The organism is Alcanivorax sp. (assembly GCF_002726155.1).
Lineage (GTDB): Bacteria > Pseudomonadota > Gammaproteobacteria > Pseudomonadales > Alcanivoracaceae > Alcanivorax.
In genome coordinates, this window is record NZ_PBSH01000003.1 from 1 (window position 1) to 57,671 (window position 57,671).

Annotated in this window: 49 protein-coding genes, 1 other RNA gene and 1 riboswitch (1 of these 51 running past the window's edge); of the genes, 20 read left to right on the forward strand and 30 right to left on the reverse strand. The window is 57.8% G+C overall.

Features of this window, described 5'->3' with window-relative positions; all coding sequences use genetic code 11:
- Positions 1-270: 270 nt before the first annotated feature.
- The 5 genes from CL546_RS00270 to CL546_RS00290 form a co-directional block, all read right to left on the reverse strand.
- Complete coding sequence (locus tag CL546_RS00270; RefSeq protein ID WP_290492295.1) at positions 271-657, reverse strand: hypothetical protein; 387 nt, start codon at positions 655-657, stop codon at positions 271-273.
- Positions 658-781: 124 nt separating this feature from the next.
- Positions 782-1,795: a nucleoside triphosphate pyrophosphohydrolase family protein gene (locus CL546_RS00275; protein ID WP_290492296.1), complete on the reverse strand. Its 1,014-nt coding sequence runs from the start codon at positions 1,793-1,795 to the stop codon at positions 782-784.
- Positions 1,796-2,376: 581 nt separating this feature from the next.
- Complete coding sequence (locus tag CL546_RS00280; RefSeq protein WP_290492297.1) at positions 2,377-2,841, reverse strand: hypothetical protein; 465 nt, start codon at positions 2,839-2,841, stop codon at positions 2,377-2,379.
- A 25-nt stretch (positions 2,842-2,866) separates the two neighbouring features.
- A complete protein-coding gene (locus CL546_RS00285; protein ID WP_290492298.1) occupies positions 2,867-3,226 on the reverse strand; it encodes a hypothetical protein in 360 nt (119 codons plus the stop codon).
- A 94-nt stretch (positions 3,227-3,320) separates the two neighbouring features.
- The gene (locus CL546_RS00290; protein ID WP_290492299.1) at positions 3,321-3,557 is read right to left on the reverse strand and encodes a hypothetical protein; all 237 of its coding nucleotides are present in this window, start codon (positions 3,555-3,557) and stop codon (positions 3,321-3,323) included.
- Between the two features lie 320 nt (positions 3,558-3,877).
- Here CL546_RS00290 and CL546_RS00295 point away from each other — a divergent pair, with 320 nt between their 5' ends.
- Positions 3,878-4,459 (forward strand): phage integrase N-terminal SAM-like domain-containing protein, encoded by a 582-nt coding sequence (locus tag CL546_RS00295; RefSeq protein WP_290492300.1) that lies wholly within the window; start codon positions 3,878-3,880, stop codon positions 4,457-4,459.
- A gap of 17 nt (positions 4,460-4,476) precedes the next feature.
- Positions 4,477-4,869: a tyrosine-type recombinase/integrase gene (locus tag CL546_RS00300; protein WP_290492301.1), complete on the forward strand. Its 393-nt coding sequence runs from the start codon at positions 4,477-4,479 to the stop codon at positions 4,867-4,869.
- A 246-nt stretch (positions 4,870-5,115) separates the two neighbouring features.
- Here the strand turns inward: CL546_RS00300 and gcvPB are convergent, their stop codons facing one another.
- The 16 genes from gcvPB to CL546_RS00380 form a co-directional block, all read right to left on the reverse strand.
- A complete protein-coding gene (gcvPB, locus tag CL546_RS00305; RefSeq protein ID WP_290492302.1) occupies positions 5,116-6,582 on the reverse strand; it encodes an aminomethyl-transferring glycine dehydrogenase subunit GcvPB in 1,467 nt (488 codons plus the stop codon).
- Complete coding sequence (gene gcvPA, locus CL546_RS00310; protein ID WP_290492303.1) at positions 6,579-7,937, reverse strand: aminomethyl-transferring glycine dehydrogenase subunit GcvPA; 1,359 nt, start codon at positions 7,935-7,937, stop codon at positions 6,579-6,581. Before gcvPA ends, gcvPB begins: the two co-directional genes overlap by 4 nt.
- A 150-nt stretch (positions 7,938-8,087) precedes the next feature.
- Complete coding sequence (gene gcvH, locus CL546_RS00315) at positions 8,088-8,474, reverse strand: glycine cleavage system protein GcvH (protein ID WP_290492304.1); 387 nt, start codon at positions 8,472-8,474, stop codon at positions 8,088-8,090.
- A 172-nt stretch (positions 8,475-8,646) separates the two neighbouring features.
- Positions 8,647-9,726, reverse strand: coding sequence for a glycine cleavage system aminomethyltransferase GcvT (gene gcvT, locus CL546_RS00320; protein WP_290492305.1), 1,080 nt, complete (start codon positions 9,724-9,726; stop codon positions 8,647-8,649).
- 160 nt (positions 9,727-9,886) lie between these two features.
- Positions 9,887-12,847: an Ig-like domain-containing domain gene (locus CL546_RS00325; protein WP_290492306.1), complete on the reverse strand. Its 2,961-nt coding sequence runs from the start codon at positions 12,845-12,847 to the stop codon at positions 9,887-9,889.
- An 18-nt stretch (positions 12,848-12,865) separates the two neighbouring features.
- Complete coding sequence (locus CL546_RS00330; protein WP_290492307.1) at positions 12,866-14,224, reverse strand: OmpP1/FadL family transporter; 1,359 nt, start codon at positions 14,222-14,224, stop codon at positions 12,866-12,868.
- Positions 14,225-14,545: 321 nt separating this feature from the next.
- Entirely contained in the window at positions 14,546-17,788 is a 3,243-nt protein-coding gene (locus tag CL546_RS00335) for an Ig-like domain-containing domain (protein ID WP_290492308.1), read from the reverse strand.
- Positions 17,789-17,800: 12 nt separating this feature from the next.
- Positions 17,801-19,156, reverse strand: coding sequence for an outer membrane protein transport protein (locus CL546_RS00340; protein ID WP_290492309.1), 1,356 nt, complete (start codon positions 19,154-19,156; stop codon positions 17,801-17,803).
- Between the two features lie 360 nt (positions 19,157-19,516).
- A complete protein-coding gene (locus CL546_RS00345) occupies positions 19,517-22,681 on the reverse strand; it encodes an Ig-like domain-containing domain (protein ID WP_290492310.1) in 3,165 nt (1,054 codons plus the stop codon).
- Positions 22,682-22,693: 12 nt separating this feature from the next.
- Positions 22,694-24,058, reverse strand: coding sequence for an outer membrane protein transport protein (locus tag CL546_RS00350; RefSeq protein ID WP_290492311.1), 1,365 nt, complete (start codon positions 24,056-24,058; stop codon positions 22,694-22,696).
- 458 nt (positions 24,059-24,516) lie between these two features.
- Positions 24,517-26,091, reverse strand: coding sequence for an ABC transporter permease (locus tag CL546_RS00355; protein WP_290492312.1), 1,575 nt, complete (start codon positions 26,089-26,091; stop codon positions 24,517-24,519).
- A 3-nt stretch (positions 26,092-26,094) separates the two neighbouring features.
- The gene (locus CL546_RS00360) at positions 26,095-27,105 is read right to left on the reverse strand and encodes an extracellular solute-binding protein (protein ID WP_290492354.1); all 1,011 of its coding nucleotides are present in this window, start codon (positions 27,103-27,105) and stop codon (positions 26,095-26,097) included.
- A 60-nt stretch (positions 27,106-27,165) separates the two neighbouring features.
- Positions 27,166-28,434 carry an FAD-dependent monooxygenase gene (locus tag CL546_RS00365; protein ID WP_290492313.1) on the reverse strand — a complete coding sequence of 423 codons (1,269 nt, stop codon included), beginning with the start codon at positions 28,432-28,434 and terminating at the stop codon, positions 27,166-27,168.
- 218 nt (positions 28,435-28,652) lie between these two features.
- Positions 28,653-29,825 (reverse strand): FAD-dependent monooxygenase, encoded by a 1,173-nt coding sequence (locus CL546_RS00370; RefSeq protein WP_290492314.1) that lies wholly within the window; start codon positions 29,823-29,825, stop codon positions 28,653-28,655.
- Between the two features lie 104 nt (positions 29,826-29,929).
- Positions 29,930-31,252, reverse strand: a complete 1,323-nt coding sequence (pepP, locus tag CL546_RS00375; protein ID WP_290492315.1) for a Xaa-Pro aminopeptidase — start codon at positions 31,250-31,252, stop codon at positions 29,930-29,932.
- Positions 31,253-31,329: 77 nt separating this feature from the next.
- The gene (locus tag CL546_RS00380; protein ID WP_290492316.1) at positions 31,330-31,920 is read right to left on the reverse strand and encodes a UPF0149 family protein; all 591 of its coding nucleotides are present in this window, start codon (positions 31,918-31,920) and stop codon (positions 31,330-31,332) included.
- 234 nt (positions 31,921-32,154) lie between these two features.
- Here CL546_RS00380 and CL546_RS00385 point away from each other — a divergent pair, with 234 nt between their 5' ends.
- The 5 genes from CL546_RS00385 (at position 32,155) to CL546_RS00405 (ending at position 35,027) form a co-directional block, all read left to right on the forward strand.
- The gene (locus CL546_RS00385) at positions 32,155-32,367 is read left to right on the forward strand and encodes a TIGR02449 family protein (RefSeq protein ID WP_290492317.1); all 213 of its coding nucleotides are present in this window, start codon (positions 32,155-32,157) and stop codon (positions 32,365-32,367) included.
- 51 nt (positions 32,368-32,418) lie between these two features.
- Positions 32,419-32,730 carry a cell division protein ZapA gene (locus CL546_RS00390; protein ID WP_007149380.1) on the forward strand — a complete coding sequence of 104 codons (312 nt, stop codon included), beginning with the start codon at positions 32,419-32,421 and terminating at the stop codon, positions 32,728-32,730.
- A 379-nt stretch (positions 32,731-33,109) separates the two neighbouring features.
- Positions 33,110-34,093: an IS110 family RNA-guided transposase gene (locus CL546_RS00395; RefSeq protein WP_290492318.1), complete on the forward strand. Its 984-nt coding sequence runs from the start codon at positions 33,110-33,112 to the stop codon at positions 34,091-34,093.
- A 120-nt stretch (positions 34,094-34,213) separates the two neighbouring features.
- Positions 34,214-34,397, forward strand: a non-coding RNA gene (gene ssrS, locus CL546_RS00400) — 6S RNA.
- A 30-nt stretch (positions 34,398-34,427) separates the two neighbouring features.
- Positions 34,428-35,027 (forward strand): 5-formyltetrahydrofolate cyclo-ligase, encoded by a 600-nt coding sequence (locus tag CL546_RS00405; RefSeq protein ID WP_290492319.1) that lies wholly within the window; start codon positions 34,428-34,430, stop codon positions 35,025-35,027.
- Here the strand turns inward: CL546_RS00405 and CL546_RS00410 are convergent.
- Positions 35,008-35,157 (reverse strand): hypothetical protein, encoded by a 150-nt coding sequence (locus CL546_RS00410; protein ID WP_155131698.1) that lies wholly within the window; start codon positions 35,155-35,157, stop codon positions 35,008-35,010. The genes CL546_RS00405 and CL546_RS00410 overlap by 20 nt on opposite strands.
- A 340-nt stretch (positions 35,158-35,497) precedes the next feature.
- The gene (gene ilvA / locus CL546_RS00415; protein ID WP_290492320.1) at positions 35,498-37,033 is read right to left on the reverse strand and encodes a threonine ammonia-lyase, biosynthetic; all 1,536 of its coding nucleotides are present in this window, start codon (positions 37,031-37,033) and stop codon (positions 35,498-35,500) included.
- Positions 37,034-37,171: 138 nt separating this feature from the next.
- Here ilvA and rpiA point away from each other — a divergent pair, with 138 nt between their 5' ends.
- Positions 37,172-37,825 (forward strand): ribose-5-phosphate isomerase RpiA, encoded by a 654-nt coding sequence (gene rpiA / locus CL546_RS00420; protein ID WP_290492321.1) that lies wholly within the window; start codon positions 37,172-37,174, stop codon positions 37,823-37,825.
- 97 nt (positions 37,826-37,922) lie between these two features.
- Here the strand turns inward: rpiA and CL546_RS00425 are convergent, their stop codons facing one another.
- Positions 37,923-38,447, reverse strand: a complete 525-nt coding sequence (locus tag CL546_RS00425; protein ID WP_290492322.1) for a hypothetical protein — start codon at positions 38,445-38,447, stop codon at positions 37,923-37,925.
- A 104-nt stretch (positions 38,448-38,551) separates the two neighbouring features.
- Entirely contained in the window at positions 38,552-39,511 is a 960-nt protein-coding gene (locus CL546_RS00430) for an alpha/beta hydrolase (RefSeq protein WP_155131689.1), read from the reverse strand.
- Positions 39,512-39,581: 70 nt separating this feature from the next.
- Between CL546_RS00430 and CL546_RS00435 the strand changes: the two genes are divergently transcribed.
- Entirely contained in the window at positions 39,582-40,226 is a 645-nt protein-coding gene (locus CL546_RS00435; RefSeq protein ID WP_290492323.1) for a flavin reductase family protein, read from the forward strand.
- Here the strand turns inward: CL546_RS00435 and CL546_RS00440 are convergent, their stop codons facing one another.
- The gene (locus CL546_RS00440) at positions 40,227-40,553 is read right to left on the reverse strand and encodes a hypothetical protein (protein ID WP_290492324.1); all 327 of its coding nucleotides are present in this window, start codon (positions 40,551-40,553) and stop codon (positions 40,227-40,229) included.
- 192 nt (positions 40,554-40,745) lie between these two features.
- Here CL546_RS00440 and CL546_RS00445 point away from each other — a divergent pair, with 192 nt between their 5' ends.
- Positions 40,746-41,174: an META domain-containing protein gene (locus CL546_RS00445; RefSeq protein WP_290492325.1), complete on the forward strand. Its 429-nt coding sequence runs from the start codon at positions 40,746-40,748 to the stop codon at positions 41,172-41,174.
- 142 nt (positions 41,175-41,316) lie between these two features.
- Here the strand turns inward: CL546_RS00445 and fba are convergent, their stop codons facing one another.
- The 4 genes from fba to tkt all read right to left on the reverse strand — a co-directional run bounded on the left by fba (position 41,317) and on the right by tkt (position 46,871).
- On the reverse strand, positions 41,317-42,381 hold the full coding sequence (gene fba, locus CL546_RS00450; protein WP_290492326.1) for a class II fructose-bisphosphate aldolase: 1,065 nt from the start codon (positions 42,379-42,381) through the stop codon (positions 41,317-41,319).
- Between the two features lie 139 nt (positions 42,382-42,520).
- A complete protein-coding gene (locus CL546_RS00455; protein WP_290492327.1) occupies positions 42,521-43,684 on the reverse strand; it encodes a phosphoglycerate kinase in 1,164 nt (387 codons plus the stop codon).
- A 66-nt stretch (positions 43,685-43,750) separates the two neighbouring features.
- Positions 43,751-44,785, reverse strand: a complete 1,035-nt coding sequence (locus tag CL546_RS00460; protein WP_290492328.1) for a type I glyceraldehyde-3-phosphate dehydrogenase — start codon at positions 44,783-44,785, stop codon at positions 43,751-43,753.
- 85 nt (positions 44,786-44,870) lie between these two features.
- A complete protein-coding gene (gene tkt / locus CL546_RS00465; protein ID WP_290492329.1) occupies positions 44,871-46,871 on the reverse strand; it encodes a transketolase in 2,001 nt (666 codons plus the stop codon).
- A gap of 208 nt (positions 46,872-47,079) precedes the next feature.
- Between tkt and CL546_RS00470 the strand changes: the two genes are divergently transcribed.
- The 10 genes from CL546_RS00470 to CL546_RS00515 form a co-directional block, all read left to right on the forward strand.
- Positions 47,080-48,057, forward strand: coding sequence for an ArsR/SmtB family transcription factor (locus CL546_RS00470; RefSeq protein ID WP_290492330.1), 978 nt, complete (start codon positions 47,080-47,082; stop codon positions 48,055-48,057).
- 212 nt (positions 48,058-48,269) lie between these two features.
- Complete coding sequence (gene metK / locus CL546_RS00475) at positions 48,270-49,418, forward strand: methionine adenosyltransferase (protein WP_290492331.1); 1,149 nt, start codon at positions 48,270-48,272, stop codon at positions 49,416-49,418.
- Between the two features lie 22 nt (positions 49,419-49,440).
- Positions 49,441-49,518: riboswitch (S-adenosyl-L-homocysteine riboswitch) on the forward strand.
- 20 nt (positions 49,519-49,538) lie between these two features.
- Entirely contained in the window at positions 49,539-50,927 is a 1,389-nt protein-coding gene (ahcY, locus tag CL546_RS00480) for an adenosylhomocysteinase (RefSeq protein WP_290492332.1), read from the forward strand.
- 69 nt (positions 50,928-50,996) lie between these two features.
- Positions 50,997-51,824: a methylenetetrahydrofolate reductase [NAD(P)H] gene (gene metF / locus CL546_RS00485; protein ID WP_290492333.1), complete on the forward strand. Its 828-nt coding sequence runs from the start codon at positions 50,997-50,999 to the stop codon at positions 51,822-51,824.
- Between the two features lie 465 nt (positions 51,825-52,289).
- A complete protein-coding gene (locus CL546_RS00490; RefSeq protein WP_290492334.1) occupies positions 52,290-52,757 on the forward strand; it encodes an aminoacyl-tRNA deacylase in 468 nt (155 codons plus the stop codon).
- Positions 52,758-52,895: 138 nt separating this feature from the next.
- Entirely contained in the window at positions 52,896-54,389 is a 1,494-nt protein-coding gene (gene pyk / locus CL546_RS00495) for a pyruvate kinase (RefSeq protein WP_290492335.1), read from the forward strand.
- 244 nt (positions 54,390-54,633) lie between these two features.
- Complete coding sequence (locus CL546_RS00500; protein ID WP_290492336.1) at positions 54,634-55,575, forward strand: DegV family protein; 942 nt, start codon at positions 54,634-54,636, stop codon at positions 55,573-55,575.
- A 173-nt stretch (positions 55,576-55,748) separates the two neighbouring features.
- Positions 55,749-56,690 (forward strand): DegV family protein, encoded by a 942-nt coding sequence (locus CL546_RS00505; protein ID WP_290492337.1) that lies wholly within the window; start codon positions 55,749-55,751, stop codon positions 56,688-56,690.
- A gap of 183 nt (positions 56,691-56,873) precedes the next feature.
- Positions 56,874-57,092, forward strand: a complete 219-nt coding sequence (locus tag CL546_RS00510; RefSeq protein WP_007151188.1) for a hypothetical protein — start codon at positions 56,874-56,876, stop codon at positions 57,090-57,092.
- Positions 57,093-57,110: 18 nt separating this feature from the next.
- Positions 57,111-57,671, forward strand: partial view of a hypothetical protein gene (locus CL546_RS00515; RefSeq protein ID WP_290492338.1) — the beginning only. Its footprint extends 594 nt past the window's final position; 561 of the gene's 1,155 nt are visible here — the first part of the coding sequence; it begins with the start codon at positions 57,111-57,113; its stop codon lies beyond the right edge, outside the window.

Sequence of the window (57,671 nt, forward strand, 5' to 3'; positions counted from 1 at the left end):
TGAGTGATCATACACTCAAAATCAGGTGGCCAGATTTACTATGCCACTACATAATGTTTTCTTCATAGGCATCTCCTTAATGTTGTTTTGATCCGATGGAACCAATCTAATACTTACGTAACGCAACAAAACCAGCAGAAGAGCTATGGAGCCAACAAGCGCCACGGGAGCCATAACCTCCCCACCTATTACCCCTATCGGCCTAAATGTACTCACCATCTCCTTTCACATAACGCCGACCATCATGCGCTTGTCGCATGCATGGCATTGTTAACTGCCCACCAAAAGAATCTCATTGTATAATTCTAGAATTGTGACTTTACCAATAACCCTGCCCCCTGAATTCATATTGATTTCTTTGCCCACACTCAAACTTTTCGGGTAATACTCAGGAGCAAGAAGCTTTATGTAAGCACGAGCAGATTCACCAGGCATCAAAATGTCATTTTCGAAGAACATTTGCTCCCCACTAGTGAGAATATCAGACGTGACCTGATGCGCAGGGCGAACACCGCTGGTTATGGGCCAGCCCCTATCTGCGTTCAAAAACACCAAACCCATGAAATCTGGCTGGAATTTATCAAAATCGAATTGAGCCCGCCTCTGTTTTCCGGTCTCAATTACGTCTTCAATAGTGTAACCCGATGGATGTTTCATATTCAGTTAACGCCTCAAACACCGGCGTGGTGAAGTTGGCGAATTTTTTGGAACAAAAAAGGTGACAACTTTGCCATGTCCGCGTGATTTGATTTGTTAGTGCTTTTCTTGCCCAATCCAATAATTAACCCAGCCAATTAAATGTCCCCAGAATCGCTTTCGCAGATGCAATTATTGAATTGATAGATTTTGCAGAGCTGTCCACTTTCCCCAGTTGGCTTGCCACCTTTTCCAAAGCAGATTCACTTTGTTTGACTGCTGTTATAGCCACAGCAGTCTTTCCATCTGATTCTGCAAACTGTAAATCCTCTATCACACTCTGCAAGATATCCCTGTGATCTGGTGCTGCCTCAAGCAGTTCGTTTATCTTTTCTCGATACAGCCTAAGTTCTTCTATTTTAACAAGCATCTCTCCTCGATCAGAGTAAGCCTCGCATTTACACGGAGCTGAATTACAAACAGGACATGCATTGTAATAGTAGCTAATAAAGCTATCTTGCAGGCTTTCTCCTAGATAATGAATACCCCACGACGACAATGTCCAAGCAAAGCAATCAGCTAGTTCATTTTCGATTTCCCGTTTATCTTTAGCGCCTCTACAGAATGCGGTGTAAGCCTCATGAACTTCCCCGAGTTCCTCCAGCAGCCTGAAAAAATGGAAGGCTGGCCCAGCAGCCTTCCATATATGAATATTAGCCGGATAGAGATCATTGGTTTTCTCTACTAAAGAGTCCATAGACGGGTTTGGAGTGGAGGATTTGGCAACGTTGTATTTATAGCCCAGCTCTTCTTGAATTTTCCACTCCTTAATATATGACACGGGCTTTTTGTTTGTTTTGGAGCATATGCATGGCTTAGTAATACAATAAGGACACACTTCTGGATACTTCCTCAGATATGCGTCCTCGAGATCTATCTCCAACTTATTTGCAATCGCAAATAACCAAGAAAATGTTTTTATGAAATTCTGCACACAATTTTGTCCTCTGGGGATAGAGCGTGCTAGATAGGATGCATTCCTGAATAAGTACGAGAACATATATTCCATATCACGGCCTTTGTTTACGTCACCGTATAAGCCATTCAAATATGACTGAATTTCAGAAACTGTTTCTGGTTTATGTTTTAAATTTTTCAAGATTAGTATTCCTTCTAAAATTCATAGATAACTCGGGGCACTAACGCCAGCCATCATGCGCTTGTCGCATGCATGGCATTGTTATGATCGCTTCAAACATCTAGATGGAAACCTTCCATACCGCCTAAAGTCCTCATATTCAAAACTAGCCAACAATCGAAACTTTACCAGTATTAGGCCGACAAGCCTGAGAACCAGAAACCATCCAAAGATTATTCCGATCAGGAGAAAACAAAACATCACAAATATATCTACCTGCCAATATTCTTGTGACCGCAGTGGAGCGTCAAAATCGACACCCGACAGTCGCCCGTACATCAGGCTTGAAAAATAGAAGAAGCTAACCGCAACAGCCATAATGAGCAAAGCACAAAACTGTGAAATGTTTTTGTACTTACTGACCAAGTGTTTCTGCTCTGCACTTGCCGCTAAAATTTGCCTTAGATGCTCTTTCATTTTCCCTCATAACGCCGCGCTCAGCCGCGGACAATTTTGGGCGCTTTATGCGCAATAATGGGAGCGCAGCGACCGCACATAAAGTGCACAAAGTTGACCGTCGGCCTGCAGCGCATTGTTATGCATTACGCCTCCATTTTCTCAGGAAGGTGCGCCTCTAGGATCTTGACTATCTCCTCGATTTTATCAGTTTGATAGTAAATAAAAACCTTACCGTATTTACCGCCATTTGCTACTACAGCATTAATACCGTTGCCACTGAAACCATCTATCGATTTTAGCTGGCTTAGTGGGAATGACTTCTTCCTACCCCAATAGTTACGCCCCGCGATTACTCCGTCTTTAATGGTTACATATCCCAATTTAAACCAGACAGAAATTATAAGGGCGAAAAAAGCTGAGAATAGCCAGAAACCAAAGATCAGGCCAACCGTACCCAACAGGGTAAAATGCTTAAACGTTTCTCCAAAATTAAACCCAGAAGATACGTACCGAACCAACATTATTGCCGTCACTGAAAAAATGATGGTTAAAGACATGTACTTTGTGAGCGAACGCCAAAGTTCCTTCCAATTAACTTCGTACTTCATATTTTCCTTGATGTTGCATAACGCTTTACTCAGCCGGCGCGTCAGCGATCGGCTGCAGTTTCTTGTTAAGGGCCTCCCTACGCTTCACGCCTAGGCCAATGCCCGCAAAAGCAGCGAAAGCACCAACAGCCACCAGCTCAGCGAACAAAATGAAGGCGTGAGAGCTAAACCCAAGGGACAACACCACAAACAGGAAAAAGGAACTCGCCGGAAGCACGCACACCATGCCAATGGAGCTGAACGAAAAGCGCCTCCCTACAACAAACCCACTCAAACCCAGACAAAAAATTTGTGCGGCAGGAGAAAACCCTTTGGCTCCAATGAACAAGACCAATAGAAATGTTAAGCCTATGTTAGCGGCCATGCCGACAATGTATGGCTTCATCCCCCTTTCCCCTTAACGCCTGGCGCAGCAGGCAAATTGGAGTGACGGAGGAACGGAGATTTGGTCTGCCTGCCGCCACTTGTTAGAAGCAACCCTATGCACGCTTCACCAGTTCCATCAATTCACCATCAAAGCTTTCTTGATCGTAATGAACGAGGCCACCAAAATCGGTATTGATCATTACACCGGAACCAAGACTTCCCCATTGCTGTCTTGGGTACTTGCTCAAGTATTCATCCCCATCAATATCAGCCACCACAACCCCATGATGCCGACCACCAATAAGAACCTTGTCTCCAACCTTAGCTTGCGTGCCATCCGTATAGTTCATAGAAGCTTCTAACAGCGTATTAGTTAGAACGTTCCGCATAACTCGGCTCCTCATAACTCTGAAGCCAAGGAGCGTCGCCCCGAGGAAAATCCTGCCATAACAATAGGTTAAGATGCTATAGCTAATCTCCTACACGGAGTTATGCGGAACGTTCCTCATAACTCCGTACTCCGACAGTCAAATCCTTTTTTTATTTTTCCCATATACATCAACAAGATAGCCATGAGGCAAGCATCATGATTTCGAAATAAACGCTGCTTCCGTTGAAAAAGGGCAGGGGAACTGCACTATACTGTCATTTTGAACAGTAAGGAGTTGTCATGGATGACATCCCTCGCTCTCTTCCTACAAAACCAGTAAAGCTGATGGACCAGTTCCGGTTTTGGCTCAGGCAAAACCAGTACAGCTATCGTACCGAACAGACCTATGTGCTCTGGGTGGTTCGATACATCCGCTATAACCAACTGCGCCATCCTTCTACCATGGGAGCCAAGGAAATACAGGCATTCCTGTCCTATATGTCCGTCCAGCGGCATTGCAGCCCCTCAACTCAGAAAATTGTTCTGAATGCGCTGAATTGTTTCTATCGTCGATTTCTGCAGCAGGATTATGGCGAACTCAATTTTCGCCAATCAAAGCGCAAACCCCGTATCCCTGCCGTGTTTTCTGAGCAAGAGGCCCAGGCGGTGATTACACTGCTCCCTAAGCCTTCCCAGTTGATATGTGAACTCCTTTATGGCGCCGGGTTACGCGTTTCCGAGGCACTTCGTATTCGCATCAAGGATCTGGATTTTGATCGGATGATTATTACGGTACATCAAGGCAAAGGCGACAAGGACAGGAGAACACTGCTTCCCAAGTCTTGTGAAGAACGGCTGCGCTGCGCCAGCAAGTTGCCATAGCCTCCAATCTGTATGGGATGGACCAAAAAAATGGCGTTGGCCCTGCATGGATGCCGCATGCGCTGAGCAGAAAATATCCTGGCGCAGGCTCGCAGCGTATCTGGCAGTTTATTTTCCCTTCGAAAGAGCCTGCGACAGACCCGCAAACCGGCATTATCCGGCGTCACCATTATCATCAGGATACTGTCCGCAAGCACGTCAAACAGGCGGCCTCTGAAGCTGGCATCGCCAAGCTCTGCGGCCCTCATACGTTTCGCCACTCTTTTGCCACCCATTTACTGGAGAAGGGCTACGACATCCGCACCGTCCAAGAACTACTGGATCACAGCGACGTGTCCACCACCGAGCGATACCTGCATGTGATGAATCGGGGAGGACTAGGGGTAATCAGTCCGCTGGATCGGAGGTAGGCGGGTGGGAGATTCAGCTTGCCGAACGAAGGGTCTTTGATCCTGGGCCCCTCCAGTGGGGCTCCTGCAGCGAGAACAGTAATATGCCCTCCGTGAACTCTGAGCCCTCTGTGGTAAATCCGCTTTTGATCTTTGCGTGCTGCATGTTGCGTGAAGCGTGTTGCAGCCGCGAAGCGGCATAAAAAAACCCGGCTTTCGCCGGGTTTTGATCGCTTCAGACTTATTCTATGAAGCGTACTGCGTCTCTTATTCGCTCCAGGCCAAGTCCAGCTCGCGAGCCGCCTTTACGTCATCCAGGCGCCGCACCGGCTGAGTGAAGGGCGCTTCTTTCACCATGTCGGGCTCGTTGCGGGCTTCTTCCAGAATGGCGGCCATGGCATCCACGAATTCGTCCAGGGCTTCCTTGCTTTCGGTTTCGGTGGGCTCGATAAGGAAGCACTCCGGCACCAGCAGCGGGAAGTAGGTAGTGGGCGCGTGCTGGTTGTAATCCAGCAGGCGCTTGGCGATATCCATGGCGGTGACGCCCAGCTCTTTCGCTTCTTTTGCGAAAGTGAGGATGAACTCGTGGCTGGCGCGACGATCCGGATAGGCGGCGGTGCAGCCCACAGCTTCCAGACGCTTGAGCAGGTAGTTGGCCGCCAGGGTGGAGAATTCGCCCACGCGGATCATGCCTTCGCGGCCCAGGGAACGGGCGTAGAAGTAGGCGCGCAGCAGCACACCGGCGTTGCCCATAAAGGCACTCAAGTGACCAATGCTGGTGCTCAGAGTATCGGTATCAATCCAGTGGTAGCTGCCGTCGTCCCGCTGGCCCGCCATGGGCGTAGGCAGGTAAGGCAACAAACGCTCGGAGACACCCACCGGGCCGGCACCGGGACCGCCGCCGCCGTGTGGGGTGGCGAAGGTCTTGTGCAGGTTCATGTGGATTACGTCGAAGCCCATGTCACCGGGGCGAACTTTACCGAGGATGGCGTTCAGGTTGGCGCCATCGTAGTACAGCAAGCCGCCAGCCTCATGGACCGCTTTGGCGATGTCTTCAATCTGCCGTTCGAACACGCCACAGGTGGACGGGTTGGTCATCATCAAACCGGCGGTTTGTGGTCCGCACGCAGCTTTCAGCGCCTCCAGATCCACATCGCCATCCGGGCCGACCGGCACTTCACGGACCTTGTAGCCACACATGACGGCGGTGGCCGGGTTGGTGCCGTGGGCAGCGTTGGGGATCAGGATTTCAGTACGGCCATCATCACCACGAGCATCGTGGTAGGCGCGAATCATGGCAACGCCGGCAAACTCACCCTGGGCGCCGGCCATGGGAGCGAGGGATACACCTTTCATGCCGGTAACTTCCTTGAGGAAGTTCTGCAGTTCGAACATGCAGCTGAGGAAACCCTGGCTGTGGCTTTCCGGCGCCAGCGGATGACGATTGAGAAAGCCCGGCAACATGGCGGCGCGGTTGGCACCACGGGGGTTGTACTTCATGGTGCATGAACCCAGCGGATAGAACTGCTTGTCGATGGCGAAGTTCTTGCTGGACAGGTTGGTGTAGTGACGCACCACCTGCATTTCGGACACTTCCGGCAGCCCCGGTTTTTCCTTGCGGCGCAGGTGCGCAGGAATGGCGGACAGCTTGTCGTCACTTAACGCTTTCGGCGCTTGGGAAGTGGCGCTACGGCCCGGGTGAGACAGTTGGAAAATCAGTTGTGTCTCGCTCATGCCAGCACCTCCTTCAGCGCCGCTGCAAACAAATCCAGATCACCTTCGCTGTGCACTTCGGTGGCGTTCACCAAAATCGCGTTGGCCATGCCGTAGTCTTTCGCCAGGCTCACACCACCCAGCACGTCTTTCTCGGCCAGCGCCGCCAGCACCTGATCCGCCGGTTTCGGCAGGGTCAGCACCACTTCGTGGAAGGTGGGCGCGGTGAAGGCACGCTCCACGCCATTAATAGCGGTGAGTTTGTCGGCCAACGCCTGAGTGTTGGCGTGGCAATGGGCCGCCACATTGCCCAGACCGTCTGGCCCAAGCAGCGAGGTATAAATGGTCGCCGCAGTCATGGCTAGGCCCTGGTTGGTACAGATATTACTGGTGGCCTTGGAGCGGCGAATATGTTGTTCACGGGCTTGCAGCGTCAGGGTGAAACCCTGCTTCCCCTCCATGTCCACGGTGCGGCCGATGATCCGGCCCGGCATTTGCCGAACGTGTTTTTGCTTGCAGCACATGAAGCCGAAATACGGACCACCGGAGGACAGCGGCACACCCAGCGGCTGCCCTTCACCGACAACGATGTCCGCGCCTTCTGTGCCCCATTCACCGGGAGGCGTCAGCAGCGCCAGCGATGTGGGGTTCACCACACCGATGACCAGCATCTTGTTGGCATGGGCCCAATCGGTGAGCGCATCCACTTCTTCCAGTGAACCGAAGTAGTTGGGCTGGCTAATCACCAGGGCGGCGAAGTCTTCGCCTTCATAGGGCTTGAGCACATCCAACGGAGTCTGGCCGCTGGCGGGATCGAAGCCCACTCTTTCCAGGGCCACATCCTGATTTTCCACAATGGCCTGGGTGGCACTGGTGTAACGCGGATTCAACGCAGTGGGCACCAGCACTTTGCGGGACTTGCTCTTGCGGTTGGCGCGCAGACTCATTAGCACCGCTTCGGCCAGGCCGGAGGCACCGTCGTAGACAGAGGCGTTGCTCACGTCCATGCCGGTGAGGCGAGTCATCAGGGTCTGGAATTCGTAAATCACCTGCAGAGTGCCCTGGCTGGCTTCCGCCTGGTACGGCGTATAGGCGGTGTAGAACTCACCGCGAGTCGCAATCTCCCATACCGCCGCCGGAATGTGGTGCTGGTAGGCACCGGCCCCGATAAAGCTCACCGCGCCAGCGTCCTGGGCGGCGCGCTCGCTCATCAGGCGGGTCACTTCCATTTCGCTCAGGCCTTCAGGCAAGGCATCGAGCTTGCCAGCGGCTTTCAGATGCGCGGGAATTTCATCGAACAAATCTTCGATGCTGTCGGCGCCAATGGCGTCGAGCATGGCACGCACGTCATCGGGGGTATGGGGGATGTAGGGCATTGGGGCTACCTGATGGTTTGGGTGTTGGCTGTCAGGCCACGGTATTCTGACACCGGCCTGACGCTTGACGCCGAACGCCTGACGCTAAGCGAAAACCCAAAGCGTCGTGCGTCCGGCGTCTGGCATCCGGCTGCGAAAACGGCTACGCCGTTATTCGCTATCGATCTGCGCCTGGTACTGGTCGGCGGTGAGCAGGTTGTCCAGCTCGCCTTCGTCGCTCAGCTGCACTTTGAACAACCAGCCGCCTTCATAGGGCACGTTGTTGACCAGCTCTGGCTCATCTTCCAGTGCTTCGTTGATCTCAACGATTTCACCGGATACCGGGCTGTAGATGTCGGAGGCCGCTTTCACGGATTCCACCACACCGGTTTCATCGCCGGCGGCAACAACCTGACCGACTTCAGGCAGCTCCACGTAGACCAGATCGCCCATGGCATCCTGAGCGTGGTCACTGATACCGACGGTGGCAACACCGCCTTCTACCTTGGCCCATTCGTGGCTGGCGGCATAACGCAGCTCGGCTGGAATTTCGCTCATTGTTTTCTCCTGTTAAGAGTCGCTTGCACGCGACACGCTTCACGCATGCACGCTGAAATAGTAAATGTGTTTTCGCAGGAGCTTGCTTGCAAGCGAATTCACCCGAGGGTACCGCGAGCAGGTTCGCTTGCAAGCAAGCTCCTACAGCAGGTTTCGATTACCGTTGTGGAACTTACAGCTCTTTGTACACGACCTCGCCATTACGGACGAACGGCGGCTTGACCACCTGGGCAACCTGGCGCTTGTTGCGGATTTCCACATCCACCTTGCCGGTGGCGCCAGCGGGCAACCGCGCCAGGGCAATGGATTTACCCAGCGTGGGCGAGAAGGTGCCGCTGGTGATTTCCCCTTCTTCGCCATTGGGCATCAGTACTTTCTGGTGGGCGCGCAATACCCCCTTGCCTTCCAGAATCAGGCCCACCTGCTCGGCGTGGCCGTTTTCCTGCTGGTTAAGCAGTGGCTGGCGACCAATGAATTCCCGGTCGTTCAGCATCACGGTCCAGCCCATGTTGGCTTCCCACGGCGTGATGGTGTTGTCCATGTCGTTGCCGTACAGGTTCAGGCCCGCCTCAAGACGCAGAGTGTCACGGGCGCCCAGGCCGATGGGGGCAACGCCGGCGTCCAGCAACTGGCCCCACAGGGCCACTGCATCCGCGTTGGGCAGCATGATTTCCACGCCGTCTTCGCCGGTGTAGCCGGTGCGGGCGATCATCCAGTCTCCGTCTTGCGCGAAGGCAAAAATTTTCAGGCTGCTTACCGCCTCAGCACGGGCACCGCTGAGCAGCCCCGCAAGCGTTTCACGTGCCTTCGGTCCCTGGATTGCCAGCATGGCCAGTTCCGGGCGCTCGTGAATATCCACGGCGAAACCGCCGGCCTGCTTTTCCATCCAGTCCAGGTCAGTTTCGCGGGTCGCGCAATTTACCACCAGTCGGTAGCCATTGTCCTGTTTATAGACGATAAGGTCGTCGATCACGCCGCCATTGTCGTTAAGCATGCCAGTGTACAGGGCGCGGCCCACATCAATGCGGTCCACGTCATTGGCCAACAGCTGGCGCAGGTAATCACGGGCACCGGCGCCGGCAATATCCACCACGGTCATGTGGGAGACATCGAACACCCCGGCGTTTTGACGCACGGAGTGGTGCTCCTCGATCTGGGATCCATAATTGATCGGCATATCCCAGCCGCCGAAGTCCACTATCTTGCCGCCAGCGGCGAGATGAGCGTCGTATAAAGCTGTGCGGTGAGCCATAAAAAGCACCATGGAACGAGTGAATGGGGAATTATATCGACACGGGGCCGAGTGGCATAGGCTGGGCCGGCAATCTGCCCAATGTTGGCGCCCCCGGGCCGTAGCCACAAAAAAGCCGGCCCGCAGGCCGGCTTGAATGCCACTGCCAAAAACAGTGCGGTTACTGCGGTTTCTTGATGGACCCGCTCTGGAAGGTAAGGTTCACCCCGCCAACGGGGATCTGCAGGTCGATGGTGGCCAAGGCACCGCCAATACGCACGTCGATGTTCTGCTCCGCCAGGCTCACCAAACCGATGACCAAACGGCCATCAGGGAGGAAATCCACCGGACCCGACAACTGGAGGTCATCCAGCGGGTAACTGTGCAGGTTAAATGGCAGCCCCAACGGCGCTTCCATTTCCGGCGCATCAAGCAGCAAATCCAGCGTGGTATCGAACATCAGCTGATCTTCAGCGGCGTCGTAGCGGATCCAGCCGGTTAGCGGCTGCGTCCGGTTGCCACTGCCATCGTCGGCATAACGGGCACGCATCACCAACGGCTCGGTGGGCACGTTCGGGCTGACCAGGCCGGCAATCTGTGCGTAGACGTCGGTGTTGGTTGTCATCAACACCGGCGGATACAGCGTCACCTCTACCGCTTGTTCAGCTTCGTTCCAGCCCACAATATCCGCATTGATACCGCCATTGAGATACGTGAACTTATCCGCCGGGCAGTCTTCGTTAATATCACAGCCGATGTTTGCCGCAGTGGCGATCCCGCCGGTGTCCGTCACCGCCAGCTTGGCGGCATTGGTCGGGGTGGGATACTGGCCGCTGCCCGGTGGCTCTTCCTGGGCCTTGGTTTCGCTGGTGTCGAGCAGGAAGTTGGCATTCACATCCGCCTTGGGCAAATTGCGCAGCGGCAACAACACATTGTCGGTGGCCGCGGCTCCAGTGAAGGCAATCGCCAGATCCGGCCCACCTTTGTCCGCGTCCGGCCCCAATAACTGAGCGGTCTGCAGCGGCATGTCATCTTGCGAACAGATCACCTCACCGGCGCAACCCGCCTGCTCATGGGACGCCAGCACATACCGGTAAAGCGCCCCCTCTTCCCAAGGCTGTTGCGGGGTAATGGTCAGTTTGCGGGTATCCATGCTCAGGTGAGCGGGCACCACCTCCTGGCAATTACCGGCGCTGTCGATTTTCTCTACCCGCACACTGCCTTGTCCGCAGGCGTTGCCCAGCACCATGCTGTCGGCCGCCATGTTGCGTGAGAACTGCACTTCGATGGCACGGTTGGCTGGCAATGTGGGCACCGGCAGCAGATCACCGGCTTGATCCTGATAGGCACTGGCGCACTCACCCTGAATACCGTTACCCAGGTCTTCACTGCCGGGATCAATAGCGCAGCCATACCCGGGGTACACCGTGGTGGTGTAGGGCGTGCGCGGGCTGTTGGTGGTGGCATCCACCATGGTGAAATCGAGGGTTTGCGGGTTCGCCGGGTTACCACTCAAGTCCTGCACGCCATCGGTAAACGTCACCTGATAGTCGCTGCCGAAGGCCAGCGGCTCATCCGGTGTCAGCACCAGTGATGCACCATCCAGACGCCACTGGAACGGCACATCCGTGCCCTGTTCGGTAAGCGTCACCGTGGAACCGGGGACGATGGACTCCTGATTCGGGGTTTCGTCGAAGTTCAACACCACCGGGTCGCCAGGGCGGAAACGGTCGGTGAAATCACCGGGCTGCCAACTTTGCAGGCTGGGACCGGTGATATCCACCTCTGGCTCCGGGGCGGTGGTCTGGTCTGCATAGGACTCCATGTGGAAACTCAACACCCCATAGGCCGTTTCCACCCCTAACACTTCCGGCTCAATCACCCCGATCGCATCAATCACCATGCGGCCATCGACCACAATGGCGCGCCCCACCAGCTCGACCTGCAGCAGCGTCTGGGTGAAGGCGCCGTTGGCGCGGGAGTCGGCGGTGGAAAAGGCCAGATCCAGGGTCAGCTGCACCCGCCTCGGCGCTTCCGGGGCGGCACTGTACGGGGCCGGCGACAAATAACCGGAGGCATCGGACAGGAAGCTGACGGTGACATCACCGGAATCAAAACCCGCCGGCAACTGGCCGCCAATCAGCACCTCAAGGGGCTCACCCTTGAGCAGTGAGCCCTTGCTGATACGCAGCGGCGTGGCGTCCGGAAAGTCCGGCACAAAGGCCAGTTCCGCAAACACGTTGCCGGACAATTTGGATACCGTGGTGTCACCCAGCAACTTGGCGATCAACGGCACGCAGTTGATCGGCTCGCCACTGAGCGGCGACAGCATGACACCGTCCTCGCCACAATCCTTGGTGGGATCTGCGGCCATGGCTTCCAGCACCAGGGTTTCCCGCGGGGTGGAATCTTGCGGGGTCAGCGTGAAGCTGTTTTCTCCGCTGTAGGCGACACCGGTCTTGCTGGTCAGGGCGCTATCCAGTTGCAGGGTGTAATCACTGCCCGGTGTGAGGTCGTCCTGCGGGTCCAGGGTCAACCGTGTGCCGCTCACCAATAAGGTGGCGGCCACCGGGTTGCCGCCGGCATCGTTCAGGCTGACCGTGGTGTTGTCCACGGTGGTGCGATCCAGTGGCTGCGAGAACTGCAGGTGAACGGTGGAGAAGTCCATGAAGGGCTGATCGTCGCCACCCGACGGCATTTGCCGGCTGATCACCAGCTCATCCGCGTTCTGCTGCTGTACCTGTGGCCCCTTGTCAGCAGAGCCGGTGGTGAAGTTCAAGGTGCCGTCACTGAAACCGTCCAGGTCGATACCATTCAGGCTCAGAGTGTAGTCACTGTTGAAAGCCAGTGGCACGCGCGGCGTGATCACCACGGAGCGCCCCTGATCGGCCTCACTCATGTCCACATCGACGGCACCGTCCGGGCCGGTAAGGGTAATGTCCGACAGCACCAGATTCGGCACCTCGGAAAACTGCACCACCAGTGGTGCGTGCACTGATATCTGCGTTTGCTGGTCCGCCGGGTAGCTGTAGAACACCTGCCCGCTGTTGCGGCCGCTGTAATCCACGGTCTGCTCACTGCCACCACCACCGCAGGCGGTCAGCACCAGTGCGGCAGCGAAAAGTACGCTCGTTCGCATCATTGTGTTTGCCTCCCGGGCTTAAAATTTCAGGGTGATGGAGCCGCTGATCACATTCACGTCACCGCTGGCTTCCACCTGCTCGCTGGGCTGCGGGTAGACGGCGGACTGGGTGTCGTAAATGTCGAAGGTGCGGTCTTCGAGGATCTGGTGCTGGTAGGCCAGATCAAAACGGACCGGGAAAGCGAGGAAGCGCGTTTTCTTGTACTTCGCGGTGACGCCCAGGCCGATGATCCACTTGTCCGTATCCAGATAGTTCACATCTACCGATGCATTGGATTCCAGCGGTGATTCGCTATAGGCCACCCCACCGGTAAACGAGAAATTCTCGTTTAGACGAAATTCGGTACCAATGCGCGGGATGATCACATCCTGAAAGGTAAGCTGCCCAGGCTGGCCACTGACCGCCTGATCCTTGATGGTGTCTTTTTCCAGCTCCTCTTCCAGGGCAGACCATTCCTGCCATTCGATGGTCACCCCGGTGCGCCATCGGCCCGCCTGATACTGCACACCACCGGCGAGAATATTGGGCTGGTAGGAATCCAGGGTATTGATGTTGAGCATCAGGCCCGGATTGGGAATGACGCCGGGAATCACTGCGTTGGCATTTACTTCGGTTTGGGTGTCGGAGTAGCCGCGATAGGAAAAGGCGGTTTCCAGGCCATTGAACCAGCAATCGTCGCCTTCACCGCAGAAAGTCTCGCCCCAGTCCATGTTGAGACCAAAGATCGGGCGAATTGACGGCTTGGCGGAGACATCCAGCTCTTCGTACTGGGTGTTGCCGGCCAGGTCCGTGGTGGCGGACAGATCCGCCGCTGCATGCAGGGTAATACGTGCTGTGGCGCCCACATCAATGCCGCGCCACAGCTGGGTAGCGCCACCCAGGTTCAGAAACAGGGGCTGACGGCCGTATTCAAAATACTGGCCCTGCTGAGAAGTAGAGGAATCAAACGCCAGCATTTCCTCACCGTACTTTTCCACCCCCAACATCAAACCAAAATAAATCGGGTGGTTGTACTGGGTGAGCGAGGTCAGGTCGGTTTTCATGCCCAGCAGTATTTGCTGGGAGGGAGAATCCTGCAGCACATCACCATTGCGGATCGGCGCATCGGCGCCGCCCAGACTTTTCGCACGCAGCTCATGCTCAGCGTGCATCAGGCCGGTGGTCAGCTCACCACGGGGGTCCTTGGCCAGCGCCGCCGGGTTGTAGTACGTCGCGGACACCTGATCATTGAACAGGCTGAGCGCCTGCGCAGAGGCAATATCCGAGGGCAGTACGCCATAAGTGGTGCCGATATTACCCATACTCGCCAAGGCAACAGATTGCACCAACACACCACCGACAACGGCGGCGACACGTCCCGAAAAAGACACAGTCATTTGTTGTACTCCTACACTGTTTTCTTGTTGCTTTTACGTTGTCTGTCGCCAGGACGGCGACGGGGGGAGCTCACCCTATGCAAAAGTGAACAGGCGCTCACATAGGTAAAAAGCGCTATTTGACGCCAATCACGACGGCAAACCGTAAAATTCTTTTAAACAGTGACGGGGTAGACAGAGCATCCACCGACGAGTTCGGGCACGGCCGTGCCACCTGGAGGGGTTGGGCGGGGTTTCACGACAAGCGGCCGCTGGCGGCCGACAGAAAAAGCAGCGCCCCGACAAGCGGGGCGCCACATGATGCACAAAGCACGATCCGATTTACTGGATAGACGCACTCTGGTAGCTGAGGTTGATCCCGCCCGGCGGAATCACCAGTTTCACCTTGCCACCTTCCAGGCCGGCCAGGGTGATTTCCAGATCCACATTTTTCGACTGGGCATTCTGCAAACCAATGAACAGGCGCCCATCGGGCAGGAAATCCAGCGGCCCTTCCAGATCCACATTATCGATGGGCAGACCTTTGACGTTGTGCTCCAGACCCAGTGGCAAGCTCAGTTCAGGGGCATCGAACAGCAGGTCAAAAGTGATGCGGAAGACCGGGCCATCCGGGGTTTCTACGATATACCCCACCGGCGGAATGGTGCGGTCGCCGTTTTCATCTTCGTTATAACGCACCCGCATGATGTTCGGCCCGGTGGCGGTATCGATGGGCACCAGCCCCACATCACCGACCACCGACAACAGGCTGTTTAACACCCCATCGCCACCAAACTCACCGCCCAGTGCAGAGACAACGTCATCCAACGCTCCCAGAGTAACCTCTAACAGCCCCCCCAAAATCGGGCCAAGCACCGGAATGGAATCCAGGGTACTGCCGCCATCCAGCACGTTCAGGTCCAGCCCAACCACCGCCGTGGCATCCAGGTTGGTCAGGGCCACGGTGGTCGGATAAATCACCACCGGCACGCCCTGTTCCACCGGGTCGAAGTCCAGGATTTCGGTATTCAACAACCCGCTGATATAGAGGATCCGGTCACTGTCACACTGCGCCTGATCATCTGCGGTAAACGGCGGCGCCCCCTCGTAACCACAGCCAGTATTCGCGGTGGTCACCAGCCCTTCACCCCCACCATCGCGAGGCAAAATCATGGTGGCATTGGCCGGAGTATCCAGCGGATCAATGACGTCACCGGTGACGCGCGGCTCACCCGCATCAATCTGGAAGTTGTTATTCACATCCACGCTGGGCAGGTTGGCCAGTTCCTGGAAAATGGTATTGAAGGGCACGCCACCACGGAACAGGATTTCCATGTCCGGGCCGCCTTCCTTCATGCCATTACCCAGCAGCGGAGCGGTCTGCAAGGGCAAGCCGTCCACCGAGCACATGCCCGCACAGCCAGTGCCGCCACCATTGGAGGCCAGCACGTAGCGGTAGAGCGCACCTTCTTCCCAGGCTTGTTCAGGAGTAAAAATCAGTGCCCGGGGCTCAAGTGTCAGCTCGCCGTCCACATCCTCCCAGCTGCCACCGTTGTCTTTCTGCACTAGCAGGGTGTCGCCCAAAGTGATGGTGGCCGGGTCCATGTTCTGGGAGAAACGCACCTTGATGGACCGGTTCGCAGGCAGATCAACAATCGGCAGCTCATCCACTTCAACCTGCTGAGCTTCCGGGCTGGACGATACGCAAACCCCCTGGGTCCCCGCATCAATTTCACCCTGGCTCGCGGTGGAGCTGGCACACGGGAAGCCCGGATACACGGTGGCCGCAAACGGGCCACGCAGGACATCGCCACCATCGTCGACCACGTATTCAGGCAGGGTGAAGTCGAGCGTGCTGTCCCCTTGCAAGGAATCGAGCACCTGCAGGGCATTACCCGCCAGATCGGTAATCGCCGGGGTCGTGGTCACGGCGTATTCCACGCCGTATTCCACCGGGGAATCCGGCGTAATAACCAGCGCATTACCGCGCAGCTCCCACTGGAAGGGCTCATCCAGGCCGCCCTTGGTCAGCAGCAGGGAATCACCGGCCACAATGCTGTTCGGGTCCAGCGCTTCGTTGAAGTGAATAACGATGGGCTCGCCCGGCTCCATGCGATCGGCCACGTTACCTGGCTGCCAGGATAATTCCTGGCCGTTATCCCCATCCAGGACAGGTACGAACGGATTGATCGCATCCACTGGTGGCAGAGGTGCGTTCTCCTGATCCTGATAGGACTCCATGCGAAAGCTCAAGACGCCGTAGCTGTTTTCCACACCCAGTACACGCGGCTCAACCACGGTGATCGCATCGGTGTTGAGCTGGCCATCTTCAATCAGGCCGGTGCCCACCAGTTCCAGGTGCATCAGGTTCTGGGTAAAGGCGCCATTGGCGCGCGCATCCGTGGTGGACGTGGCGACGTCCATAAACAACCGCAGCTGTTTGGGCGCGTCGTCACTTTCCGCATTGGGGTTGGGGAACAGATAACCGGTGGCATCGGAAATGATTTCCACGGTCACTTCACCGGAGTCGAATCCCACCGGCACTTCACCACCAATGAACACTTCCAGCGCATCCCCTTTCAGGATGCCCCCGCGTTTTACTCGCAGCGGAGTCACGTCGGGGAAGTTGGGAGTGAAAGCCAGTTCGGCGTACACGTCACCGGACTGCTTGGACACGGTCTTGTCCTGCAGCAAGGTGCCAATAACCGGCACACAGTTGATCGGCTGGCCGGTCAGTTCTGACAAGCGCACGCCGTCGTCCAGGCAGCCCAGCGAATCATCGGCTGGCGGCGCATTGGTTACCAGCACCGCACGCTCACCGGTGGTGGGTGACGTGGTGTCCTGGGGTACCGTGGAGTGTGAATAGGCGACGATATCTTCGCCCAGCTGGCTTTTCACGCCGTTGACACTTAATTCATAGGTATCACCGGGCGTCATGTCTTCCAGTGGGTCCACCGTGATGGTGGTCCGGCCGACCAACAGCAAGGCGGGCACAACCTCACCATTGTTCATCAAGCTGATGGTGTCGCCGTACACCGCGGAAGAAGCATCAATCGGGTGAGTGGTACGCAGACGGAACGAAGAGAAATCCATGCTCTTGAATTGCCCGTCATCCGGGAAGATGGATTCTACTTCAAAGCTGGCAGCGGTCTTCTGGGTCTCAATGGGACCTTCCAGTGCCGCCCGGGTGGTGAAATTCAGGGTGCCGTCTTTAAACGTGGTGGTTTCACCCAGCACGGTGACACCATTCATCACCACCTTGTAATCCGACGCCGGTTTCAGGGCATCGTCCGGCGTCAACACCACACCCCGGCCGTCGGCCACGGATTCCAGCGTAAACGGTACTGCTTCATCATCAGGGCCCGTCACGGTGAAGTTGCTGGCATCCGCCGTCACTTCATGGCTGAACTGCAAGGCAATGATGGCACGCGGCGCGACCTGCTGCTGATTATCCAGCGGGTAGGTGTAGTGCAGATTGCGAGCATCAAAGGTCGGTGTATTGAAGCTCACGCTATCGTCGCTGCCGCCGCAACCGGCGACCAGTGCGACCGCCAATGCAGTGAGAGCCAGTTTGTTATTTTTCATGGGGCACCTCCGTTAGAACTTCAGCGTGATGGAGCCGGAAAACACATGGACATCGCCATCAGCCGTCACGACTTCGTAAGGATTGGCCACACCAGGACGTGTGGTCGTCAGCTCGAAATCACGCTCTTCCAGTTTCTGGAATTGGTAACCAAAATCCAGGCGTAGCGGGTACGCCAGAATCGGCGGATTCTGAATAATCAGGGAGCTGCCTACGCCCGCGATAATCTTGTCGCTATCCAGGTAGTTCACTCCTGGCGTTTGAATACTTTCCAGCGGGCTTTCCTGGTAGGCCACCCCCGCAGACAGGATCAGGTGTTCGTTGACCGTCCACTCTGCGCCCACGCGGGGCACTACGATATCCTTGAAGGTCGCGGCGGCTTGATCCTTAATCGTGTCACGGGCCAGCTCGTCTTCCAGATCTTTCCAGTTCTGCTGCTCCACAGTGACGGCCGCGCGGAAGTTATCACTGAAATGATAGAGAATGCCGGCACTGAAAATATCCGGCTGATAGGAATCGATCGTATCGATCAGCACGGTAATGCCCGGATCAATCACGGTACCAGGAATCGTCAGATTGGATTCCACCGAGGTGCGCGCTTCAGTGTGGCCACGGAACGCAAACGCGGTTTCCAAGCCAGTCCAGATGCCGCAATCTTCCTTGCCACAGAACACTTCGTCCCATTCAAAATTCAACGACAGAACCGGGCGAATCACCGGCTTGGCTGTCACGTTCAGTTCTTCGTATTGGGTATTCCCTGCCAGGTCGGCACTCGCCACCAGCGTGGCTTCCGAACGCAGGGAAATATGCGCAGACGCACCGGTGGTAATCCCGTTAGCTAACTCCAGGCCGCCACCAAGATTGAGGAAAAGAGGCTGCCGGCCATAGTTAAGGAACTGGCCTTCCTCGGATGTTTGCGATTTGAACGCCAGCATTTCTTCACCGTATTTTTCCACACCGGCAATAATGGCGAAGTAGATCGGATGCCCGAACTGGGTCAGATCGGTGAGATCGGTTTTCAGGGCAATGATCGTCTGCTGGGAATCGGTATCGTTGAGTACATCACCGTCTCGAATCACAGCCGGGGCACCACCGTTGGGATTACCCTGGCTCACGGCTCTAAGCTCTTGTTCACCGTGCAACAAACCCATAGTCAGTTCACCACGGGGATCCTGAGTCAGATAGGCCGGGTTGTAGTACAACGCGGACGCCTGGGTGTTGAACATGGAGAGCGCCTGCGCGGTCCCCACATCCGTCGGCAACAGGCCGTAAGTGCTGGCCGTATTACCCATGGCGGCATAAACAGGGCTGGACAAGGCGGTTGATATAATCGCAGCAGCCCCCCAGCGGGACAGGTTCTTGGTTGTCATAGCGCGTCTCCGGCGTTTGTTATTCGGTTTTTCGCCCAAGATCTACGGTCTCAGGCGCTGGGAGAACAACACGTGAAGGCTATGCAGCCTCTCGCTATTCCCCCCTGTGTATATGCAATAAGTAAAACAAAACGCCCGTGCTAGAGCCGTTGAGAAAAGGTTGGGATTGGTTGAGAAAGGTACGCGCAAGGGCGGGATATGCAGCGAAGTGTTGCGGGTCTGTAACGGGGAGCGGTCAGTGGTGAAGTCGGTTACCGGGCCGAAAAGGCAGCAGGCCGATTACGGCAGCCAACCCGAGCGCCAGGGTGACAGACATAAAAAAGCCGGCCCAAGGGCCGGCTGTAAAAACACAAACATCCGTTATTGCTTGATGGGCTCACCCAGGTACTGGAGCTTGACGCCACCCACCGGGATCTTCAGGTAAATCTTGGGATTCAGGAACAACACGGACAAGTTTACGTCCACAGCAATTTCGTTGCTGTTCAGCTGCTCAATTACCATTCGTCCATCCGGCAAGAACGTCACTGGACCCGCCAGCTTCATAGTCAACGGATAACTGTGCTGGTTATGGGAACCGTCGAGCAAAATGTGCATGTAAGGAGCATCCAGATAGAGCCGCACATCGGCACGGAACTCCGGCCCACTCGGGGTTTGTACGATCAGGCCGGGAATCAGCCCCTGACGCTCCCAGCTGTCATAGACAAAGCTGCCATCCGGTTTTTTCTTGCCACAGAAATTATCCGCATCTTCAGGCCAGGCTACGCAGTTGTAGCGCATCCGCATGAACTGGGTTTCCGTGGGAGTATCGCTCTCCGCAATCCCCAGAATTTTCACTTTCAGGGTCACGGAAGATGCCTGAATCATCGTTGGATACAGCCCCACCTTCACCGCAGGCCAGGCCTCAACCTCCGGCGTAGACGGGTCATCATAGGGCTGCGCATCGGCACCCATGACTTCGGAGTTAAGCCCACCAACCACATGGATTCCGCATTGTTCGGGCAAATCACAAACGAGTTTCGGATCAGATACCCCCCCTTCACTGCCGTTATCACCCTTGCTCGTGTCAATAATCAGCGCAGTGGTGTTGGCACCTGGTTCGCCCCCTTCATAACCCGGTTCTCCATTATCAAAATGGCCATTGCCATTAAGATCGGCAGTGGGCAGGTTTTTCAGTGGCTGGAATACCGTCTCGGTCGGCGCGGCCCCGATAAAGTGGTTCTCTATATCCGGGCCACCCATATCATCTGCTGGGGCGCGCAACATGGCAGTCTGCAAACGTTTGCCATCAGTCGAGCAAATGGCTTCGCCAGAGGTGCAGTCATCCGGTAATTGTCCGCTGGTGGCATTCACACTCTGCAAGGCATAGCGGTAATACACCCCTTCTTCCCAGGGCTGGTCCGGAGTAAAGACCAGGCTATTGGTGCCCACTTCCAGCGAACCGGTAACACCGTACTCACAGCGGTATTTACGCTTGTCACCATCGTCGTAACGCATCGGCGTACCCGTGGCCGGGTTCAACTCCACTTTCTCTACCCGGAAGCTCCCCACATCACAGGCGGTGGTGTTCTCGAAGACCACAGAGGCCGGGGCAATATCGCGGGTGAAATTGATGCGAATAGCCCGGTCCGCCGGCAGGTGGGACACCGGATTACGATCATCCTCGGTTTTGCCACCCTGACAGAAACCGTGGTTATCAAATTCAATTTCCCAATGCTCCTTGTCACTGGCACACGGAAAACCAGGGTAGGTGGTCAGCACACGCGGTGGCGGCAAATTACCGACACGGTTGGCCAGCTCGAAACTCTGGTTAACCGGGTTGACTGCATTGCCCGCCAGGTCCGTCACGGTGCCATCCACCACAGCGGTATAGCTTTCACCAAAGGCCAGCGGCTCGGCCGGGCGCATGACCAGGCTGGCGCCATCCAGGTACCAGTCAGCGTCCACATAACTGCCATTCTGTTGCAGCCCGAAACTGGTCTTGGCAAGCAAGGTCGCGCCATCCAGCGGCTCACTGAAATTCAGGATCACCGCATCACCTGGCCGCGCATTCATGGCGACGCCATTGCCATCCACGGCAGGCACCATGGATTGCAGCACAGGCGCGGTCATATCCGGTACCGGCTCAGGCGCGTTTTCCTGATCCTCGTAGGATTTCATGTGGAAGCTGAGCAGGCCGAAGGCGGTTTCCTGCCCCAGCACTTTCGGTTCCACGATACCCACCGCATCGATCTCCATGCGCCCGTCGTTGACCAGCGCCATGCCGTTCAGCTCCACATGCATCAAGGTCTGACTCAACGCACCATTCGCTTCCGGATTTTCCGCTGTCATGGACACATCCATGTACAGTTTCACCTGCTTGGGCGCTTCGTGAGCATCACTGTAGGGGTTGGGCATCAGGTAGCCAGAGGCATCAGACAGGAAGGTCACGGCGATGGCACCGGTCTCGATACCCGCCTCCACTTCACCGGCCACTTTCACTTCAATATTGCTGCCGGTGAGCAGGCTGTTGCGCGGGATCCGCAGCGGCGACACGTCCGGGTAGTTGGGCAGGAACGCCAGCTCGGCAAACACATCGCCACTCTGCATGGTGGCATCCTTGCTACCCAGCAGGGTGGACTGTACCGGCACGCAGTTCATGGTCGCACCCGTAAGCTTGGCCACCAGCGCGTCGTCCGCGTTGCAGGGATCCTCCGCTTGGTCGGTGGCACTGACCACGTCCTGCACCAGGGTGGCACGGGGCATTGAATCTTTCGCCACCCAAGTCTGGGTATAACCACCGGTGAGGCTGTCATCGGATTCGCCACGCACCGAGGTGCTGAACGACAGGGTGTAGCTCTCACCCGGTGTCAGGTCTTCCAGTGGATCTACCGTGACCGCATTGCCTTTTACCAGCAGGGCCGCAGGCACCAGGCCATCACTGCCTTCCAGCGTCACGGAATCGCCATACACCAGAGTGCTGGCATCCAGCATCTGGTTAAAGCGCACCCGCAGGGTGGAAAAATCCATGAACGGTAACTGTTCGCCATCCGGGATCACATTACGCACCGCCAGGTCCGGGGAGGCCATGCGATTGGACATGGGGCCATCGCTGGACAACCGGGTAACGAAATCCAGGCCACCATCCGGGAACACCGGGGAGCCGTTTTCCGTTTCTATACCATTAAGCACCAACCGGTAGTGGGTATGGGTTTGTAGCGGGGCAGCCGGCTGCAGCATGACCCCCATGCCCTCATCCACCGGCTGTGGCGCCTGCAAGGCAACCTGATTATTGCCGGTATCGGGGCAATCCCCGTCCAGCTGGGCACACTCCAGTAACGTAAAGTGGCCGGCATCCACGGTGACCGGATGGGAAAACCGAATGGACAGCGGCGTCTTTGGTGCCAAATCCTGCTGACCGTCGTAGGGAAAACTGTAATAGACCTCACCGGTCTGCCAGTTTTCCAGGGTGGGCTCGTCACCGGCCTCACCGCCACAGGCCGCCAGCAAGGCAGCCGCTGTAGCCAGAGATAGCGCTTTTAATTTCATCGCCATTACCTCCTAGAATTTGAGGGTGATGGAGCCGGAGAAAACGTGTACATCGCCTTCCGCTTCCACGGTTTCATAGGACTGCGGGAAGCTCGGGGAACGGCGGTCGTACAGATCAAACTCGCGTGGATCGAGCTGTTGATACTGGTAGGCCAGATCAAAACGCACTGGATAGGCCAGCACCGGAACGGACTTGTACTCTGCAGTGAGGCCCAGCCCCAGAATCATCTTGTCGGCATCCAGGTAGTTCACTTCCAGTGAGGCATTGGAATCCAGCGGCGATTCACTGAACGCCACACCACCGGTGAGCTTGTAGGTGTCGTTGATGTGGAATTCGCCACCGATACGCGGCACCACAATATCCTTGAAGCGCAGCTCGTAAGGCGCCCCACCGGTATTCACGGCCTGGTCCTTGATGGTGTCGCCTTCCAGCTCTTCTTCCAGGCGCGACCATTCCTGCATTTCTAACGTTACCCCAACGCGCCAGCGGTCCTGGCCATAGGCCAGACCAGCGGCATAGATATTCGGCTGATAGGAATCAATGGTGGTGATCGCCAGATTAATGCCCGGGTCCAGCACGGTGCCGGGGATAGTGATGGTGGAATCCACCGTGGTGTTGGTGTTGGAGTAACCGCGGTAACTGAACGCGGTTTCCAGCCCGTTGAACCAGCAGCTATCGCCTTCACCGCAGAAGCTCTCACCCCAGTCCATGTTGAGACCAAAGATTGGTCGAATGGAGGGCTTGGCCGACACATTCAGGGTTTCGTAGCTGGTTTCCCCAGCCAGTGTGGACGTCGCCACCAGCTCCGCTTCCGAATGCAGGGTAATCCGTGCGGACAGCCCCATATCCAGACCACGCCAGATTTGCGTACCGCCACCCAGGTTCAGAAACAACGGCTGGCGACCGTATTCGAAATACTGGCCGGAGGTGGAGGTCTGGGAATTGAACGCCAACATTTCCTCGCCGTATTTTTCCACGCCGAGCATAAAGCCGAGGTACAGGGGGTGGTCATACTTGGTCAGGGAAGTGAGGTCGGTCTTCATGCCCAGCAATACTTGCTGGGACGGTGAATCCTGGAGAATATCGCCATCGCGAAGCGGGGCGGACCCGCCACCGACAGAACTGGCACGCAGCTCATGGTCCGCGTGCAACAGACCGGTGGTCAGCTCACCGCGGCTGTCCTTGGCCAGATAGGCCGGGTTGTAATAAGTGGCGGATACTTGGCTATTGAACATGGACAAGGCCTGGGCGGAGGCCAGGTCGGAGGGAAGCACCCCGTAGGTAGTGCCGATATTCCCCATGCTGGCCATTACCGGTGACACAGACACAGCGCCAATTCCCGCCAGAACGACGGGAAGTAATTTCCGTATTGTCATGAAACTCTCCACAAGACGCGCCCGAAACGGGGCCGTTGTTATTATTTGGCGGTACACAAATTCAAGCATACCTGACCGTTATGCTGAGCAGTTTTTTGCTCACTATTATTGGCATCATCGTGCCAAATAGTGGACACATTTAATCACGACAATGTCGCAAAACATCACTGAGTTTACATATATACACAGAAATACACAGATGAACCACATTCGGAATACGCCGTTCTTCGTAGAAAAAAGCCGAGAAGCCGCGCTTTTATCCCGATAAGCGGCAATCCCCCACGATAAAACACCGGGACGATTGCACGGCTGTTAACTCCCGACAGCAACAGGGACGCAAAGACAAACAGCCAACGACATCACGATGAGAGCAGGGTCCACAAACAGCCCACCCGCAAGCGTTGCGGCTTAATGTCCGCCACCATCGAGAATCGATAACCAGGGTAATGAAGCAAGAATCAGCGGCGGCGGCTAAGCACGATGACAGGCACCAGCCCCAACAACACCAGGGTCAGTGACGGGGCGGCGGCACGCTGCCACTCCCCTTCAGCGGTAAGTTCATAGATACGCACTGCCAGCGTGTCCCAACCAAAGGGACGCAGCAGCAAGGTAGCAGGCATTTCTTTCATCACATCAATGCCCACCAGCAGCAGCGCGGTAAACAGCCCCGGCAGCATCATCGGCAGGTACACCCGGCGCCCCACCTCCGACGCGGTCGCCCCCAGCGTACGGGCCGCCTCCACCAAACTGGGGCGCACCTGCTGGAGGGCGTTTTCCACCGGGCCAAACGCCACCGCCAGAAATCGCACCACATAGGCCAGGATCAGCGCCGCCAGCCCGCCCACCAGCGGCACCGTCAGCCCCCACTGGTCCAGCCGGGCTTCCACGGCACTAAAGCTGACCATGATGCCCACCGCCAGCACCGAGCCGGGCAATGCATAGCCCAGCGTGGCCAACTGCACCGAACCGGATACCGCCTGCGACGGCTGGTGCCGTTTGACCCATGCCAGCCAACTGGCCAGCACCAGCACCAGCGAAGCGGCCATGGCACCCAACAGGAAGGTTCGCCAGATCAGACTGAAGAAGCGGCTATCCAGCCCGTCTATGCCAGTGCCCACCACCCAGTACAACAGGCGACACACCGGCAGCAAAAAGGCCATGAACAGGACCGCAAAGGCAAAAGCGGAGATCAGCCAGGCAAAGCGCGGCCGCACCCGCACAACCTGCCGCCCGCCCAGCTCGCTGAAACGGGCGCGGCGCCGGCCACGACGCTCCAGCCACAGGGCTACCAGCACAAACAGCAGCAGCAATGAGGCCAGCTGCGCGGCCGCCTGCAAATTGAACAGGCCATACCAGCTTTTATAAATCGCCGTGGTAAAGGTGTCGAAATTGAACACCGACACCGCGCCGAAATCCGCCAGAGTTTCCATCAACGCCAGCGCCAGCCCGGCGGCAATGCCGGGCCGCGCCATGGGCAAGGCCACCTTGAAGAAGGCGCGGACCGGGCCGTCGCCAAGAATCCGCGCCTGCTCCAGCACGGCGCGGCCCTGGGCCTGAAAGGCCAGCCGCGCCAGCATGTACACATAGGGGTAAAGCACCAGCGAGAGAGTCACCACTACCCACAAGGGGTGGCGAGCGCTGAAGCCGGGGAAGGCGCTCCACCAGCTGCGCATCTGGGTCTGGATCGGCCCGGCATAGTCGAGCAGATCCACCAGCACGAACGCCAGCACATAGGCGGGCATGGCCATGGGCAGCAGTAACGCCCATTGCAGCCAGCGACGACCGGGGAAGTCCAGGGTGGCCACACACCAGGCCAGGGTGATGCCCAGCAGCGACACGCCAATGGCCACGCCAATCATCAGGAATACCGTGTTGCCGATCAGGCGCAACAGCACCGTGTCCATCAGGTGCTGCCAGGTCGCCCATTCCTGCTGTCGCCAGGCAGCGAGCAGCACCAGAATGGGCACCACGACCAACAAGGCCAGCGTAATCACGCTGGCCCCACTGAACGAAAACGCGCCGCGCCGAATCACCGGTTAGCGGTATCCAGCGCGGTCCATCAGTTTCACCGCCTCCACCTGGAGGGCGCCGGCCACACTCACGTTCAGATCATCAGACTTGAACTCACCCCAGGAGCGTACTTCTTCCGGCGGTTTCACCGACGCATTCACCGGGTATTCCAGGTTGCGATCAGCCAGCAATTGCTGGGCGGCAGGCTGGGTCATCCACTCCAGCAAAGCCTTGGCTTTTTCCGGGTGCGGTGCATTCACCGTAACCCCGGCACCGGAAATGTTCACGTGCACGCCGCTGGACTCCTGGTTGGCCCAGAATAGCCCCAGTGGCAGCTGCGGGTTATCCCGCTTCATGCGACCGTAGTAGTAGGTATTAACGATACCAACATCACATTGACCGGCAACAATGGCTTCCATCAACGCGGTGTCGTTGGAGAACACATCCGTGGCCAGATTCGCCACCCAGCCGCGCACAACTTCCTCCGCCTTTTCTTCGCCCAGGCGCTCAATCATGGTTGCCACCAAAGACTGGTTATAAACCTTCTTGGAGGTGCGCAAGCACAAACGGCCTTTCCATTTCGGATCGGCCAGGTCTTCGTAGGTAGACAGCTCACTGGGCTGTAGCCGGTCCTTGGAATACACCAAGGTGCGGGCGCGCACGGTCAGGCCGTACCATTGCTTTTTCGGGTCGGTGAGCGCATCGGGCACATTGTTTTTCAGCACCACGGATTCCACCGGGCTGAGCAGGCCTTTTTCTGCCGCATTCCACAGATTACCGGCATCCACCGTAATCAGCATATCCGCCGGGGAGCGTTCGCCTTCTGCCTGCAAACGGGCGGTAAGTGCTGACGCGTTGTCGGTGATATACCGAATCCGCACACCGGTGGCTTCGGTGTAGGCATCAAACACCGGTTTGATCAGGTGATCGTTTCGGGAGGTATACACCACCAGCTCTTCATCGGCGGCCGGTTCGGAACACCCCCACAGGCCAGACGCCATAACCAAGGCGCCAACTATGATGCCAAACACGCGCATATCCATTCGCTCCAATTATTCGCAAACAAGAATGATTCTTAACTTCTGCCAGTATGGCAGCTAACGTGAGCCATCTCTAGCATCAAACGCTGGCGACTTTGCCCGGGCCGGCAAGTCCATGGTGCGCCCCATGGCCTGACGGGCGAAAAACCCTTTCACCGGAGCGGCCTGATTCACCCAACGCATACCCGTGTTGCGCAACCAGCGCACCGGCATGGCACGCTGCTCGAACAGGGACTGGAACCCGCGCATGGCATTCTGCATCAGCAAGTTTTCACCGCGACGGCGGCGCTGGTAACGCGCCAGCGCACTGGGATCCGCGCAGCTTCGCCCTTGCTCACAGGCCCGGACAACTTCTTCTGCCAGCACTGCTGCATCCAGCAAGCCCAGGTTCACACCTTGCCCGGCCAATGGGTGTATCACATGCGCAGCATCACCCACCAGCGCCAGCCCCGCCGATACATACTGGCTGGCGTGACGCTCTTGAATCGGAAATACCGCCCGTTCGCTGAGCAGGGTCACCGGCCCCAGGGCGTCACCCACGGCGGCCTGCAATTCTGCCGCAAAAGAGACCGCATCCTTGTCACGCAGTTCCGCAACCCGTTCCGGCCAGCCGGACCAGACGATGGAACATTGCCGCTGATCCCCTTGCTTCGCGTCCGTGAATAACGGCAACAACGCCAACGGCCCACTTTCCATAAAGACCTGCCGGGCACAAGCGCCATGGGGCTGCGCGGTGGCGATGGTGGCCACCAATGCATGATGGCCACTGTCACGCGGGCCACCACTGATGCCCGCCTGCTCGCGCACCTGCGAACGCGCACCGTCTGCACCCACCAGCAGGTCTGCCTGCCAGCAGGCATCGCCACTGCGCACCGTCCATTGTCCGCTGCCGGCATCACGACGCAGGGCATCCACCTGCACGCCGCATTGCCAGTCCAGCGTCGGCAAGGCAGCTGCTTTCTGGTACAACGCAGCGGCCAGGTGACCGTTCTCCAGCAACCAGCCCAGGCTTTCGGCACCCACGTCCTCCGCCTGAAACAGCACGTCGCCGGTACCATCCTGATCCCACACCTGCATCGCACTGTAGGACTGCACCCGCGACGCATCCAGATAATCCCACACCCCGGTATTGCGCAGCAGCCAATGGCTGGCCTCGGTGAGCGTGGACACCCGCAACTGCGCATTGCCCTGCGGCATAACCGGGGCAGGCGCGCCGTCCAGCACGGTCACCTTCAACCCTTGCTCCGCCAACAGCACCGCCAGCAACCCACCGGTCATGCCACCGCCAACGATGATGATGTGTTGTTGATCAACCTGTTCTGTCATGGGCGCATTCTTCAAAGGTCGATGCTCGCTGTTGATATGTAGGAGCGCCGCTTGAGGCGCGAATGTCCACGATCTTTAACCCACGTTGCTGCATTTGCATCGTTAGCCTGCCGGTATCAAGCACCGAAGCAGCTGCAAACGCTTCGCGCCTCAAGCGGCGCTCCTACAGCAGCTTCGTAGCATGGTTTTCGCTATTAACGGTTAACTATTCACTGTCCTTAAAGCCCCATGGCCCGCTTCGCAAAACCGCTGCGCAGACCCGGCAAAATATCCATGGCTACCAATCCCAACTGGCGACTGTGCGCAAACAGCGGCTGCTGCACCCGGAACAATTCCGGCACCCAACGGGATGCCTGGCCGATAAGAGCCTGGTCCTTTTCCCGCTTTTGCGCATAGGCCTGCAGGGTTGCCAGGCTACCGGGGTCGGGATTGCCGCCCACGGTCTGCGCCAGCGCCAGCAGATCCCGCACCGCCAGATTAAAGCCTTGCCCGGCAACCGGGTGCAGGGTGTGAGCGGCATTACCGACCACCACCCCATGGGGCACCACCTGGGCACAGGCATCGGTGAGTATCAACGGGTAGCGCTGGCGCTCACCGATACCACCAAGGCGTGGCGCGTCCGCCGGACAACGGCCCTGCAGCTGCGCCAGCGCTTCATTATCCGTCAGCGCCATCCACTGATTCACCTGTGCCCGCGGGCCGGTCCACACCAGCGCCATGCGCTGATCGGGCAGCGGCAACAGAGCCAGTGGTCCGTCATTCAGGAAACGTTCGTAAGCGATGCCGTTGTGCGACGCTTTCAAAGACAGGTTAGCGATCAAGGCATCGTGACCAGTGTCATGATCCCGAGCGCTGATACCCAACCACTCCCGGGTCTTGGACCGGGCGCCGTCGGCGGCGATCAACAGCGGCGTCTCCAGCATCTCGCCACTGGCCAGAGCGACCTGGTAACCGCCCTCTTGCCGGCGAATACCCGACAAGGTATCCGGCGCCCGCACCTCAATGCCCTTATCCGCAAACAGGGCGCCGAGCAACACAAAACCCAACCAGCGATTTTCCACTACGGCGCCCAACTGCTCCACCCCTTCTTCCACGGCGGACATGCGAGTCATACCGAGGTGGGATTGTCGCGACACATGCACCGTACCGATAGCGGCCGCGTGCTCACGAACGGCATTGCCAAGACCGAGATCATCCAGCACCGCCAACGTCCCCGCGGACAAGGCCGTGCTGCGGGCATCAAAACTGGGTGTCAGGGGGGGAGCATCCGGCAGGGACAGCGGATGACTTTCAATCAGCACCACCGACTCGGCACCGTGGCGACGCAACAACAACGCCAACAAGGCCCCGGCCATACCGCCGCCAACAATCACCAAAGGCTGTTGCGTCATTCCAACGTCCATTTTCGCTGTAGGAGCGCCACGTGAGGCGCACATCACCAAAGGGCCGAGTTACGAAAAACATAACGCCCAGGGTTTTCGATACTCGGCACTCGTTACTCGCGACTGCCCTTCATTACCTTTTCGATCTCCGCCACGTCCTTCGGCACCTCGTGACTAAGCACTTCGCAGCCGGTTTTGGTCACCAGCACATCATCCTCGATGCGGATGCCAATGCCCCGCCATTGCTCGTCCACCGTGGTGTCATCCGGCGCCACATAGAGCCCCGGCTCCACGGTCAGCGCCATGCCCGGCTCCAGTTGGCGCCATTGTTCCTGAATGCGGTAATCACCCACGTCATGCACATCCAGACCCAGCCAATGGCCGGTGCGGTGCATGAAGAATTGTCGGTAGCCTTCCGTTTCCACCAGCTCGTTGAATTCCCCTTTCAACAGACCCAGGTCGATCAACCCCTGAGTCAGGATATTCACCACCTGCTCGTGGGGCACGTTCCAGTGGTTGTCCGGGTGGGTGGCTTCGATGGCCGCATACTGGCTGGCCAGCACCAACTCATACAGCGCCTGCTGAGGCTTGCTGAATGTGCCATTCACCGGAAAGGTACGGGTAATATCGGATGCATAGTGTTCCAGCTCGCAACCGGCATCCACCAGCACCAGATCACCGGCTTTCAGCTTTCCGGTGTTTTCGATGTAATGAAGAATGCAGCTATTGGCGCCGCCACCGACGATGCTCGGGTAGGCCGGGCTGCGCGAACCGTGGCGCATGAATTCGTGGATGTATTCTGCTTCCAGCTGGTATTCCATCATGCCCGGTTTGACCGCCTGCATGGCGCGCACATGGGCGCCGGCAGAAATGCTGGCCGCCTTGCGCATCAGCTTGCCTTCGGCGGCGGATTTGAACAGCCGCAGGTCGTGCAGATGATGGGCCAGCGCCACGAATTCACCCGGCGGATGCGCGCCACTGCGCACTCGTTCGCGGATACTGTTGACCCAGCCCATCAGGCGCCGGTCGAATTCGCTGTCGTGGCCCAGATCGTAATAGACCCGCTCGCTGCCTTCGATCAGGCCCGGGAGAATTTCATCAATATCGCTGATCGGGAATGCATCGTCCGCATCGTATTCGGATACCGCACCTTCCGGCCCGGCGCGGTAGCCATTCCAGATTTCCATGGTGCGATCGCGGTCGCGACAGAACAGCACGTACTCACCATGCTCCCGCCCCGGCAGCAGCACCATCACCGCTTCCGGCTCTGCAAAACCGGTGAGATACCAGAAATCGCTGTTCTGCCGGTAGGGGTATTCCACGTCCCGGTTGCGGGTGCGCTCCGGGGCGGCGGGCAGAATAGCAATGCTGTTGGGCCCCATGATGGTCATCAGTTCCTGACGACGACGGGCGAATTCCTGGCGACTGATACTCAAAACGACTCCTTAATAACGCAACAGGCGGCACGCTTCACGTAACTCACGCAAAAAACCAAACGCCTGGTCCCCACCACTTAATGGCGGGTTGGCGGTGTTTTATCCGCCGGGGCCGCATCCGGCTTGCCCTGATGGCGCATGACCAGCTCAGTGTAAATCATCAAGGCCGACATCCGGCAGTGCTCGGCCACCTGCTCGAACATGTCTTCCTCGGCGTCGCCGTCATCATCCGGCGTGGCCACCTGGCTGATCGCCGCCAGATCTGACAGGGCTTCCTGCACGCCCGGCGACAGGTCCTTGTCGTGGGTGTTGGCCGAGCCGGTACCGAAACCCACCAGAAAGCCTTCGCTCCACTGGGCCAGTGCGGCCACCCGCAAGCCCAGGTCATCCTCATCCGCCGGCAGCAGCAGGTTCAGCTCCAGACCGGTGCCCTGATAACCGCCGTGTAACTGATCCCGAACCGTCAGCAAGGCACCATTCATCTCGGCACCGAAACCCTCCGGCATATCCACGTGGGCAGCCAGCACCCCAAGCAGTTCCTCATTGTGGCCGCCGTGCCCGGTGGCCAGCAGGCCGGCAATCACCCCCTGCAATTCACTGGGAGAATGCTTTACGCCAGCCGCAGCCAGCCCCTGGACGAGAACCTCAAAATCAATATCGTTGGACATGCGTCTTTCCGTTTTCAACAGCCGGTGATCCGCTGGCGCGGCGGCCCCGGGAAGCAGAGTTGGGGATTACCTGAGAAGTGTGTGCTAAGTGGCTATCACACTTGAATTTCATTGACCCTTACAGACCCCACACCTATAGTACAAAAAGCCTGCAATCCGGGTGGGGGCGCCATCACCGGAAAATACCGGTAAGGTGCAGGGGAGCTACCTTAGGCGAACAGCGACCATTTTGCCATGACGACGGAACAACAACTGAGGCAACTGGAAGCCCGAGTCGATGACCTGCTGCGCATCAGCGCGCGGTTGCGTCAAGAGAACCAGGCCTTGCAAGATCGCGAGAGCAAACTGGTGGAAGAACGGGCCCAGTTACTGAAAAAAAATGATGCGGCCCGCAGTAAAGTCGAGGCCATCATCTCGCGTCTGAAATCTCTCGAGCAGGAATCCTGAACGTGATCGCCTGCCTGACTCTGACCCACAGCCAATGCGGTGTAATCCGGAATGTCTAACGAAAACTCCCTGGTAATTCACCTACTGGACAAGGAGTATCGCGTCGCCTGCCCCGCCGGGGAACAGGACAACCTGCTGGCGGCCGCCCGTTATCTGGACGAACAGATGCGCGAAGTGCGTGATGCCAATGTGATCGGCCTGGAACGCATTGCCATCATGACGGCCCTGAACATGAGCCACGAACTGCTCCGCGCCCGCCAGAGCGTCTCCCAGGATTCCGAAAGCGAAGCCCGCGTGCAGGCCCTGCTCGGCCGCCTGGAAGATGAAATCCAGGCCTTCGAAGACGCCCGCCGGAAGCTGTAATACAACACACTTCACTTTCTACAAGGCTCCTGTAGGAGCACCTCTCGAGGTGCGAACCCGAGCCCAAGCGAGGGAAGGGGCCCGGCCAACCCGCTCTCCTTTCTGGAGAGACCTGTCGATCCCCGGCATCTCTGATCGCCCTGCGGGCGATTTCCACGCTGACGCGTGCTTCGTCCCCTGGAAGGGAACTCCTTGTATCTCTCCATGAGTGCTGATTAGCTACCGGCACTCACGGGTCGGGTTAAAGCCCGTGGAACTCCTGAGGGCATAGACCCTGTGCTGTAGATCTGGCTCCGACCCATATTCTCTTAAATCTGAACGGTATCCGGGCTCTCCCCACCGCGGGATGAAGCCGCATAAGCAAGGGAAGACACGAGAGATGCAGTTTGTTGGAATTGATGTCAGCAAGAAGAAGTTCGACACGCTTTGGCTACGCCAAACCCGGCCCCAGAAGGTGAAGACGCGGGTTTTCCAGAATAAGCGAGACCAGGAAAAGGCCGTTGTGCAGTGGTTGCTCAAACAAACCGGTGCAAACCCTTCCGAGATCCATGTGGTGCTGGAAGCCACCTGTGTTTACCACGAGAACCTGACCTATGCCCTCCATGAAGCCGGCATGCAAGTGTATGTGGCGAACCCGGCGCGTACCCGAGACTTCGCCAAGAGCGAAGGGTTCTTGAGTAAGACAGACAAGCTCGATTCGCTGTGCCTGGCTCTGTACGCGAAGGAGAAGCATGAGCGGCTTCATCAGTGGCAGCCGGAAGCGCCGGAGATCAGGCAATTAAGGGCGTTGAGCGCTCGTCTGGAGGCTCTGGAGAAAGACCAGCAGCGGGAAGAAAACAGGCTGGAAAAAGCGGAGTTCAACCAGTCCAGCGACCGGGTGATTGCGTCTATCAAGGACATGATTGCAGCGCTAAAGGAAGAGATCCGCAAGCTGAAGCAGGATATCGATGATCACATTGATGGCCACCCCCAACTGAACAAAGACCGAGCCTTACTCGATAGCATCAAGGGGGTGGGTGATGTGATGTCCAGGGAGCTGTTGTCGCTGATACACAGTCGACAGTTCAAGTCGGCCAAGCAGTGTGCTGCCTTCGTGGGCTTAACGCCGATGCACAACGAATCCGGCGACGCGAGAAAACCGGCAAGGATCCGCAAAGCGGGGCACTCCAACGTACGCGGCAGGCTGTATATGGCTGCGGTCACCGCATGCACGTACAACCCGGACATACGGGCATTACGGCGGCGCATGGAAGCCAAGGGAAAGTCAGGCATGGCGATAGTTGTTGCCGCCATGCGCAAGATGGTGCAAATCGCCTATGGTGTGATCAAGCACCAGCAGGAATATACCCCGCAGGTCGCATAGAGAGGACTTGCAGGGTATGGAGAGAGACGGTATCTACAGCGACCCCGAGTAAACGCCAACGAAATCCCTGCCCTGTCAAGACTGACCCGCCCCCCACACCCCTGATATAATGACCTCAAGTGCTTCCTGGCCCGTGCGCCAGAGGGTCAAGTCCCCTTGCCGATAATGTACTACCCGGGGGCATAAATTGCCTTGTCCGTGTGCATGTCCGCCTATTGAGCGGAAAGCCTGAGGGCAAAGCTGCTGCCTCCACCTTGAACCTTCGGTTCAAGGGTCAAACCCGCAGCGGCGGGCCGGGAAGCACCCTTTATTATCGCCTGACGCCGGATGCCGGATGCCTGACGCGAAAATCCCCACCACGCGGCAACGCCAGCAATTGCGCCGCCAGTTCCGACAGCGCCGCCGCGCCCTGCACATCGGTCAACGCCGCCGCGCCAGCGCCCGTTTCGGCCCCGCACTGGCCCGTGCCATACAACACCGTCCTGCCCGCCACGTCGCCATTTACCTGCCCAACGACGGCGAACTGGATGTGCGCCCCGCCCTGCGCCACCCTCGCTTTCAGCAGGCCTCCACCTATCTGCCTTTTGTTGACGACCTGCGCCCCGGACACCTGCAATTTCGCCTCTGGCAGCATCATCACCCCATGCGCCCCAATGCCTACGGCATTCACGAACCCGCCCTGCGCTACCGCGGACGGGCCCTGTGGGCGCTGGATGTGATTATCCTGCCTGCCGTGGCATTTGATGAGGCAGGGTATCGACTGGGCATGGGCGGGGGCTACTACGATCGTACCCTGGCACAACTGGCACGGCATCCGCGCCGGCCACGACTGGTGGCCGCCGGGTACGATTTTCAGAAAATGGAGCGAGGTGAGCTACCGGTGGCCCCGTGGGACCAACCGGTGGACAGCGTGGTTACTGCTGCGTCTGAGTAACGGTAATGCCTGCACTGTCAGCGTAACGCTGGTAATCCGGTTCATTTCCACCATGAGTCAGGCTGCTGACCAGCACACCCAACCCGAAAACAACCGCCAGTAGCACCAGGGCGTCCGGCTTTTTCTTCATTGTTCTATTCCCCAAAATGGTACAGCAATATGAAAAAAGTGACCCAAAAGTATCAACAAGATTGTCACCTTAGTCTGATTCAACAGCATAAAATGCCAAGTGGGTCAAAATTTGATCATTTCCAAATGTAAAGTCAAGCAGTTAGCGCTGCTTGCTGACACTTCTTAACAGAACCCCCCGCTAACTCTCCAATGTCGCAGGGCGCATTCCACGTCAAGCCAACATCTTCCACATGCCGAAGACAATGTAAAATCAACAAGTTAGCGCTCATCGGGCGAAAAGTAGGAGCACTGACAAATCCGCAACGGCTACGCCGATTAACTGACCGGTTAAACCGGCGTTAGTTCAAAAATAGCCGGTACGCAGGGTTGTCGCTTTCTTCCACCATGGGATAGGGCACCTTTTTGAGGTCGGCCAATAGCCCGGCCTGCTTGCCCTCCTCCACCTGGAAGCCCACCAGCACACGGCCATAGGCCGCACCATGGTTGCGGTAATGGAACAGGCTGATATTCCATTTTTCGCCCAGCGACTGCAGAAATTTCATCAACGCCCCCGGGCGCTCCGGGAATTCCACCCGAAACAGTCGCTCCTGCAAGTCCTGACGTGAGGTATGGCCTCCAACCAAATGGCGGATATGCAGCTTGGCCATTTCGTTGCCACTCATATCCACCACCGGATAACCGCGCTCCTGCAATTCGCTCATCAACGCCTGCAGCGCCTCACCGCCCGGGCGTAACTGGATGCCCACAAAAATATTGGCATCGCGGTCATCACTGTAACGGTAGTTGAATTCGGTGATTCCTCGCCGGCCAAGGGCCTGACAGAATGCCCGGAACGCACCCGGCTTCTCCGGAATGGTCACCGCCAGGATCGCCTCGCGCTGCTCACCCAACTCGGCACGCTCTGACACATGACGCAGGCGGTCAAAATTCACATTGGCGCCACTTTGAATCGCTACCAGGGTCTGGTCACGCACATCGTGCTTCGCCACCCAGTTTTTCAAACCGGCCAGTGCCAACGCACCGGCAGGCTCACAAATCGCCCGGGTATCTTCAAAGGCATCCTTGATGGCCGCACAGATTTCGTCTGTGCTGGCGGTGATCACCTCATCCACGTGGTCGCGCAGCACCTTGTAGGTTTCCTTGCCGATCTGTTTCACCGCCACGCCGTCGGCAAACAGCCCCACTTCAGGCAGCGTAACCCGGCGCTTTTTCTCCAGCGCCGCTTTCAGGCAGGCCGCATCCTCCGGCTCTACGGCGATCACTTTCACATCCGGGCGCACGTATTTCACATAAGCCGCCACGCCAGCCGCCAGGCCACCGCCGCCCACCGGAATGAAAATGGCATCCAGATCGCGACTTTGCTGGCGCAGAATTTCCATGCCCACGGTGCCCTGCCCGGCAATCACATCCGGGTCATCGTAGGGGTGAACAAAGGTCAAATTGTCGCGGGCCTGCAACTTCAATGCATGGGCCAGCGCTTCATCAAAACTGTCGCCGTGCAGCACCACCTTGCCGCCATGGCGACGCACGGAACTGACCTTGATGTCAGGGGTGGTGCGCGGCATCACGATGGTTGCCTTGATACCCATGGACGACGCGGCCAGTGCCAGCCCCTGGGCATGATTGCCCGCCGAAGCGCAGATCACTCCGCGAGCTAGCTGCTCCTGTGTTAGCTGACACAACTTGTTATAGGCGCCACGCAGCTTGAAGGAGAACACCGGCTGAAGGTCTTCACGCTTGAGCAGCACCCGGTTGCCAATACGTTTGGAAATCAACGGCGCTGCATGAATGGGAGTTTCCACCGCCACGTCGTAGACGCGGGATTGCAGTATCCGTTTAACGTATTTGTCCAACATGGAGGGTTCCGGGCTCATTCTGTGAAGGGAAAGGAATAGTCTAGGGGCTGGCCGCCACAAATGCGATAGGTCGGGGTCGAGTCAGGGGCGCCGCTGGCCTATAATTGGCGCACCTTTCACGGTCGACACACACCCACACTACGACAGGACAGCCTCATGGATCAGGATGCGCTGAAAAAGCAGGTGGCTGAAGCCGCGCTGCGCTTTGTCCCCGAAGGGGAAATCATCGGCGTGGGCACCGGCTCCACCGCCAACTTCTTTATCGACGGACTGGCCTCTCTGAAAGACCGCATCAAGGGCGCGGTAGCCAGCTCGGACGCAACCGCCGAGCGGCTCAAACAGCATGGCATCGAGGTCATTTCATTGAATGACGTGGGTAACCTGTCGGTGTATGTGGACGGCGCAGACGAAGTGAACAGCCACCGGGAAATGATCAAGGGCGGCGGCGGCGCACTCACCCGGGAAAAAATTGTCGCCGCCGCAGCACGGGAATTCATCTGCATTGTAGATGCCTCCAAGCAGGTGAAACGCCTCGGCGCGTTCCCACTACCGGTAGAAGTGATCCCCATGGCCCGCTCTTATGTGGCCCGTAAACTCGTCGCACTGGGTGGGCAACCGGAATACCGCGAAGGCTTTGTTACGGACAACGGCAATATCATTCTGGACGTCCACAACCTGGACATCACCAACCCGATTGAACTGGAAACCACGCTCAACAATATTGTCGGCGTCGTCACCAATGGCCTGTTCGCCAAGCGGCCTGCCGACGTGGTGCTGGTAGGCGAAAATGGCACCGTGAACCAATACTGAGACGACAGAAACCGTTAAAAACGGTTCATCAATCAATGCTCAAAAGAACCAAAAAAAGGCCGCGAATCGCGGCCTTTTTCTTTTCCCGGAAAGAATATTAATCCCAGAAGTTATACCAGGATTTTTCTTTCTTCTCAGCGTCCGCCCTGGCATCCGCTTTCGCCTCCGCATTGACACCTGCGGCACCCGCTTTCATTTCAGCGTTGGCATTGGCGCCAGCCCCTTGCGCATTATTCATGGCATCTTCATGACGTTGACGCGCGGCGTCACGGTTCTCTTCCATTTTTTTCATGTTGGCTTCGTGCTTGGCCCGGGCATCATCACCCATGGCGTTTGCGTCATCCTTCATGGCATCACGCTTTGCCTTGGCGTCTTCTTTCATCGCGTCATGGCGGGCTTTGACATCGCTCTCCATTTGATCGCGCTGCGCCCGCGCATCTTTTTCTGCCTGCTTGGCATCTGCTTTGGCCGCATCTCGCTGGTCACGAACAGTCTGTTCAGCAGCATCGGCATCTGCCTGAGCATTCACGGCAGCATTGACGCCTGCATTCAGGTCTGCCATGGCAGCCTGACTCAACAAGACCGCACCGGAAGCAGCGGCCAACATCCATTTACTGTTCATCATAGACTCCTTGTAAAAACACAAAATTCCCTGGTCAGGAACCGTGAATCCACATTGTTACAAAGCTGCAACGGGCTCAAGTAACAAAGCGTAAAAAAATGGCTTTACGCCAGATACTCGTCAATAATCGCGAAAATTTTACGTCTGAACGCTTCATTCTCATTGGCAAGTTGGTGACGAGCCCCGGGCAGCATACGAATATCGGGGCTTTCAAATTTTTTCTTGATCATCTCCAGGTTGTATTGCCAATCAACCGTTTCATCCTTGTCCCCCTGAATCACCACCGGCGACACCTTTATTCGCGACGCTTTTTCAAAGCCCGGCATCCATTTCTTCAGGGCGCTCACCCAGATGGCGGAAATACGCCGCGCCTGCAACGGATCCCTGTTTTCCAGAAAATCGAGAAAATCCGGATCATTGGAATTGATGGTAAAAACCCGTTTCAGGGTTTTGGCAAACGGGCTGACCACGGTGTGTAACCAGCGCGCGGTTCCCCACTTGAACGGTCGCACCAGAGGTGCCAGCAGAATGACCTGCTCAAAAGGGTTTTCATCACCCTCACCACGGCTGACCAGGTAATCCATCACGATGGCACCGCCGGTACTCTGGGCAATCACATGCCAGGGCTTGGGAAAAGAATTGGTAGCCAGTGACAGACATTGCTCCAGCACGTCGCGGTAGGTACGGAAATCGTCGATCACGGCCTGCGGGCCGGTGCTCAGACCATGGCCCGGCAAATCATAGGCCAGCACTGCATAACCCAATTCCAGTACATGACCGATTACATGCCGGTACAATCCCACATGGTCAAAGTAACCGTGACAGATCAGCACCGTGCCACGGGGCTGATGGGGCGGCCTGGGTCGCCAGCCATGCACGGAAAGCATATGCCCCGCCGCCTCGAAATAACCGAAGCCATGTTCCAGGTCCGGCAGGCGATCGGCAAAATTGAGACCGTAGTACGCCACATAGCGCTGGCTGGATTCACTCAGCGGGTCGAAAGCCTCCCAATTCAAGGGCTGCCACTGCTGAATAATCTGATCGCGATCGAAAGGGTTTGCCATAGCCGGTAACGGGTCTCCACGGTTTACTCACGGCACCTGCCGATAATACGGGCCTGGGAGGAATCACACCATGCATCTGACAGCCGATACACTCAAGGATTTGCCCCGCGGGGAGCGGGTCAATCTGGTCAATAGCCTGTCCGGCTTCAAAAGCGCCAACCTGGTGGGCACCCGCTCCAAGAGCGGGCAGGAAAACCTGGCCATGGTTGGCTCCTGTTTTCATCTCGGGGCCGACCCGGCCTTGATGGGGATGATTCTGCGTCCGCATTCGGTGGATCGGCATAGCCTGGAATACCTGCAAGACACGGGCGTTTATACGCTCAACCAGGTCCATGCTGACATCCTTGAAGCTGCTCACCAGACCGCCGCTCGTTATCCTCGGGAGATCTCCGAGTTCGCTGCTACCAGGCTACGCTCGACCTATCTTCCCGACTTTTCCGCCCCCTTCGTGGCGCAAGCGCGGATAAAACTGGGTATGGCGGTGAGAGAAGTGCAAACCCTGGCGGTGAACAACACCGTGCTGGTGATCGGTGCCATCGAACATATCCTGCTACCCGACGAGGTGCTGGGCAATGATGGCTTTGTGGATATTGAACGGGCCGGGACGGTGGCCCTGTCGGGACTGGACAGCTACCACCGCAGCCAACGTATCGGCCGTCTGAGCTATGCCAAGCCGGACCGGCCGGCACACTGGCTGACAAACCACGAAGACTGATCAGGCGGCGGGCGCTGCCTGAGTCAATGCCAGCCAGCCCCACCAGCCGGTTAACATCAGGATCGGCAGCGCCAGCAGCAGCCCCCATAACACCAGCCGATTGGCCCAGGGGTTCAGCGTCGGGTGACGCAGCGCAAAACACGGAGACGCCGGCACGGGCAGCAGCAAAATCGCAAATCCCCATAGCCAGCGCCGCTGACCGAATGCTGTCAGCATCAGACTGAGCCAGCCCATCCACAATATGCCCACCCCCACCGCAGACAACATGGCCAGCGGCAACGCCAACCACTGGTGCTCAATATAAAATTCCAGCAATGTATTCAGCATGGCCCGCCATTATTGCGATCAGAGAAGAGAGGATTCAGTGCATTGTCCTCTTCCCCCACAAGCAGTCAACGCGCGTAGCCATGCCAATGGCGCCAACCTTGCTCCAGATCAAGTTGACCACAATGCGGGAACCATATCGGTCGGCACGCAGACTAACGGCTAAAGAACCATTGCGAACCACAAGGACCCACCATGAACACATTCCGTCTCTCTCTTCTGCTGACCGGTACCGTACTGGCACTGGCTGCCTGCACCGGCCAACCCACCAGCGGGGCGCACACCATGATCGAAGAAAATCAGTTACGGGGAGATGCTTGGTCCGTCACATCCCTCAACGGTGAATCCACAGGCGATGCCACCCTCACGCTGAATTTTCATCAGCCCGGACAATTGGCTGGCAAGGCCGCCTGCAATAACTACATGGCCAGTTATGTGCAGAGCAAGGACAGCTTCACCATCCAGACCGGTGGCATGACCATGAAAGCCTGCCCGCCCCCACTGATGGACATGGAGCGGCAATTTGTGGATGCCCTCAAGGGCATCAATCACGCCAAGCTTAACAAGCAGGGGCATCTGATTCTGACCGGCAGCGATGGCATCAGGATTGAAGCCAGCCGGTAAAAAAGGGCCTCGCGGATTAGAGCGGCATGGTACCCACCAAAGCCGCTTGGTAGCGACGCCGAAAAACAAAAGGCCGCACCCAATTGGGCGCGGCCTTTTGTTTTTCGGCGTGTTGCCTGCAGCGTGAAGCGTACTGCGTCTGTTATTTAACCCGCGGGTCCAGATCACCGGATTCATAGCGCTGGAACATGGTCTCCAGGCTGATCGGCTTGATCTTGTCCGCATGACCCGCCGTCCCAAAGGCTTCATAGCGAGCCATACAGATATCGCGCATGGCAGTGATGGACTCTTTCAAATATTTACGCGGATCAAACTCAGCCGGGTTCTGGGCCAGGAAACGACGGATCGCCCCGGTGGACGCCAGACGCAGGTCCGTATCGATGTTGACCTTGCGCACGCCGTGTTTGATGCCTTCCTGGATTTCTTCCACCGGCACCCCGTAGGTTTCCGGAATTTCACCACCGAATTCATTGATGATGGCCAACCAGTCCTGCGGCACAGACGAGGAACCGTGCATCACCAGATGGGTGTCCGGGATACGCTTGTGAATCGCCTTGATCTGCTCGATAGCAAGAATGTCGCCGGTGGGCGGGCGAGTGAATTTATACGCGCCATGGCTGGTACCGATGGCAATGGCCAGGGCATCCACCTTGGTTTTCTGTACAAAATCCGCCGCTTCTTCCGGATCGGTAAGCATTTGCTCGTGGGTCAGCTTACCCTCTGCGCCAATGCCGTCTTCTTCGCCGGCTTCACCGGTTTCCAGTGAACCAAGACAACCCAGCTCGCCTTCCACGGAAACGCCACAGGCATGCGCCATGTCCACGGTGCGACGGGTCACATCCACGTTGTAGTCGTAATCGGTGGGGGTCTTGCCGTCTTCACCCAGTGAACCGTCCATCATCACTGAAGAAAAGCCCAGCTGAATGGAACGCTGACACACGGACGGGCTGGTACCGTGATCCTGATGCATCACCACAGGAATGTGTGGAAACTCTTCCGTGGCCGCCAGAATCAAGTGACGCAGGAAAGGCGCGCCGGCGTATTTGCGCGCGCCAGCGGACGCCTGCACGATGACCGGGGAATTGGTTTTATCTGCGGCTTCCATGATGGCGCGCATCTGTTCCACGTTGTTCACGTTATAGGCCGGTACGCCGTAGCCGAACTCGGCAGCGTGATCCAGCAGCTGTCGCATGCTTACTAGTGCCATGGTGTTTCCCCTTCGTTATCCGTTTGCGGTGCGCCGCACCGCCTATACTTCGTCCATTGCAGCCTGACGCCAAAGGCCTGACGCTTGATGCCTGCGGGTTTTAGCGTCAGGCATCTGGCGTCCAGCATCAGGCGTTTAATCAATCCTTCGCCCGTGCCTCGAGCATGGCCACCGCCGGCAGCACTTTACCTTCCACAAATTCCAGGAAGGCGCCGCCGCCGGTGGAGATATAGCTGACATCATCGGTGATGCCGTACTTGTCCACCGCCGCCAGGGTGTCGCCACCGCCGGCAATGGAAAAGGCATCCGAGTCGGCAATGGCCAACGCCATTTCACGGGTACCTTCGCCAAACTGATCAAACTCGAACACGCCCACCGGGCCGTTCCAGATAATGGTTTGCGCTTCTTTCATCAACGCCGCCACGATGTGCGCAGTCTGCGGGCCCACATCGAGAATCATGTCGTCGTCAGCCACGTCTTCCACTTTCTTGACCACCGCTTCAGCGCTCTCGGCAAATTCCTTGGCTGTTACCACGTCAACCGGAATAGGAATATGCACTTTCTCGGCGATTTTCTGCGCTGCCGGGATCAGGTCCTTTTCATACAATGACTTGCCCACCGGGTGACCGGCAGCCGCCAGAAAGGTGTTGGCAATACCGCCGCCAACGACCAGCTGATCCACTTTATCAGACAGAGACTCAAGCACTTCCAGCTTGGTGGATACTTTGGAGCCACCAACGATGGCCACCAGCGGTTTTTGCGGCGCATCCAATGCCTTGCCCAGTGCGTCCAGCTCATTGGCCAGCAGCGGGCCCGCGCAGGCCACTGGCGCGAACTTGCCCACACCATGGGTAGACGCCTGAGCACGGTGCGCAGTACCAAAGGCATCCATCACATAGATATCACACAGCGCCGCCATTTTTTGTGACAGCGTTTCGTCGTCTTTCTTTTCGCCTTTATTAAAACGAACGTTTTCGCACAGCACCACCTGACCGGCGTCCACATCCACGCCATCCAGCCAGTCCTTTACCAGCGGCACGTCACGACCGAGCAGGCCACCCAGATGCTCCGCCACCGGCTGCAGAGAAAATTCCTCTGCGTACTCCCCTTCAGTGGGGCGGCCGAGATGCGACATCAGCATCACCTTGGCACCCGCCTTCAGCGCATGCTCGATGGTCGGAAGGGAAGCACGGATACGCGCATCACTGGTGACCTTGCCGTCTTTCACCGGCACGTTCAGGTCTTCACGGATCAGAACGCGCTTGCCTGCCAGATCCAGGTCGGTCATGCGTTTGAAATTCATCGTTCTCTTACCTCATTAAATTCTGCCAGACGCAACACGCCTGACGCCGAACGCGAAAGCAACACGTCAGGCGCCCAGCTTCGAGCTTCCAGCCTTGTTCAAAGCCAATTCGCTCACCCAGTCCAACAACCGGTTGGCATAGCCCCATTCGTTGTCGTACCAGGCCACCACCTGCACCATGTCGCCCTGCACCCGGGTCTGGGTTACGTCGACGATGGCGGATTCCGGGCGGTGATTGAAATCCGCGCTGACCAATGGGGCGTCATTGTAGCCAATCAGGCCCGCAGACGCCGTTGCCTGCTGATACAGCCACTGGTTCAGACTGTCCTCATCCGGTATCTGTTCCAGTCGCAGGGTCAACTCCACCATGGCCACATTCAGCGTGGGCACCCGAATGGAATCCCCGCTGATGCGCCCACTCAACGCCGGCAGCACCTGCTGCACCGCACCAATGGCGCTACTGGTGGTAGGCACGATGTTCTGCGCCCCGGCCCGGCCCCGGCGCGGATCCCGGTGGACATGGTCCAGCAGGGTCTGGTCCGAGGTGTAGGCGTGGATTTCTTTCATCAGCACTTGCTGGATGCCGTACTGCTCATCCAGCCGCTGCAACAGCGGCGCAATACAATGCGTGGTGCAGGATGCCGCCGACAGCACCCGGCTATCGTCGCGAACGTCTTCGTGGTTGACGCCATACACCACCACCTGATCCGCCTGATCAAACGGCACCGCACCGATAATCACTTTTTGGGCCCCGGCCTGCAGATGGCGGGACGCCCCGGCATGGCTGCGAAAATGGCCAGAGCATTCCAGCACCAGATCCACCCCCAGGTCCCCCCAGGGCAACAACTCCGGTTTGGGTTGCTCCAACAGCATGGGAGCCTGATTGCCGATGCGCAGCATGCCTTCGATCAACTCTGCCGGCTCCGCCAACCGCCCGTGGGTCGTGTCGTAGCGGGTCAGGTAAAGCAGGTCTTCCGGGCGGCCCTTGTCATTGATCGCCGCCAACGTAAACGGCGCTTGCCACCCTGCGCCTTCACGCTCGGCCAGAGCACGCACAAAAGAACGCCCGATACGGCCATAGCCGTTAATAGCAATTCTCATCGCTGGCTCCGCCCACGCAGCATGCAACACGCCAGCACGCGGCGCACTGTTTTACCGTGTTGCGTGCGGCGTGATGCGTGATGCATTACAGCAACGACTCCACGGCCTGCTGGACTGCCTCGGCGGTGATATTGAAGTGCTTGAACAGGTCACCGGCCGGGGCGGACGCGCCGAAGCTGGTCATGCCCACAACCTTGCCGTCCAGCCCCACAAAGCGATACCAGTAATCGGCGATGGCCGCCTCTACCGCCACGCGAGCGCGCACGGAGGAAGGCAGCACGCTTTCCTGATAGGCCGCATCCTGCGCCAGAAATTCCTCCACACAGGGCATGGACACCACGCGAATGTTCTTGCCCGCAAGTGCCCGGGCCGCGTTTACCGCCAGTTCCACTTCGGAACCGGTGGCAATGATAATCGCGTCCGGGGCGCCCTCGCCGGTCTGCAACAGGGTATAGCCCCCCTTCTCGATCTCGGCCAACTGTGCGTTGCCGCGCTCCATGCAGGGCAAGCCCTGGCGGGAGAAAATCAATGCCGACGGGCCGTCCTGACGTTGCACCGCTTTTTTCCAGGACACCGCAGACTCCACCGTGTCACAGGGACGCCAGGTACGCATGTTCGGGGTCAGGCGCAGGTTCGCCAGCTGCTCGATGGGCTGGTGGGTCGGGCCGTCTTCGCCCAGCCCAATGGAATCGTGGGTGTACACCAGAATGTTCGGCTGATGCATCAGCGCGGCCATGCGCACCGCGTTACGGGCGTACTCCATGAACACCAGGAAGGTGCCGCCGTAGGGGCGCAGACCACCGTGCAGGCACAGGCCGTTCTGGATAGCGGTCATGCCAAATTCGCGCACGCCGTAGTGAATATAATTGCCGCTGGCATCGTCCGCAGTGACGGACTTGCAGCCTTTCCAGATGGTGTTGTTGGAACCGGCCAGGTCGGCGGAGCCACCGGCCAGCTCTGGCAGCAACGGGCCGAAGGCATCCAGGGTGTTCTGGCTGGCCTTGCGGGTGGCAACCTTGTCCCCTTTTTCCTGACACTCACGGATATAGGCATCGGCCTGCTCGGTAAAATTCGCCGGCAACTCGCTGGCCATGCGGCGCTTGAACTCTGCAGCCAGCTCCGGGTACGCCGCCTGATAAGCATCAAAACGCTGCTGCCACTCGCTCTGCGCTTTGGCTCCCGCTTCTTTGGCATCCCAGGCATTCTTGATGTCCGCAGGGATCTCGAACGGGCCGTGCTCCCAACCCAGCGCTTTACGGGTCAGGGCGATTTCCTCTTCACCCAGGGCGGCACCGTGGGAATCTTCCTTGCCCTGCTTGTTGGGGCTGCCGAAACCGATAATGGTCTTGCAGCAAATCAAGGTGGGCTGATCGGTATTGGCGCGGGCATTTTCCACCGCCACGGTGATTTCTTCCGGGTTGTGGCCGTCCACATTGGGGATCACCTGCCAGCCGTAGGCGCGGAAACGCTCCACGGTATCGTCGGTAAACCAGCCTTCTACTTCACCGTCGATGGATATGCCGTTGTCGTCATAAAACGCCACCAGCTTGCCCAGACCCAAAGTGCCCGCCAGAGACGCCACCTCGTGGGAAATGCCTTCCATCATGCAGCCATCACCCAAGAAGCAGTAGGTATTGTGGTCAACAATGGTGTGGCCTTCTCGGTTGAACTGCCCCGCCAGCATTTTCTCCGCCAGCGCCATGCCCACGGCGTTGGCAATCCCCTGGCCCAGTGGGCCGGTAGTGGTTTCGATACCCGGCGCATCGCCGTATTCCGGGTGCCCGGCGGTGGCGCTACCCAGCTGACGGAAGTTTTTGATGTCGTCCAGGCTGACGCCGTAGCCGGTCAGGTGCAGCAGACTGTACAGCAGCATGGAGCCGTGGCCGTTGGACAACACGAAGCGGTCGCGGTCGGCCCAGGTCGGGTCAGCAGGATTATGCTGCATGAAACCGCGCCACAGCACTTCGGCGATATCCGCCATGCCCATGGGTGCACCGGGGTGCCCGGAATTGGCTTTCTGTACCGCATCCATGCTCAGGGCACGGATGGCATTGGCGAGGTCACGGCTGGCGGGGGCGCTGGGCATGCAGGGCTCCAAAACTGACTGGTGGCTGAAAAGGGGCGCTATTGTCCCTCAAGGGGGTAATAGCTACAAGCGCAAGCACCCACCGGCAGCCTGCCTCCGCCTGTTTGCGTGCCGCGTGGCGCCTGTTTAATGCCGTAGGTTGAGGTAACGCCAAAACCTATATCAATTTATTTTGATTTAGGTTTTGATTGCGCTAGACTCCGCCATTATGAATGCACTGGCTCCTTCTTTACCGGATGTGACCGATCATCTGGCGGGCTTTCTCAAGGCCGCCGGGGACCCGTTACGCCTGCAGGTATTGCAGGTGCTGGGCCAGAACAGCTTCGGGGTGCTGGAGCTGTGCGAAATCATGGCCATGAAGCAGTCCGGCATGAGCCACCACCTCAAGGTGCTGGCAAAGGGCGGGCTGGTGGAAAAGCGCCGCGAGGGCAACTCCATTTTCTACCGTCGTCGCCTGCCCCAGGCAGATGGCGCAGAAGGCGCCGTTCACAGTGCCTTGCTGGACGAGCTGGATGATGGGCCCCTCAATGAGGAAGTCGCGGCGCGGCTGGAACAGGTGCAGCAGCAACGGGCCGAGCAAAGCCGCGCCTTTTTTGCCCGCCACGCTGAGCAGCATGATGCCCAGCAGGAGCTGATCGCCGAGTATGCACAATATGCCGAGCAGGCCTGCGAGCTGCTGCTGCGCGCCAGCCCGGAAGGAAAACAGGTGCTGGAAATTGGCCCCGGTGACGGGCTGTTCCTGCTGGAGCTGGCCGGGCATTTTGAACAGGTTATCGGGCTGGACAATGCCGAGGCCATGCTCAAACGGGCGCGCAAGACGGTCGCTAAACGGTCAAATGTGGAGTTAATACTGGGAGACTGGCCGGAAGCCGCCAGAAACCTGCCCACGGTCGACGCCGTGGTGTTGAACATGGTGCTGCATCACCTGCCCGCACCGGCCAGCGCCATCCGCGCCGCAGCAGCACAACTGCAGGCCGGCGGCACCCTGCTGATCACCGACCTGTGCCGGCATGACCAGCACTGGGCCCACGAGACCTGCGGGGATTTCTGGCTCGGCTTTGATGAAACCGATCTGGTGGACTGGGCCGGCCGCGCCGGTCTTGAGTTGCAGGAAAGCCAGTTTCTGGCACTGCGCAATGGGTTTCAGGTGCAGGTACGCACCTTCAAGAAGGCGTTGAAAGTTTAAAGTTCAAAGTTCAAACGCGAAGATGGCACCGTGCCAAACGGCAGAGACACCACTTCGCGCCTCGACACAGTGGAACGCGGGCACGGCCTCTCAGGGTGCACATCACCCCACCCGCGCTTTTCAACTTTGAACTTTACACTTTCAACTCAATTTTCCGCGTTGCGGCGTGATGCATGCGGCGTGAAGCATTAACCACAGGGAGCACTCCAGTAATGAGTGAATATTCCATCTTTACCTCCGAATCCGTGTCCGAAGGCCATCCGGATAAAATGGCTGACCAGATCTCGGACGCCATTCTGGATGCCATCATCAAGGATGACCCACACGCCCGCGTGGCAGTGGAAACCCTGGTGAAAACCGGCATGGCCGTGGTCGCCGGTGAGGTGCGCACCAACACCTATGTGGAACTGGAAGACATCGTTCGCCAGGTGATCCTGGATATCGGCTACGACAGTTCCGATAAAGGCTTCGATGGCGCCAGCTGTGCCGTCCTCAACGGCATCGGCAAGCAATCCGCCGATATCGCCATCGGGGTGGACGAAGCCGAAGACAAGGAAATGGGTGCCGGCGACCAGGGCCTGATGTTCGGCTTTGCCACCGACGAAACCGACACCCTGATGCCCGCCCCGGTGTACTACTCCCACCGCCTGGTGGAGCGCCAGGCCGAGCTGCGCAAGAATGGCACCCTGCCCTGGCTGCGTCCGGATGCAAAAAGTCAGGTAACCCTGCGTTACGACAATGGCAAGCCGGTAGCCGTGGATGCGGTGGTGCTCTCCACCCAGCACTCCCCGGACATCAAACTGGCCGACCTGCGCGAAGCGGTGATGGAAGAAATCATCAAGCCGGTGCTGCCCGAAGAATGGCTGCACAAGGACACGCTGTACCACGTAAACCCCACCGGGATTTTCGTGATCGGTGGCCCCATGGGTGACTGTGGCCTGACCGGCCGCAAAATCATCGTGGATACCTACGGCGGCATGGCCCGTCACGGTGGTGGTGCCTTCTCCGGCAAGGATCCGTCCAAGGTGGACCGTTCTGCCGCCTACGCAGGTCGCTATGTGGCCAAGAACATTGTTGCCGCAGGCCTGGCCAGCAAATGTGAGATCCAGGTGAGCTACGCCATCGGCGTGGCCGAGCCGACCTCCATTTCGGTGAATACCTTCGGCACCGGCAAAATCAGCGACACCGCCATTGTCGACCTGGTACGCGAACACTTTGATCTGCGCCCGCGTGGCATTATCGAAATGCTCGACCTGCGCAAGCCGATCTATCGTCCTACCGCCAGCTACGGACACTTCGGCCGCGAAGGCTTCAGCTGGGAAAAAACAGACAAGGCTGCCGACCTGGCCAAGGCGCTTTAAACACGAATGCAAATTTGATCTGCCTTGTGAGGGGCGCTGCAGCGGCATGACCGTGAGGCTCGCAAGGCAGGCACACCCAGAACAACTGCGCCCATTCGTCAAAAACGAATGGAGAACACCATGAACGCAAAAACAGATACTTTTACCGACTATAAAGTCGCCGACATTTCCCTTGCCGCCTACGGCCGCTCAGAAATCCATATTGCCGAAACCGAAATGCCGGCACTGATCGCTATTCGCGAAAAGTACCGCGCCGAGCAGCCGCTGAAAGGCGCCAAAATCATCGGCTGTATCCACATGACCATTCAGACCGCTGTGCTGATCGAAACCCTGGTCGCCCTGGGTGCCGAAGTACGCTGGTCCAGCTGTAACATTTTCTCCACCCAGGACCACGCCGCCGCTGCCATCGCCGCTGCCGGCGTACCGGTGTTTGCCTGGAAAGGCGAAACCGAAGAAGAGTACATGTGGTGCATCGAGCAAACCTGTCGCGACGGCAACGGCGAGCTGTGGGAAGCCAACATGATTCTGGATGATGGTGGCGACCTGACCGGCTACATCCACGAGACCTACCCGGCCATGCTCGACAGCATTCACGGCATCACCGAAGAGACCACCACCGGTGTGCACCGTCTCTACGAAATGCTGAAAAAAGGCACATTGAAAGTGCCGGCGGTCAACGTGAACGATTCCGTCACCAAGAGCAAAAACGACAACAAGTATGGTTGTCGTCATTCTCTGAACGATGCCATCAAACGCGGCACCGACCACCTGCTGTCAGGCAAGAAAGCACTGGTTGTCGGTTATGGTGATGTGGGCAAGGGCTCCGCACAGTCCCTGCGCCAGGAAGGCATGATCGTAAAGGTTACCGAAGCGGATCCGATCTGCGCCATGCAGGCCTGCATGGACGGATTTGAAGTGGTCAGCCAGTACAAGGGCGGCATCAACGATGGCAGCGAAGCCTCCATCAACACCGAGTTGCTGGGCAACACCGATCTGCTGGTGACCACCACCGGCAACTTCAATGTCTGCGATGCCAACATGCTCAAAGCCATCAAGAAAGGCGCCGTGGTCTGCAACATCGGTCACTTCGACAACGAAGTGGACACCGCCTTCATGCGTGAAACCTGGGAATGGGAAGAAGTGAAACCGCAGGTGCACAAGGTATGGCGCAACAAAGCTGACGGTGACTTCCTGCTGCTGCTCTCCGAAGGGCGTCTGGTCAACCTGGGCAACGCCACCGGCCACCCCAGCCGCATCATGGACGGCTCCTTCGCCAACCAGGTCCTCGCGCAGATGTACCTGTTCGATCAGGGCTACGCCAACCACTCTGACGCCGTGAAAGAAAAAATGCTCAAGGTGGAAGTACTGCCCAAACAGCTGGATGAAGAAGTGGCCCGTTACATGGTGGAAGGTTTCGGTGGTGTGATCACCAAGCTCACCCAGGAACAGGCCGACTACATCGGCGTCGGCGTGGAAGGCCCCTTCAAGCCGGAACATTACAAGTATTAACGCAGGCACGCGACACGCATCACGCAACAGGCGTGGTGCGTGATGCGTGCAGCATGAAGCGAGCTCGTTATGAAACGAATCAGTTTTGAATTTTTCCCTCCCAAGACAGAACAAGGAAAGGAAAAATTACTGGCCACGCAGAATAAGCTGCTGGTCAAAAAACCGGCCTTCTTTTCCTGCACCTTTGGTGCCGGCGGCTCTACCCGTGACAACACCCGCGACATGGTCAAAAAGCTGCGCGAGCAGCATGACGATACCGCCCCGCACCTAAGCTGCATCGGCCAAAGCAAGGAAGAAATCCTTGAACTGGTGAACGGCTACAAGGATGCGGGTGTCACCCGCATCGTCGCCCTGCGTGGCGACTTGCCCTCCGGCATGGGCTATGCCCAGAGCGAGATCAAGTACGCCGACGAACTGGTGCAACTGATCCGTCAGGAAACCGGCGATCACTTCACCCTGGAAGTCGCCGCCTATCCGGAAATGCACCCGCAGGCGCGCAGCTTTGAAGACGACATTGCTCACTTCAAGCGCAAGGTCGACGCTGGCGCTAACAGTGGCCTGAGCCAGTATTTCTATAACGCGGATGCTTACGGTTATTACATGGATGCGCTGCACAAGGCTGGCTGTGATGCCCCCGTCTACCCGGGCATCATGCCGATTCTTAATGTGGCCAACCTGCTGCGTTTTTCCAACACCTGTGGCGCCGATGTGCCACGCTGGTTGCAGAGCAAACTGAACGACATCAAGGATGATGATGGCGCAGTAAAAGCCTTTGGCGAAGAAGTAGTCACCCGCCTGTGCGAACGACTACTGGCCATGGGTGCACCGGGGCTGCATTTCTACACCATGAACCAGGCCGGGCCGAACCTGCGCATTCTCGACAATCTGGGAATGTGACAAGAGACGCTGCACGCGCCAGGCAGCATGCAACAACGCGGGCAGGAGTTATGCCAGACGGCATGATCACTGCCCGCGTTTTTATTGAACCCTATCCCTTAAAGAACATTGTAGGAGTTCCCTTCCAGGGGACGAATCGCGCTTGCGCGAAAATCGCCGGCAATATGCTCAGGCGTGCCAGCTGGGCAGGCATCCCTCAAAAAGAAATTTGCTTTTTATTCTCCTCGCTGCGCTCGGTTCGTCCCCTGGAAGGGAACTCCTACAGCCACCACACAAGATACACCGACCGCTCGTAGCTATTCTTTTCCGCTATAAATATTAGCGCATATTTGTATTTCTCCTCCTTCCTCACTCGCCCTACCCTTAAGACACACCGTCACGGAGCGTCTCCTGCGCACCAGCCACAAGCGGTTTTGTCAGGACGCTCCCCAATCCCGGTAATACGAAACCGGGAGGAGGCTCATCATGCCCGCCCGCGCACTGGCCGATTTTCTCGACAACAACAATGTGAATTATCACTGCTACAACCACGCACCCGCCGTTACCGCTTCCGAGGTGGCACAGTCCGCCCATATTACCGGCCGGCATATGGCCAAGACCGTGATTGTGGACGTGGATGGCAAACTGGCCATGGCCGTGCTGCCCGCCAACCAATATCTGGATCCGGAAAAGTTACGCCTGGCCCTCCATGCCAACCGCGTTGAGCTGGCCGAGGAAGAGGACTTCAAGGATTGCTTTCCGCTCTGCGAACCCGGTGGCGAGCCCCCCTTCGGGAATCTCTACAACATGAACGTGTATGTGGACGACACCTTGCTGAGCGAAGACTGGCTTGCCTTTAATGCAGGCACACACACGGAAGTGATCAAAATGGGCATGGGCGATTTCCTTCGTCTCAGCCAAGCCCAGGCGTGTGCCTTTGCCATGCTGCATTGATTCCCGGCCACGGGGTTCCCCTTTCCCCGCCCGCAGGGGCGGGGCTTTCTTTTTCATCATCGCTGCCTTGCAACGATGCAGCGCCCCACGCCAGCACTGTCATCGTTCGTTCGCGTCCCCATGGTATGCTAAGGCGAAATGATTGATGGAAAGACACGCATGCCCTCTCGCACCCCGCAGCACCCACTTCGTCGCACCAAGATTGTTGCCACCGTCGGCCCCGCCTCTGCACCGGAACCCATGCTCGACACACTGATCGGTGCAGGCGTTAACGTCTTTCGGCTGAACTTTTCCCATGGCACCGCAGACACTCACCGCGATACTGCCGACAAGATTCGCCGTTGCGCCGAACAACGGGGTAAGCACGTAGCGATCCTGGCAGATCTGCAGGGGCCGAAAATCCGTATTGGCTGCTTCCGTGACGGCCCCATCATGCTCACTGCCGGGCGCCCCTTTACCCTGGATACTGCCCTGCCGGATGACGCTGGCGATGCAGACCAAGTCGGCGTCAGCTACCCACCACTGCCCACCGATTGCCAGGCCGGGGACATTCTGTTGCTGAATGACGGCCTGCTGGAACTGGAAGTGAACGCCATCAACGGCACCCGTGTGGAATGCACCGTACGAGTAGGGGGCGAGCTGTCTGATCACAAGGGTGTAAACCGCAAAGGCGGGGGACTCAGCGCCCGCGCCCTTACCGAAAAGGATCTGGCCGACATTATCACCGCCGCCGATATGGATGTGGATTTCCTCGCCCTGTCTTTTCCCCGCGACGCCGACGATGTGGAAGAAGCCCGCCGCCGCTATCAGGATGCTGGCGGCAAAGGGGGCATTATTGCCAAAATTGAGCGCGCAGAAGCGGTGGCCGATGACGACACCCTGGACGCCATCATTGTGGCGTCCGACGGGGTCATGGTGGCACGCGGCGACCTGGCGGTAGAAATTGGCGACGCGGAACTGGTGGGCGTGCAAAAACACATTATTCGCCGGGCCCGGGCACTGAACCGCTTCGTGATTACCGCCACCCAGATGATGGAATCCATGATCCACAGCCCCCAGCCGACCCGGGCCGAAGTGTCCGACGTGGCCAACGCGGTGCTGGATGGCACCGATGCCGTAATGCTGTCAGCGGAAACCGCAGTGGGCGATTTCCCCGCGGAAACCGTGCAAGCCATGGACCGCATTATCCTTGGCGCCGAACGCACCTGGCAGGAACGCAGGACCGATCAGCCCATTAATGACCGCGCGGACAACATTGATGAAGTGATCGCCATGGCCGCCATGCAGGCCGCCAACCGGTTGAGCAACGTGGCGGCCATTATTGCCATGACGGAAACCGGCAACACCCCGCGGCTGATGTCACGACTGCGCTCGGGCATGCCTATCTATGCCTTTACGCCCTACCCCTCCAGCCAGCGGCGGGTGGCAATTTTGCGCGGCGTTCACGCTATCCCCTTCGACAGCCACGCACTGGCCAGTGACACCGTTAATCGTCAGGCGGTGAGCATGCTCCAGGACATGGGCGTCGTGCAGACCGGCGACCGGATACTGATCACCAAAGGCAACTACGACGACGCCCACGGCGGCACCAACACACTGAAAATCGTGGAAGTGGGCGGCAACATTCAATAGGGGGAAGCTCCTGCAAAATTGAGGCTCCCCTGAATAACGCCTCGCACAACCCAGCCGGCAAGACGCCTAACGCCAGATGCCCGACGAAAAACCTGCAGCCTGCAGGTTTTCCAGGTCAGGCATCGGGCATCCAGACTGCAGCGCTCAAATAACATTCCTACACCATTCCCATACGCAAAAAGACGCCAATAACGGCACGCCCGTTCTAGACTGAAATCAAACAGGCTCCGTAAGGCGTATAACAATGAAAATCGGTCTGGTTGTGGATTCAGGTTGTGACCTGCCCAAAGACTTTATTGATGCCAACAACATCCTGGTGATGCCGGTTCCGATTCGCATCGGCAAGGAAATTTACGTGGATGACCGGGATCCGCAGCGGGCCCGGGAATTCTATGCCCGCCACGAAATCGACAAGAGCCACGACGCAGAAACCGCGCCGCCATCCGTAGAGCAGATCCGCACCCTGTTACTGGACCGTGCCGTGGGCGAATTCGATTATGCCCTGGTGCAAACCGTTCCCAAAAGCCGCAGCCCCATTTACGACAACGCCACCGAAGCCGCCCACGCCATCCTGTCCGGCTATAAAAAAGTCCGAGAGGCCGCCGGCCGGGAAGGCCCCTTCCGCATTCGTGTCAGCGACAGCCAGACTCTGTTCGCCGCCCAGGGCGTGCTCGCCGCTGAAACCGTTCGCCTGATCAATGCCGGCACCAAAATCGGCGACATTCGCCAACGCATCAGCGACCTGACCCCAAAAACCACCGGCTATGCGGTGGTGCCAGACCTTTACTACGTGCACAAACGCGCCCGGAAGAAGGGCGACAAAAGCGTTGGCTTTGTCGGCGCGCTGATGGGCTCCGCCCTGGATATCAAACCGATTCTCTGCGCTCGCCGGGACCAGACCTTTCCAGTCGCCAAGGTGCGAGGTTTTGAAAGCGCGGTGGAAAAAATGTTTGCCCACGCCTGCCAATGCGTGGAAGACGGATTGCTCACACCGATCGTCTGCGTCAGTTACGCCGGCGACCCGGATGCGGCCTTCCAGATGCCCGGCTTCAACGCCCTGAAAGCCGCCACCGAGAAACACGATGTACAGTTGCTGGTCAGCCATATGGGGCTCACCGGCGGCGTGAATATCGGCCCTGGCGCCATCAGCGTGGGCTTTATCACCGATCAGGAAAACTTCCAATAATCACCGATTACCGACCATTGGAGCGGCCAGGGCCCTTGCCCCTTTTTTCCCGCGACAAACCCGTTAGTATGTCCGCGCACCGTGCACCAATAATGACGCCGGACTGAACACACAATAATCCCGGCGCAGGCACACAAAAGCACGATTGCCTCATTGGCTAACGGGAGAGAACAATGCAAATCGGTCTGGTGGTCGACGCAACGTGCGACCTGCCAAAACACTATATTGATCAACACCAGATTCAGGTCCTGCCCATTTCTATCCGCATCGGTGACACCGTTTTTGTGGATAATCGCGACCCTCAACAACGTCAGGACTTTTACGCGGACAACCGTCTGGACAAAGGCCAGGATGCCGAATCCGTCCCCCTGGACACGGATGCCTTCCGCCAGTTCTTCCTCGACAGAATTGTCCGTCAGTACGACTATGCGCTGGTGCAAACCCTGCCCGGCAGCCGCAGCCCCATGTTCAACAATGCCATTCGCGCATCCCATGGCATCTTGCGCGACTACAAGGCAGTGCGCGCAGAAGCTGGCGTTGAAGGTCCCTTTGCCTTGCGGGTTACCGATAGCCAGACCCTGTTTTGCGGCCAGGCGGTGCTGGCTGCTGCCACCGTCAACATGATTGGCAAGGGCATGCGGGTCAGCGATATCCGCAACCGGGTTAACGCCCTGATCCCGTTCACCAGCGGCTATTCTGTAGTCGATGATCTTTACTATGTGCAGAAACGCGCGCGCAAGAAAGGCGACAAAAGCGTCAGCTGGCTAAGTGCAAAACTGGGCAGCACGCTGGATATCAAGCCCATCCTCTGCGCACGGGCAGGCGAATCGTTTCCGGCAGACAAAGTGCGTGGTTACCCGACCGCTGTGGAAAAAATGTTCAAGCATGCCTGTGACTGCATTCGTCAGGGCCTGCTGGAACCGGTTGTCTGTGTCAGCTATGCCGGCGACGAAAACCGTATTACCGAATTGCCCGGTTTCCGTGAATTAAAACTGTGCGCCAAACAGCACGGCGTGGAACTGCTCAGCACGGGCATGAGCCTCACCGGCGGCGTCAATCTTGGTCCAGGTGCCGTCAATGTCGGTTTCATCAGCGAGACCACCACCTTCTCCTGACACCCGGGCTGCTCCGCTGGCTGCGCAGGCAATCCATGTCTGCCTGTGCAGCCACGCTTCCCGCTTTCTTACTTGTAAAATCTCCTCCCAACGCTTTCTCAAGCGCCGCCCGAATACGGCTTTTCGGCAACAGTCTTCTTTCGGCTTTGCTGGCATAGTAGCGCCTGAATTGAAGGAGGAACCATGTCTGATTCCATCAGTACCTTGAAAAACAAGGGCTTGCCAGCCGATGCGCTGGCCTTTATCGAGTCCTTGCCCGCTGACCAGGCCAGCAAACTGGCGGACACCGTGCTCGCCGCACTGGAAACCAAAGACGCCCGCGTGGAAAAGGCCATGAACAATGCCTTGAACGTGGTGCCCGGGCCCTTCCGCCGCCCGGTTAAAAAGATGTTGTTCGGTTAAATCAGCAGGAGACAAATCATGCACATTGAAACCCAGGCCGAGCTACTCAAGCTGAGCCGTCTGCTGGAAACCGACGAAGCCGACATGACCTTTCTGGACGGCCAGGAACTGAACGCTCTTGCCGCATTCCGTAATAGCGTGTCCAGTTTTTTCTATGAACAGCACCAGGACAGCTACCAGCGTCTGGCCGGCATCAGCAAGCTGGTACCCACCGGAGCCAGCGCCAAACTGGCGACCACCGTGCTGGGCTCCGTACTCGCCGCCGGCATCGCCTCCGAGCTGCCCGCCGAGCGCGCCATCAAGCTGGCGGACAAACTGCCCGACGACTTTCTTGCCAAGCTGTGCATCCATTTGGAGCCGACCCATTCCCGCGCCTTGCTTGCCGCCATGCCCGACAAGATTGTCGCCACGGTCGCCAAGGCACTGCTGGCCATGAACGAGCACATTACGCTGGCCCGTTTTGTCGCCGTGATCCAGCCATCCGCCCTGAAGGCCGTCACCAGCACCGTTAATGACGGTGAAGCCATGGTGAAAATCGCGCTGTACCTGGAAGACAAAAGCAAGCTCGACACCCTGCTT

Bases quoted from the DNA above. Each gene is read 5' to 3' on its own strand.
- CL546_RS00270 (WP_290492295.1), bottom strand. From the start codon at position 657: ATGAAACATCCATCGGGTTACACTATTGAAGACGTAATTGAGACCGGA.
- CL546_RS00280 (WP_290492297.1), bottom strand. From the start codon at position 2,841: ATGAAGTACGAAGTTAATTGGAAGGAACTTTGGCGTTCGCTCACAAAG.
- CL546_RS00285 (WP_290492298.1), bottom strand. From the start codon at position 3,226: ATGAAGCCATACATTGTCGGCATGGCCGCTAACATAGGCTTAACATTT.
- CL546_RS00290 (WP_290492299.1), bottom strand. From the start codon at position 3,557: ATGAACTATACGGATGGCACGCAAGCTAAGGTTGGAGACAAGGTTCTT.
- CL546_RS00295 (WP_290492300.1), top strand. From the start codon at position 3,878: ATGGATGACATCCCTCGCTCTCTTCCTACAAAACCAGTAAAGCTGATG.
- CL546_RS00300 (WP_290492301.1), top strand. From the start codon at position 4,477: ATGGACCAAAAAAATGGCGTTGGCCCTGCATGGATGCCGCATGCGCTG.
- gcvPB (WP_290492302.1), bottom strand. From the start codon at position 6,582: ATGAGCGAGACACAACTGATTTTCCAACTGTCTCACCCGGGCCGTAGC.
- gcvPA (WP_290492303.1), bottom strand. From the start codon at position 7,937: ATGCCCTACATCCCCCATACCCCCGATGACGTGCGTGCCATGCTCGAC.
- gcvH (WP_290492304.1), bottom strand. From the start codon at position 8,474: ATGAGCGAAATTCCAGCCGAGCTGCGTTATGCCGCCAGCCACGAATGG.
- gcvT (WP_290492305.1), bottom strand. From the start codon at position 9,726: ATGGCTCACCGCACAGCTTTATACGACGCTCATCTCGCCGCTGGCGGC.
- CL546_RS00325 (WP_290492306.1), bottom strand. From the start codon at position 12,847: ATGATGCGAACGAGCGTACTTTTCGCTGCCGCACTGGTGCTGACCGCC.
- CL546_RS00330 (WP_290492307.1), bottom strand. From the start codon at position 14,224: ATGACTGTGTCTTTTTCGGGACGTGTCGCCGCCGTTGTCGGTGGTGTG.
- CL546_RS00335 (WP_290492308.1), bottom strand. From the start codon at position 17,788: ATGAAAAATAACAAACTGGCTCTCACTGCATTGGCGGTCGCACTGGTC.
- CL546_RS00340 (WP_290492309.1), bottom strand. From the start codon at position 19,156: ATGACAACCAAGAACCTGTCCCGCTGGGGGGCTGCTGCGATTATATCA.
- CL546_RS00345 (WP_290492310.1), bottom strand. From the start codon at position 22,681: ATGAAATTAAAAGCGCTATCTCTGGCTACAGCGGCTGCCTTGCTGGCG.
- CL546_RS00350 (WP_290492311.1), bottom strand. From the start codon at position 24,058: ATGACAATACGGAAATTACTTCCCGTCGTTCTGGCGGGAATTGGCGCT.
- CL546_RS00360 (WP_290492354.1), bottom strand. From the start codon at position 27,105: ATGCGCGTGTTTGGCATCATAGTTGGCGCCTTGGTTATGGCGTCTGGC.
- CL546_RS00365 (WP_290492313.1), bottom strand. From the start codon at position 28,434: ATGACAGAACAGGTTGATCAACAACACATCATCATCGTTGGCGGTGGC.
- CL546_RS00370 (WP_290492314.1), bottom strand. From the start codon at position 29,825: ATGACGCAACAGCCTTTGGTGATTGTTGGCGGCGGTATGGCCGGGGCC.
- CL546_RS00380 (WP_290492316.1), bottom strand. From the start codon at position 31,920: ATGTCCAACGATATTGATTTTGAGGTTCTCGTCCAGGGGCTGGCTGCG.
- CL546_RS00385 (WP_290492317.1), top strand. From the start codon at position 32,155: ATGACGACGGAACAACAACTGAGGCAACTGGAAGCCCGAGTCGATGAC.
- CL546_RS00390 (WP_007149380.1), top strand. From the start codon at position 32,419: ATGTCTAACGAAAACTCCCTGGTAATTCACCTACTGGACAAGGAGTAT.
- CL546_RS00395 (WP_290492318.1), top strand. From the start codon at position 33,110: ATGCAGTTTGTTGGAATTGATGTCAGCAAGAAGAAGTTCGACACGCTT.
- CL546_RS00405 (WP_290492319.1), top strand. From the start codon at position 34,428: ATGCCTGACGCGAAAATCCCCACCACGCGGCAACGCCAGCAATTGCGC.
- CL546_RS00410 (WP_155131698.1), bottom strand. From the start codon at position 35,157: ATGAAGAAAAAGCCGGACGCCCTGGTGCTACTGGCGGTTGTTTTCGGG.
- ilvA (WP_290492320.1), bottom strand. From the start codon at position 37,033: ATGAGCCCGGAACCCTCCATGTTGGACAAATACGTTAAACGGATACTG.
- rpiA (WP_290492321.1), top strand. From the start codon at position 37,172: ATGGATCAGGATGCGCTGAAAAAGCAGGTGGCTGAAGCCGCGCTGCGC.
- CL546_RS00425 (WP_290492322.1), bottom strand. From the start codon at position 38,447: ATGAACAGTAAATGGATGTTGGCCGCTGCTTCCGGTGCGGTCTTGTTG.
- CL546_RS00430 (WP_155131689.1), bottom strand. From the start codon at position 39,511: ATGGCAAACCCTTTCGATCGCGATCAGATTATTCAGCAGTGGCAGCCC.
- CL546_RS00435 (WP_290492323.1), top strand. From the start codon at position 39,582: ATGCATCTGACAGCCGATACACTCAAGGATTTGCCCCGCGGGGAGCGG.
- CL546_RS00440 (WP_290492324.1), bottom strand. From the start codon at position 40,553: ATGCTGAATACATTGCTGGAATTTTATATTGAGCACCAGTGGTTGGCG.
- CL546_RS00445 (WP_290492325.1), top strand. From the start codon at position 40,746: ATGAACACATTCCGTCTCTCTCTTCTGCTGACCGGTACCGTACTGGCA.
- fba (WP_290492326.1), bottom strand. From the start codon at position 42,381: ATGGCACTAGTAAGCATGCGACAGCTGCTGGATCACGCTGCCGAGTTC.
- CL546_RS00455 (WP_290492327.1), bottom strand. From the start codon at position 43,684: ATGAATTTCAAACGCATGACCGACCTGGATCTGGCAGGCAAGCGCGTT.
- CL546_RS00460 (WP_290492328.1), bottom strand. From the start codon at position 44,785: ATGAGAATTGCTATTAACGGCTATGGCCGTATCGGGCGTTCTTTTGTG.
- tkt (WP_290492329.1), bottom strand. From the start codon at position 46,871: ATGCCCAGCGCCCCCGCCAGCCGTGACCTCGCCAATGCCATCCGTGCC.
- CL546_RS00470 (WP_290492330.1), top strand. From the start codon at position 47,080: ATGAATGCACTGGCTCCTTCTTTACCGGATGTGACCGATCATCTGGCG.
- metK (WP_290492331.1), top strand. From the start codon at position 48,270: ATGAGTGAATATTCCATCTTTACCTCCGAATCCGTGTCCGAAGGCCAT.
- ahcY (WP_290492332.1), top strand. From the start codon at position 49,539: ATGAACGCAAAAACAGATACTTTTACCGACTATAAAGTCGCCGACATT.
- metF (WP_290492333.1), top strand. From the start codon at position 50,997: ATGAAACGAATCAGTTTTGAATTTTTCCCTCCCAAGACAGAACAAGGA.
- CL546_RS00490 (WP_290492334.1), top strand. From the start codon at position 52,290: ATGCCCGCCCGCGCACTGGCCGATTTTCTCGACAACAACAATGTGAAT.
- pyk (WP_290492335.1), top strand. From the start codon at position 52,896: ATGATTGATGGAAAGACACGCATGCCCTCTCGCACCCCGCAGCACCCA.
- CL546_RS00500 (WP_290492336.1), top strand. From the start codon at position 54,634: ATGAAAATCGGTCTGGTTGTGGATTCAGGTTGTGACCTGCCCAAAGAC.
- CL546_RS00505 (WP_290492337.1), top strand. From the start codon at position 55,749: ATGCAAATCGGTCTGGTGGTCGACGCAACGTGCGACCTGCCAAAACAC.
- CL546_RS00510 (WP_007151188.1), top strand. From the start codon at position 56,874: ATGTCTGATTCCATCAGTACCTTGAAAAACAAGGGCTTGCCAGCCGAT.